This is a genomic window from Mycobacterium sp. (genome assembly GCF_049647605.1).
GTDB lineage: Bacteria > Actinomycetota > Actinomycetes > Mycobacteriales > Mycobacteriaceae > Mycobacterium.
The window spans coordinates 1-57319 of the sequence record NZ_JBARXZ010000102.1; the positions used below are offsets into that span (position 1 = coordinate 1).

Below are 57319 nucleotides of genomic sequence, written 5' to 3' on the forward strand. Positions count from 1 at the left end.
GACAAAAAACGGGCCTCAAACGGCAGTCGGCAACGGTCTTCTCGATGTGGGTGATGCCGCGCGCGGCGAACCAGGCGCGGGCTCGGTGCATGAACGTGACTGCAGTCGTAACCTTTTCGTCGGGCAACGGTTCTGGGTACATCTCTGCCAGGTGGGGGAAGTCGGGCTGGGCTGTCGCCAGGCCTACGCACCGAATGCTCCCTTTGCTCGACCCGCGCCCCCGCGTACGGACCAAGACTGCCGACCAAATCCTCAACAGGATCGACAACTACTGCACCAGAATCAGCAACTCAGGACACTAGCTTTTTGGAACGACGACCACCGGCACATCAACACTGGCCAGGATGCGCGCCGCCGTCGACCCCAGGAAGATACGCCGGGGTGCGGCGAACCGGCTCGAGCCGACCACCAGCAGATCGCCGTCCTCCCAACGCAGTTTCCGTAGCGCGGATTCCAGCGTGGAACCATCGGCGACCATCGACAGGATGTCCGGCGCTTCGGGCACCGAACGTGCGGCCACCAGTAGGTTCTGTTCGGCCGCCTCGACCTGGGCGCGGCGCACCTCGGTTTTGGAGGCCACCTCGGAGAGATTCTCGATGGTGACCAGCGACATCATCCGGATCGGTAGGGCCGCGGCGCCGGCCAGCGTCAATGCGACGGCCAGCGGATTGTCGGTGCGGTTGCTCGTTGGGACGGCAACGGTGACTTCGGTGATCTTCTCCGGTGGTTCTTCGCCGTAACCGCGAGGCGCCAGTGCCACCGGAATCGGGGAGCAGTGCAACAGCGCACCGGCGACGGGGCCGATGGTGTGGCCGCCGAAGAAACCGTCCTTGGCGCCGCCCACCACGATCAGGTCGGAGGACCTCTTCTCGGCGAACTCGATCAGCGACTCGGCGAAGGATTCGCCGACCAGAACGTGGGAGCCGGCCTGTACTCCGGCGTCGGCGAGCTTGGCCACCGCGGTGGCCAACCAGCCCTCGCCTTTGTCGATGAGCATCTGCTGGTACTCGGCGCGGCCCGGATGTCCGTCCGGGAACTCTTCACGCACGATCAGCACCACGTCTACTTCGGCGCCGAATGTCAGAGCCAGTGTGGTGGCCAGACCGATACCGTCGTCGCCGGTGGGGGTCGCCAGGTACCCGACTGTCAGATGCATTGTTGAACCTGCTCTTTCACATCAGTAGGTGTCTGGAACCTTGACTTCGGTGCTGGCTGTCAGCGTTTCGCCCCGGAAGAACCGCTTGGTGCCGAACGCCCAGCAAGCCAGCATCAGTGGCACACCGAGCACCAACATGCCGACGCCCAGCACGAACACCCCGCCGATCGGGCCGAACGCGGTGTAGCCGTAGTCGGGTTGGATCATGTCGGTGGCGCTCTGGAAGAAGGCCCACGTCATCGCCAGTCCGCCCAACATCGGGAAGATGCCCCGGAAGAACAGGTTGCGGGTCGAGGTGAACAGCGATCTGCGGAAGTACCAGACGCAGGCGTAGGCGGTGACGCCGTAGTAGAAAGCGACCGCCAGACCCAGCGAGGCCACCGAGTCGGCGAGTGCGTTCTCGGATACGAACGTCAGCAGCAGATAGAAGAACAGTGCCGACAGCCCCATCACCGTGGTGCCGAAGGCCGGGGTCATGAAGCGCGGGTGCACACTGGCAAAGCGTTTCGGCAAGGCCTCGTAGACCGCCATCGACAGGGTGCCGCGGGCGGTGGGCAGGATGGTGGTCTGGGTGGATGACAGCGCCGACACCGAGACGGTCAGCAGTAGTAGCGAGGCAGCCACCGAACCGGCCACCGGGCCGCCGAGTACGGTCAACACGTCGTCGGTGTTGTTGGGGTTGTTCAGGCCGATGCCGACATAGCTGAATCCGGCGAACGACTGCACGGCGTACGCGACGAGCACATACGTGCACACCAGGATCAGCGTGGTGATGACGGCCGCGATGCCCGGGGTCTTGCCGGGGTCCTTGGTTTCCTCGCCGACGGCCAGGCAGGCATCCCAGCCCCAGTAGATGAAGATGCAGAGGATGATCGCCGCGGCGATCGATGACGCGTCGAGTCCGCCGGGCCACAGCCACGACAGCGACGGGCTGACGGCCTGGGCGCCGGCAGTGCCGGTGAACACCCGAACCAGCGCGACGATACTGACGATGATGAGCACGCCGAACTGGATGGCGATGAGCACGTTCTGGATACGCTCGGAGAGCACCACACCGCGGGCGCTGACCAAGGTCATCGCGACGATGAAGAACGAGCCCAGGGCCACTTTTGCCCAGAGATTGTCGGCGAGTGCTTCCTGGCCGAGGAACTTGAACAGGTAGATCGCGGCGATCTCGGCGACGTTTGCCAGCACGATGATGGCCGACACCGCCAGCCCCCAGCCGCCGATCCAGCCGATCCACGGACCGAAAGCCTTGGTGCCCCACGTGAACGTGGTGCCGCAGTCGGGGGTGTCCTGCGCAAGCTCCTTGTACGCGAATGCCACCAGAAGCATCGGGATGAACGCCAGGACAAACATCGACGGTGCTTTGTCGCCGACGGCCAGCACCACGTAGCCGAGCGTGGCGGCGAGGCTGTAGGCCGGTGCGACGGCAGCTAGGCCGATCACGATGTTGCCGACCAGCCCGAGGGCACCGGCTTGCAGCCCCTTGTCTCCCACTTTTGGAGGGGCCGGCGGTTCAGCTATAGCCATGGACGGAAAATATACGGTTCCAGTCGTTGCTGCGAGGTGATACGACGGAAGTGTTTTCCTGTGAGTAACACGCCAACGGAATCGGTTGCCCGATGCATTTTTTCCGGCGGGAGTGGCGCTCCGGGGCGGCTGGTCGGCACCTCGATGAATCGAATTCATTGTCGAGAAGTTTCGTGTTGCCATCACTAGGATGGCCGAATGGGTCTGTCCGGGTCTGACATCGCCCGCAGCGCTCTACCGGCGTCGACCAATCGGTTTGTGGGTCGCTCTCGCGAACTCAAGCAACTGACAAAACTGCTGACCAGGGCGCGGCTGGTCACCCTCACCGGAGTAGGCGGCGCAGGCAAGACGCGGCTGGCCATCGCGGCCGCACATGCGGTCGGCGGCGCGTTCCCGGATGGTGTCGCCTTCGTCTCGCTGGCCGATCTGCAGGACGGCGGGCTGCTGGGGCAGTTGATCGCGGGTTCTCTGGGGCTGCATGGCGCCGTCGGCCGCTGGGATATCGAGGCGCTGGTTGCGCGTCTGTCGGATTCCCATCGGTTGCTCGTTCTGGACAACTGTGAGCATCTGGTCGGTGAATGTGCGGCTCTGCTGACGGCGTTGTTGAGTGCCTGCCCGCGGCTCAGCGTGCTGACCACCAGCAGGGAGTCGATAGCAGTCGACGGTGAGCACATCTTCCCGGTACTGCCTCTCGAGGTTCCGGCTGCGGATGCTCCTCTGGCGGCGCTGGGGCAGTTCGACGCTGTGGACTTGTTCGTCGAGCGAGCGACGTCGGTGGTGCCGACCTTCGAGCTGACCGAATCCAATCATCGTGCGGTAGGTGCACTGTGTCGCACGCTCGACGGGATACCGCTGGCGTTGGAACTGGCTGCCGTGCGGCTGCGTGGACTGTCCCTCGCACAGATCGTCCAATTGCTCTCGGAGCGGCCGGACCTGCTCGACGGTGGCCGTCGGGGCGGGCACATGCGTCAGCGAACGTTGAGCGCTTCGATGGCCTGGAGCCATGACCTGTGTTCGGTCGAAGAGCAATTGCTGTGGGAGCGACTCTCGGTGTTCGGCGGCGGGGTGGAACTCAGTGCCGCCGAAGGCGTCTGCTCCGATTCTCGGCTTCCGGCGGCGGCGGTGCTGCCCCTGCTGACATCGTTGGTGGACAAATCGATCCTGATCCGTGAAGAGCGTGAGGGCCGGGTCTGGTACCGCCTGCTCGGGACCGTCCGTCAGTTCGGTCTCGGCCGATTGGGCCAGGACGAGGTCGGTAGGTGGCGCCGGCGCCACCGGGACTGGTATCTCGAACTCGTCCAGCAAACGATGTCGGACTGGCGCAGCCCGGGGCACAGTGAGCGACTGCAGATCCTCAGGGGAGACATCGCGAATCTTCGTGCCGCCCTTGAATTCTGTGCCGAGCAGCCCGGAGAATCCACCGCCGGTCTGCAGATGGCGAGTTCGCTTTACTACTACTGGCTTTCCAGTGGCCTGATCAGTGAGGGGAACCACTGGATCGACCGGCTGTTGACGGCAGTGACGGACTCGGGACCGGAGCGCATCCGTGGTCTCTATGTCGCGGCCAGCCTTGCTTCCCTGCGCAGTGACGTCACCTCGGCGGATCGCTATCTGCGTGATGCGTTGGCGTTGTGCGATCTTCACGACGACGCCGCCGGGCGCGCATACGCGATGCAGGCTCAGGGATTGATGGCGTTGGTCATGGACGACACGGACCGGGCCTCCGAGCTGCTGGCCGCGGCGATCAGGCAGTTCGACGCGTTCGACGACAACACCGGCTCGGCGTACACCACGGCCCTCTACGGCATCGTCTCGATGCTGCGAGGCGAGTCGGACCGAGTTGCCGAGGCGCACCGCCGATGTGAGCAGATGACAGTTCCTTACGGTGAAACCTGGATCTGGTCCTATTCGCTGTGGGCCGCAGGTATGGACTCGTGGAACCGCGGTGACCTCACCGGTGCCTTCGACAAACTCCGTTCGGCGCTGCAGCTGAAGCGGCCGCTGCAGGATCACCTCGGTATCGCCGAGTGCATGGAGGGAATCGCCTGGGTGACCGCCACCAGTGGTCAGCTCGACCGGGCCGCTGTTCTACTCGGCGCAGCGGATCGGATGTGGCAGGACATGGGGATGTCCGCCGACACTGTGCCGGGTTTCCAGCGGCATCGAGAAGACAGTGCCAAACGGGTCAGGCAGATGGGGAAGCGGCCGTTCGAGTCCGGCCATCGTTCGGGTCACCGGATGTTGCTGGATGAGGCGATCGCCTTCGCTCTCGAGGAATCCTCCCAGGGTTCAGGGAGTTCCGCGATGGCCAAGCCCACGAAGAGGGAACTCGAGATCGCCGAGCTGGTGGCACACGGTTGCAGTAACCAGGAGATCGCCGACGCGCTGGTGTTGTCGCGGCGCACTGTCGAGGCCCATGTCCAGCATCTGTTCGCCAAGCTGGGTTTCAGCTCGCGAAGCCAACTCGCGGCCTGGGTAGCCAGTCAGCGCGCCGCCAGGGACGGTGATCGCAGCGGGCTGTTGGTGTGATCCGCCGGACCGGTCCTGCTGTGCGGCAGTGATTCTCGGCCTATGACGGCGCCAGCATCGACTCGGCGATCTGATTGGTGATCAGGCCGGGCTGCTGTGCCTCGCGTTGCGCACGGTGCAGTATCGACAAGACAGTGTCGTAGATCGCCTCGATGCGGTCGGCGACCCACCCCGGCCCGGCGTTCGCGTGTTCGCCCGCGACCTGGATCAGGCCACCGGAGTTGGCCACGTAGTCCGGAACCCAGGTGACGCCGCGATCGTGCAGAAGCCGGCCGATGTCGGGGGTCGCCAATTGGTTGTTGGCGGCACCGCAGACGACCATCGCGCTGAGTTCGGGAACCGTCGTCGTAGTGAGGGTGGCGCCCATGGCGCACGGTGCGTAGACGTCGAGATGTTCGTCGAGGAGGTGGTCGGTGAGCGTCACTTCGGGAAAGCGTTCGACGATTCTGTCTGCCGTCGTGGAGTTCTTGTCGACAGCCAGGACACGTGCGCCATCGGCCAGCAACAGTGCGATCAACTCCGAGCCGACCTTGCCCAGTCCCTCGACACCCACTGTGCGTTCGGTCAGGGTCGGTTCGCCCCAGATCACCGTCGCGGCAGCTCGCATGGCGTGGAACACACCGCGGGCGGTGTTGGCGCCGCTGTTGCCCGAACCGCCGGTTTCCGCCGACCGCCCGACGACGTGACGAGTGACCCCGCCGATCGTGTCGAGGTCGCCTGCGTCGATACCGATATCTGCGGCGGTGATGTAACGGCCACCGAGCGTCTCGACAAAGCGGCCGTATTCACGCAGCAGCGCAGGTTTTTTTGAGTGAGCCGGATCGCCCATGATCACGGCCTTGCCCCCGCCGAACGGAACCCCGGCCAGTGCCGCCTTGTAGGTCATGCCCCGGGACAGGCGCAGCACGTCGGTCAGCGCGCTGTTCTGGTCGCGGTAGGCGTAGAAGCGGGTGCCTCCGAGGGCCGGACCCAGAACCGTCGAGTGGATACCGATGATGGCACGTAGGCCGGTTGCCGCGTGCTCACAGAACATGACCTGTTCGTGAGGCAGCCCGGGTATCGCGTCGAAGCGATCGAACACGGAGTTGTCGATCGGCGCCGGGACGATGGTGGCAGTCACAGGGGGTCTCCTTGATCTCGGGGGTACTCGGTGTGGTGGGCCGGGGACGGCTGCTGTGTTGCTGTGGCCGTCATGACAGAGCGATCAAGGCCAGTGGATCAGTGAGGATCTCGGCGACGGCCGCCAGGAACTCGGCTCCGTCCGCGCCGTCGACCAGCCGATGATCGAACGACAGACTCAATGTGGTGACCCACCGCAGCGTGAGGTCATCGCGGTGTTCCCACGGTCTTCTCCGAATCGAGCCCAGGCACATAATCGCCGCTTCGCCTGGATTGAGAGTCGGAGTGCCCGTGTCGATTCCGAACACCCCGACGTTGGCGATCGTGATGGTACCGCCGGTCAGCGCGGTCGCCGGGGTCTTGCCCTGTTTGGCATTGACGGTCAGCTCGGACAGTGCGACGGCCAGGTCCCGCAACCCGAGAGTGTGTGCGTCCTTGACATTGGGCACCGTGAGGCCTCGTGGCGTCGGCGCGGCGATCCCCAGGTGCGCATACTCCTTCGTGATGACCTGCTGGGCTTCGTCGTCCCAGGAGGAGTTCAGGCTGGGGTTGGTGCGCAGCGCCACCAACATTGCTTTGGCCACCATGGTCAGCGGGGTCACGTGGATCCCGGCGAAGTGAGTGGAGGTGCGCAGCTCGTCGAGCAGTTCCATGGTGCTGACATCGATGTCGACGGACACGCCGACGTGTGGATAATATGGCGGATATTCTTGTTGTGCACTGATATTGGTGACCAGTGGCACCGACTCGCTGTCGTCGCTCATGGGTCCTCCCGATGTCACGAATGGTCCAGCCGATCCGGCGCCGGCGCGATGATGCGAAACACAATCATCGCAGCGGCAGCTAGCACAAGAGCTGTGAGAAAAGCTGGGCAATCTGCCCATCGATGGAATCCGGCTACGGGCATAATGCCGCGATATGGTCAAACTCGATGGTATCGACGCGCGGATTCTGTTGGCGCTGTGTGACACTCCGCGTGCCTCTGCGGTACAACTCGCGGCTTCGGTGAAACTTGCCCGAAACACGGTGCAGTCCCGGATAACCCGGTGGCGTGCCGAGAATGCCCTGGCCCCGATCGACCGCTGCGTGGCCCCACGTCAGCTCGGGTATCCACTGCGTGCCTTCGTCTCCGCGGTTGTGGATCAGCACAAGCTCGAGCCGGCCATAAAGTGCCTCGGTGCCATTCCCGAAGTAGCCGAAGTTGTCGGGATATCCGGGACAGCCGACCTGCACATCGATGTCAACACCACCGACACCGACGATCTGTATCGGGTGGCCGGCCTGATTCTCGCGGTGCCGGGCGTGGAACGCACCGTGGTCTCCGTTGTTGTGCGACCGGCGATTCCGTACCGGACGCGCCCGCTGTTGGAGCGGATCGCGGGAGTGCGCTGAACTGGTTCTGACGCGCACCGCGGTGCGTCGACAACAGGTACTTACGTAGTCGGATTGCGGTCCCTACGGATGTGCTCGGCCGTGGACGGGCTGCATCCTTGCTGCATCATCCACACCACCACCGCCAGGTAGGTGATCGGCAGACGCGGGGGGCACGGTGACGCACAGCTACAGCGGGCGCCTGATCCGCGCGGCGGGACCGACCCGGTGAGCGCAGTTGCCGTGCTGACCCGGCCGTTGCGCTCGACGGGTGAGTTCTTCGCGATGTCGTTGGACACGTTCGTGACCCTGTTCACCACCCGATTCGCCTGGCGCGAATATCTGCAACAGACCTGGTTCGTGGCGCAGGTGTCGCTGCTACCGGCGCTGATGCTCACGATTCCCTACTCGGTGTTGCTGGTTTTCACCTTGAACATCCTGTTGATCGAGTTCGGTGCCGCCGACCTATCCGGTACCGGTGCGGCCCTGGGCACGGTGACCCAGATCGGCCCGCTGGCCACGGTGCTCGTGATCGCCGGATCCGGTGCGACGGCCATGTGCGCCGATCTGGGGTCGCGCACCATCCGCGAGGAACTGGACGCTCTGCGGGTCATGGGAATCGACCCGATCCAGGCGCTGGTGGTGCCCCGGGTGCTTGCCGCGGCCACCGTCGCCACGGCGCTGGCCTCCACGGTGATCTTGGTCGGTCTCACTGGCGCGTACTTCTTCTGTGTCTACGTGCAGCATGTGTCACCCGGTGACTTCGTCTCCGGTTTCACGCTGCTGACCGGCGTCGCCGACGTCGCCGTCGCTCTGGCCAAGGGGACGATCTTCGGAATGGTGGCCGGCCTGATCGCCTGCTACAAGGGCATTTCGGTGGGTGGCGGACCTGCCGGTGTCGGGAACGCGGTCAACGAGACCGTGGTGTTCACCTTTGTCGCCCTGTTCGCGATCAACATCGTCGCGACGGCAGTCGGGGTCAAGGTGACCTTGTGATCGGCAACGGCATCGTGCCCAGCCGGTGGCTACACAGCTGGCGACAGATCGGACTGCAAGCGGAGTTCTACTTCGAGGCCTTGAGGTCGATGGGCGGTGCGGTCCGGTTCTACCGCACCGAAGTGTTCCGACTCATCGCGCAGATGGGCCTCGGTGTGGGTGCTCTGGCGATCATCGGAGGGACGGTGGCGATCGTCGGATTCCTGACGTTGTCAACAGGGGCCGTCATCGCGGTGCAGGGCTACAACCAATTCGCGAACATCGGTGTGGAAGCGCTCACCGGATTCGCTTCGGCCTTCCTGAACGTTCGTATCATCGCGCCGGGAACCACCGCCATCGCGCTGTCTGCCACCATCGGTGCCGGTGCCACCGCACAGCTGGGTGCGATGCGGATCAATGAGGAGATCGACGCACTCGAGGTGATCGGAATCCGCAGTATGGCCTACCTGGTGTCCACCCGCGTGATCGCCGGCGTCGTCGTCGTGATCCCGCTGTACTGCGTCGGGGTGGCAATGTCGTTCAGCGCGGCCAAGATCGGCACCACCTTGATCTACGGCCAGTCCACCGGCGTCTACAACCACTACTTCAACACATTCCTCAATCCCACCGACCTGATCTGGTCGTTTGCGCAGTCGATCGCGATGGCCGTGGCCATCATGCTGGTCCACACCTACTACGGTTTCACCGCTTCGGGTGGACCCGCCGGGGTCGGGGCGGCCGTGGGTCGCGCGGTGCGAACATCTTTGGTGGTGTCCGCATTTGTGGTCACAATCATCTCGCTGGCCGTCTACGGCCAGTCGGGCAACTTCAATCTGGCTGGTTGAGCATGGATCTCCATCGTGAGAAGCGACGGATTCCGCCCGAGGCGTGGACGCTGATCCTGCTGGTGGCCCTCGTCGGGGTCCTTGTGATGACGGCAGCGCTGTTCACCGGGAAGCTCCACACGTATGTACCGGTCACCGTCACCGCAGAGCGTTCGGGCCTCGTCATGGAGCCGGGGGCCAAGGTCCGGATGCGCGGGGTGCAGGTGGGTCGAGTCGCCGGCGTGGACAGCCACGACCCAGTGCGGCTGCGACTCGATCTGTTTCCAGACGCGGTGGGATACATCCCGGCCAACGTCGCGGTCGAGATTCGGGCGACCACCGCCTTCGGCTCCAAGTATGTGGAACTGATCGCCCCGAATCGGCCGAGTACCAACCATATCTCGGCCGGCACCGTGTTGGCGTCTCGCAACGAGTCGACTGAGGTCAACACGGTGTTCCAAAACCTCGTCGAGGTGCTCGACCAAGTGGACCCACCGAAACTGAATGCGACGCTCACCGCCCTCTCCGAGGGGGTCCGTGGCCAGGGCGAACTGATGGGCGAGGCGACTTCGGCGGCGAATATGGTTCTCCTCGAGCTCAATCCGAGAGCCGACATCGCTGGTGAGGACTGGCGCGCGGTGCGCGAGTTCGCCGATGTCTACGCCGCTGCCGGTGCGGACATCGTGGCGGTCCTCGACGCATCGAGCACCATCGCCGACACCATAGTCGGCAACGCCGATGACTTGGATGCACTGCTGCTCAACGTGATCGGCTTCGCCGACTCCGGAATCACGCTCATCGCACCGAACCAGGAGAACCTCGTCGGTGCCATCAACGATCTGCGACCGACGACCGCACTGCTGCGCAAGTACGACCCGACCTTCACCTGCACCCTGGTAGGGGCCAAATGGTTCCTCGACAACGGCGGTCAGGAGCAGGTCGGCGGAAACGGTCGCAGCATCGTGTTGGACAGTGCGTTCAACTTCGGCGACAACACCTATCGGTACCCCGACAACCTACCGTTGGTGGCCGCCAAAGGGGGTCCTGGTGGCGCGCCGGGATGCGGGTCACTGCCCGATGTCACCAAGCAGTTTCCGGTACGGCAGCTGGTCACCAACACCGGCTGGGGAACCGGTGTGGACTGGCGGTCCAATCCCGGTGTCGGGCATCCCTGGTGGGTCAACTTCTTTCCGGTGACCCGCGCCGAGCCCGAGCCGCCGAGTATCCGTGGCGCGGAACCGCCGGCAGTCGGGCCCGATCTAGCGCCCACCGTCGCAGTGCCGGTGCCGGCAGCTGGGGAGCCGAGTCCGTGACAGCAAATCGGGGTGTGAGGGAGGTGCAGACGTGAAGACGGAGCTGGCCGGGGTCATCTGGAGGCTGGGCGCCTTTCTGTCCATGTGTGGACTCGGCACCTTTGTCCTCGTCATGGTCTTCGCCCAGTTGAGATTCGGCGACGAGGTGGCCTACCGAGCCGAATTTGTCAACGTCAGCGGATTGGAGCGCGGCAATTTTGTCCGCATTGCCGGTGTCGAGGTGGGAAAGGTGAAGGGGATCTCGGTGAATCCCGAAAGCCGCGCCGTGGTGGAGTTCGCGATCGATGACTCGGTGATCCTGACCGAGGGCTCACGGGCAGTGGTCCGATACGACAACCTGATCGGCGGTCGGTACCTGGAACTGCAGGAAGGACCGGGTGACCTGTTGCCGCTCGTCCCCGGCCAGACCATCTCGGTGGACCGCACCGAACCGGCGTTGGACCTCGACGCGTTGATCGGTGGCTTCCGGCCGCTCTTTCGCGCGCTGGATCCCGAGACCATGAACACGTTGACCGCGCAACTGATTCAGGCCTTCCAGGGGCAGGGCCCCACCATCGCTTCATTTCTGACCCAGACGGCGTCGCTGACCCATGCGTTGGCAGATCGCGACCGGCTGATCGGGGAAGTGGTCACGAACCTCAATGTCGTATTGGGCTCGCTCGCCGAGCACAGTGATCAGTTCGACACCGCCGTGGATTCGCTGGCTCAACTGGTCGACGGGCTTTCGCAGCGCAGAGTCGACATCAGCGACAGCATCGCCTCGACCGATGCAGCCGCAGCCAGTATCGCGGGGTTACTGCAGCAGACCCGTCCGGACATCACGAACGTGGTCAGCCAGACCGATCGGGTGGCGGCCACCGTCCTGGCGGACAAGGACTACGTCGACGAGCTCCTGGTCACCCTGCCCGACACCTACCGGGCGCTCAATCGGATGGCTCTCTATGGCGATTACTTCTCCTTCTACCTCTGCGACGCCATTCTCAAGGTCAACGGCAAAGGCGGCCAACCGGTCTACGTGAAGGTCGCGGGCCAGGACACCGGGAGGTGTGCACCCCGATGAAACCCTTCTCCGCTCGAAACCCACTGGTACTGGGGGGCGTCGGTATCGCAGCGGTGGTCGCTGTCGCCGCCGCCGCGCTGCAGTACGACAAGCTGCCGCTGGTGAACTCCGGGGTCGGGTACTCAGCTCTCTTCGCCGACGCCAGCGGCTTGCGGGCCGGGGCCGCGGTCCAGGTGGCCGGCTACCAGGTGGGCCAGGTGTCCCGGGTCGAACTCGACGGCGGCCGCGTACTCGTGGACTTCGACGTCGACAAGCACATCCGGTTGGGGGATCGCACGGAGGCGACGATCAAGACCAAGAGTTTACTCGGCGCCAAGATCCTGGAGGTGACACCGCGCGGCGCCGGACAACTCTCCGGGCCCATCGAGATGGACCGGACCACACCGGCGTACCAACTCCCGGATGCGCTGGGCGACCTCGCCGACGTGGTCGGTGGCCTGGACACCGACCAGTTCAACCAATCCCTGGCGACGTTGACCGAAGCGTTCGCCGACACACCAGCGGCCCTGCAGGTCGCCGTCGACGGGGTGGCCCGATTCTCGCGGGTACTGGGCGAACGGGACACCCAGTTGCGTGAATTGCTGGAGAACGGGCAGAAGGCCACCGCCGTACTCGCACGACGCACCGACCAGGTGGTGAGCCTGATCGCCCAGACCAATGCGCTACTGGTCCAGTTGCAGACCCAGAGCGCCGCTCTGGACCGGATCACCGAGAACATCAGTTCGGCCACCCGACAGATCTCGGGGTTCATCGACGACAACAGCGCGCAACTGGGACCGACCCTGGAGAAGGTCAACGGAGTGTTGGCCATCGTCGACGCGCGCAAACAACAGGTCCAGCAGGTGATCACGATGCTGCACCGGTACGCCATGTCGCTCGGCGAGTCGGTGGCCTCGGGTCCGTTCTTCAAGGCCTACCTGGCCAATCTGCTGCCAGGACAGTTTGTCCAACCGTTTGTCGAGGCAGCGTTCTCTGATCTTGGCCTCGACCCGAATGTGTTGGCACCGACAGAGATCAGTGATCCGCAGGTCGGTCAACCGGCGACACCGCCACTTCCCATGCCCTATCCCCGAACCGGGCAAGGCGGTCAGCCGAATCTGAGCTTGCCGGAGGCCATCATGGGTAACCCGGCAGATCCCAGGTACCCGTACCGGGCACCGGCCCAGGCCCCGCCACCCGGTGGTCCGCCACCGGGACCGCCGATGGCGGGCCCAGCCGGCTCGGAGGTGGGCCCATGACTCGATCACGTCGGCTGCGCACCGGAGTCGCCGCGGCCCTCGCCCTGGTGCTGGTCGCCGGCGTCGTGGTGGTGACCGGCGCGCTGCCCGCGGCCAAGCGCACCACCGTCATCGCCTACTTCGACAACAGCAACGGCATCTTTCCCGGCGACGATGTGATGGTGCTGGGGGTGCGCATCGGCGAGATCGCGGCGATCGAGCCGCAGCCGGAGAGTGCCAAGGTCACGTTCTGGTTCGAGAGCCGATACCAGGTGCCCGCCGACGCCAACGCGATGATCCTGTCCCCCCAACTGATAACCTCCCGGGCCATCCAACTCACGCCCGTCTACACCGGGGGTGCGCAACTTGCCGATGGCGCGGTCATTCCGCAGCGGCGCACCGCGGTGCCGGTCGAGTGGGACGACTTCCGGGTGCAGTTGGAGAAGCTGAGCCAGAGCCTGCAGCCGGGCCCCGACGGAGTGAGCCCTCTGGGAGCCTTTGTCATCACCGCCGCCGACAATCTTCGCGGCCGCGGAACGCAGATCCGGGAAGCGGTGCTCGAGTTGTCGCGAGCATTGTCGGCCCTGGCCGATCACAGCACGGACATCTTCGGCACCGTCAAGAATCTGGGAACGCTGGTCTCTGCGCTGCAGTCCAGCACCGTGTTGATGGCCGAACTCAATCGTAATCTGGCCTGGGCCACCGGCGTACTCGCCGATGATCCGCAGCAGATCGGAGCGGCGGTCGAGGGCATGAATACCGCAACCCGTGAGCTCACCGCTTTTGTTGCCCAGCACCGGGAGTTGCTGGGCGGTGCCACAGACCGGCTGGGTTCGATCGCGCAGGCACTCAACGACAGCAGGGCGGATATCGAACAGGCGCTGCACTTGGCGCCCAACACCTTCCAGAATCTGCTCAACATCTACGAGCCCGCGCACGCGTCGCTGACCGGAGCGTTGGCACTCAACAATTTTGCCAACCCGATCCAGTTCTTGTGTGGCGCCATTCAGGCAGCGTCCCGATTGGGTGCCGAGCAGGCGTCCAAACTCTGCGTGCAGTATCTGGCGCCCATCGTGAAGAACCGCCAGTTCAACTACCTTCCGGTAGGGTTGAATCCAATCGTCAACGCGGCCGCACGTCCCAATGAGGTGACCTACAGCGAAGATTGGCTGCGTCCCGGTCACACGGCGATACCTGCGCCGTACCCGCCGATGGCGGCCGAGGCGGTGCCGACGGACGCGGCGGGCGGACTGCCGGCGATGATGCTCCCACCGACGGACGGGCCGTCGTGATCGGCCGGCGCCGACGCCTGTGCGCGACGGCGTGTTCGGTGCTGTTGATCACCACGGGATGTGGTTGGCAGGGGCTGAATTCGCTGCCGTTGCCCGGGACCGCAGGCCGGGGCGCAAACTCCTTCGAGGTCCAGGCGCAGCTGCCCAATGTCAGCAATATCGAGGAGAACTCGCGGGTCCGCGTCGGTGACGTGACGGTGGGGAGTGTCACCGACATCACCCGGCAGGGGTGGCATGCCTTGGTCACGATGAGCCTCGACGGTGGAGTGCGGCTGCCCGAGAACGCCATCGTGACGGTCGGTCAGACCAGCCTGCTCGGGTCGCTGCACATCGAGATCGCGGCGCCCACCGACGAACCCGCACGAGGCCAGCTCCGGAACGGATCGCTGATCCCGCTCGGGCGCAGCGGCGCCTACCCCACCACCGAACAGACGTTGGCGGCCGCATCGATGCTGCTCAACGGTGGGGGACTGGGGCAGGTCCAGGACATCACCGCGGCCTTCGGCACCGCATTCCTGGGTCGGGAGCGCGAGCTGCGAAGCTTCATCGAGCAGCTCGATCTCTTCATCGGACATCTCGACCGTCAGAAGGACGACATCATTGCCGCCATCGACAGCCTGAACCGTTTGACTGGCACATTCGCCGCGCGTAAATCCGTTCTGGACCGGGCGTTACAGACCATTCCCGAGGCAATCGCGATTCTCGATGACGATCGTGAGCAACTGATCGAGGCGCTCGACCGATTCGGTGACTTCAGCGCCTTGGCGGCCGACTCGATCACCCGAACGCAAGACTCCCTGGCGGCCGAGCTCGGCGATCTCGGGCTGGTGCTGGAGTCACTCGGGGATGCCGGTCCCGCACTCACCAGGTCGCTATCGCTGTTCAGTACGTTCCCCTGGCCGAAGGAGGGGGTGCTGAACTGGCTGCGGGGTGACTATGCCAACCTCACCGCGATCTTCGACCTGACGTTGAGCCGGCTGGACACGTCACTGTTGACCGGGACTCGATTCGAAGGCGCGCTGACTCGGCTGGAGATGCAGTGGGGGCGAACGATAGGTCAGCTCCCCAGCCCCGCAACGGCAGGCAACCCGCTGATCGTTCCCTACCAGGCCGACCAGGGACCCTGATATGCGACTGAACCGTCTCACCCGAATCCAGTTGGCGGTCTTCACCGTGCTGGCTCTCGTGTCGGTCACCGTCATGGCCGTCGGCTACATGAATCTGCCGGCGCAGCTTTTCGGCATCGGCCGCTACATCGTGGTCGTGGAACTGCCGGAGTCGGGCGGGCTTTACGAGCGCGGCAACGTCACCTATCGGGGCACCGGGGTAGGGCGGGTGGAGCAGGTCCGGCTCACCCACACCGGCGCCGAAGCGGTCCTGTCGCTGGATTCCGCGTTCGAGATCCCCGCCGACGTGGAGGCCGAAGTGCACAGTCAGTCGGCCATCGGAGAGCTCTTTGTCGCCCTGGTGCCGCGATCCGGAAGCGGGCCGTTGTTGCGGGACGGCGATGTGATTCCGGCTGACCGAACCCGGGTGCCACCGGGTATCAGTAGCCTGCTCGATGCCACGAACCGCGGTCTGGCGGCAGTTCCGCGCGGCGATCTCGAGACCGTGATCGATGAGAGTTACACGGCGATAGGAGGGTTGGGGCCGGAACTGTCCAGGATCGTCAAGGGCGGGAGTCGCCTGGCCATCGAGGCGCAGCGTGAATTGGGCCCGATGGTCACATTGATCGAACAGGCAGCGCCGGTGCTGGATTCTCAGGTGGAGACCGCGGGGGAGATCCAATCGTGGGCAGCCGGTTTGGCGGCCATCACCGGCGAGCTGCAGGCGCACGACGCCGCTGTCGAAGGTCTGCTGACTACGGTGCCGACGGCAGCCGACGAGGTGCGGGCGCTCTTCGAACGGGTCCGGCCGACGGTGCCGTTGCTGCTGGCGAATCTGGTCAGCCTGGAGGAGATCGCCATCGTCTACCAGCCTGCGCTCGAACAACTCCTGGTGCTGGTGCCGCAGGGTACGGCGATGATGCAGGCGCTCTCCGTCGGAAATCTGAACACCAATCAGGATTACAAGGGGATGTATCTGGACTTCAACCTGAACCTGAATCTCCCGCCGCCGTGCAACACGGGATTCCTGCCGGCTCGGCAGCAGCGGGCGCAGGCCTTCGAGGATAGCCCCGAACGTACCTCTGGGTCTCTGTATTGCCGAGTGCCGCAAGACCATCCGATGCTGGCAGTTCGAGGTGCGCGGAACATACCGTGTATGCGGGTGCCGGGGAAGCGGGCGCCGACGGTCGAGATGTGCGAAAGCGAGCAGCAATACGTGCCGCTCAATGACGGTGACAACTGGAAAGGTGATCCGAACGCGACACTGTCGGGACAGGATGTGCCGCAGATGCAGCCGCCGGCGCCGGTTGCCACCGCACCCTACGATCCGGCGACCGGAGGCTATCTGGGCGGCGACGGCAGGGTCTACACCCAGTCGAACCTGGCACCCGTTGGGGCAGAACAGACCTGGCAGTCGATGCTGGTCCCGCCGGGAGTGGGCTGACCCAACCCGCGAGCCGAATCGACGGCGATCGCCCCGGCCCGGGCGGTCGCCGTTTTGCTGTTGCACCGGTGCTGCGCGCATCCGTCGACAATGCGTAATTAGGTAGCGGATCTGCGGACCCTACGGATGCGTGTGCACACCCCGGCGGGCGACCATCGATGCATCCCCAACAGGGGACCGCAAATTCGTAACCGGCTGTGGAGGTGAAAGTGGCAAGCGCAGTCGAAAGCACCGATGCGGAAGCCATCGTCAGGGATCTGGTCCTCGGCGGTGTGGCGGATCCGTTCCCGCTGTACGACCAGCTTCGCGAAAGCGGCACCGGGGTGCAGTGGTCGGACACCCTGGGTGGCTGGATCGTGAGCCGGTACGACGACGTCCGCGCCATGGTCAGCCGCCACGACATCTTCTCCAACGACACGTTCTTCGACGGCGCCCCCGGTGTCCATGATCCGGAGGACCCCGAACATCGTCGCTTCATCGAGGTCAGCTCACGGCAGTTCATCTTCCAGGATCCGCCCACGCACACCCGGATCCGGTCGATTTTCCGGCACGCCTTCACCAGGCAGTCCGTCGCCGCGTGGCGGCCACTCATGGAAGCCGCTGCCGACGAGGTGCTCGGCCGATACCGGCCCGGCGAGGAAATCGACATCATGCCGCATCTGGCCGCAGATATCCCGGTGGCGGTGATCGCGTCGATTCTCGGTGTGCCGAAGGACAAGTGGGCTCAGCTCAGGGAGTGGTCGGAGGCCTACGGCCGGACTCTTGACCCCGGTGTGCAGGGCGCCTTGCGGGACTCGTCGATCCGCACCTCACTGGAAATGATGGATTACCTGAGAGATCTCATCGCCCAGCGACGGGCGGATCCGCGTGAGGACCTGATCACGTTGATCGCCACCACCGAGACCGACAGCGGTGAGCTGCTCACCGACACCGAAGCGGTCTCTCAGGTGGCGCTGCTGCTGGCCGCCGGAAACGACACCACCACTTCGCTGATCGGCAGCGCAATGACGCTGATGATCGACAATCCAGACGTCAAGGTCGCACTCCGGGAGGATTCCTCCCGCATCCCGGCCGCGATCGAGGAGATGCTGCGGTTCGACCCGCCCTTTCATCTGGATTTCCGTAAGGCCGTCCGAGATACCGAATACGGTGGCGAACAGATCCGCGCCGGTCAGATGTGCTTCCAGGTGATCGCCGGAGCCAATCGGGACCCTCGCCAGTTCGCCGACCCGTCGGTCTTCGACATCTTCCGTGACTCCTCCAAACATCTGTCGTTCAGTCACGGAATCCATTTCTGCATAGGGGCACCGCTGGCACGGATGGAGGGCGAGGTGGTGCTGGGCAAGATCCTGGAACGCTTCCCGGACTTCACCGGCGCGGCGGAGCCCGCGACCCGACGGACCAACAACATCCTGGCCCGCGGGTGGCATTGCCGCCCGGTGAGGTTGTGAGGAGAGCCCGACGATGAACCTGATCGTCCGCTCAGAACATTGCATGGCCAACGGCAGCTGCCGGCGCGCGGCCCCGGAGGTGTTCGGCAGCACCGCTGAAGGATGGGTGACGCTCCTCGAGCAGAGCCCACGAGCCGAGTTGAGTGAAGCGGTCGAGCGGGCAGCTTACTCCTGCCCGGTCGGAGCCATCGAGATCGTTGAAGACGCCGATGCGTGACCGCCGATGAGATCAGAAGGAGGACCGGAGTGAGTTTCGTGGGTGAAGGTGCGCGGTTCGGGGTGTTGTTGGGCAGCACCACGCCACCGGAGGAGGTTGCACCTCTGGCAAAGTGGGTGGAGCAGCAGGGCTTCGGCGAACTCTGGATACCCGAGGACTACTTCTTCCTTGGCGGGATCGCGGCGTCGGCGATCGCTCTGGGCGCCACGGAACGGATGCGGGTGGGTGTTGCCGTGGTGTCCTCGATGGTGCGGCATCCGGCGCTGTTGGCGATGGAGGTTGCGACGCTGGCGCGGGCTTACCCCGGTAGGTTCGCCCCCGGCGTGGGTCACGGTGTACCTGCATGGACCGCTCAGATGGGTCTGACGGTGCGCTCGCCGATGAGCGCGCTACGCGAAACGCTGAGCGGGTTGCGGGAGTTGCTCGCCGGCCGCACGGTCACCGAAGACGGTGTTGTACACAAGTACTCCGAGGTGACGCTCACCCACCCCCCGGCCGAGCAGGTGCCGATCTACACCGGCGTGCTCGGTGACAAGGGCATTGCGCTGACCGGTCAACACGCCGACGGGTTGGTGGTCAGTGTGCTTGCGACACCGCAGTATGTCGCGGCCACCCGGGCCAAACTCGATGAGGCGGCAACTGCGGCCGGCCGGACAGAACTGCCCGAACTGGTGGTGCTGTGTGCGGTTAATGTCGCCCGCGACCCCGCCGCGGCAGCCGAAGCCCGAGAGGCGATCAAACCCGTTCTGGCGTTCTATCTTGCTGCCAGCGGCCCGAATCCACTCCTCGGATCGATCGGCGGCAATGAACTGCTGGCCGACATGCTGTCCAGGGGAGGACCAGAGGTGGTTCTCGCCGAGATGCCCGATGAGTGGGTGGACGCGCTGTCGATCACCGGCACCCCCGAACAGTCCGCCGCCGCGGTGCAGCGATTCTTCGATGCCGGTGCCGACAAGGTCGTCGTCGTACCGGTGGTGGCGGACAACGCTCGTGAATCGTTGGGCACCATCGCATCCTTGTTTTCCCATCCAGAACCCGTAGGGAGTGATCGTGACTGATTCCGATGCCCAGGCGATCCTGGCAATACACAACGGCTGGCTGGCAGCCAATGTCGACTTGGTGCCGGAGGCGATGCTCGGCTTCTTTCCCGTAGGTGAGGGCTATCTGCAGTTCAACCTCAACGGTTTCACCTACCACGGGGTGATGGACAAAGCACGGTTGTGGCGAAATCTGAACACTCTGGGCGCCAACATCTCCCGCATCGGAGACACCGCCGAACCGGTGGTGCAGGTGTTCGGTGACGTCGCATTGCTCACCTCGGAGGGGGAGTGTGAGGTGTTGTTGCCGACCGCAAGTGGCACGCTGGAAAGCTCTGGTGTGACTCGTTTTCGCAACACCGAGTTCTACCGCCGCGACGACGGTACCGGTGCGCCGCACTGGCGTATCTGGCACATGCACGTCAGCGAGTCGGCTCCCGAGGGCGCACCGAAGTACGTCACCGAATGAACCCCACTGATGATTCGCTGAGGGTGGCCGGCCCGACCGGTGATCTGTCGGTCACCCTGGCAGGCAGCCCCGGGGCGCGTGGTGCCGTCGTGCTCCTGCATCCGATGAACACCGCGGCGGTGGTGTGGCAAGCCGTCCTACCGCTGTTGAACGGGCCCGCCGTCGCCATCGATCTGCGCGGCCACGGCGGCTCCGGGCGGGTCGGCCCATTCGGCGTCGAAGACTACGTTGCCGATGTTCTGGCTGTTCTGGACGAACTGCGGCTGGAGACAGTGCATTTGGCGGGTGGTTCGCTCGGCGGGTCGATCTCGGTGGCGTTGGCGGCACTGCACCCGGAGCGGGTGGAGGGTGTCACCACCTTCGGTTCGACACTGGGCACCGGAGTTCCGGAGGCGGCGATCGGTGCGATGGTCGACGAACTGACGAGCGTGGGGGCGAGCCGCTATTTCACCGAACTGGTTCCTGCTGTGGTCGGCCCGTCCCACCGGGACGCCCCCGGTCTTGCAGAGACGGTCGTCGCTGCGGCGGGACGACCCGAATCGGTGATCGAGGAGATCCTCCGGGCGGCATTCGGAGCCGATATCCGGCATCTGGCGGGTGCGGTGCGGGCACCGGTGCTTGCGGTGGGAGGCACCGCGGATCCGACCTGCCCGCCGGCGATGACCAGGGAGATCGCCGAAGCCACCGGGGGCAGCACGGTGCTGCTCGACGGGGTGGGACATCTGCCGATGGTCGAGGTGCCGGAGCAGGTGGCCGAGCTGATCGACAACCACATGAAAACAGTGACACAGGAGGGGCCATGACGTATTCGATCGTCGCCCGCGACCCCCACACCGGTGCGCTGGGCTTCGGTTCCCAGTCACATTTCTTCGGGGTGGGGCGTCTGGTCGGCTGGGGTGAGGCCGGCGTCGGGGTGGCTGCCACCCAGGCTTTTGTCAACGTCGACTATGGGCCGGGTGCCGTCACGGCGATGCGTGCCGGGACAAGCGCCCGTGAGGCCCTCGACTCGGTGATCGGAGTCGATCCCCTGCGGGCCTACCGCCAGCTCGCAGTGGTGGACGCGGCCGGGACGGCGGCGTCGTTCACCGGTGAATGCTGCGCGCCCGCCGCGGGCCACGCGGTGGGCGACGGTGTCGCGGTCCAGGGCAACATGCTTGCCGGTGAGCAGGTCTATCACGATATGCTCGACGCCTTCCTCGGGGCTTCCGGACAGCTGGCCGAGCGGATGGTGGCGGCGATGGTGGCCGCCGAAGACAGTGGGGGCGATATCCGCGGCTCGCAGTCTGCGGTGCTGAGGGTCTACGGCGGACAACGCTCGGAAACTCCCTGGAATCACGTCGAGATCGATATTCGGGTCGACGATCACCCCGACCCGGTTTCGGAATTGGTCCGGTTGTTGCCCAGGCAGCGCGCCTTCGACGTGATCGGTGAGGTGATCTTCGCCCGAGATCTGATGATCGGGCCGTACCGCAACGTATCGGAGGAGTTGCTTCGCGAGAAGCTGGACGGATTGGCCGAGGCGGCGCGGATCCTTGGTTCGGACAACCGGGAGGCGCAGTTCTGGCGAGCGGTGCTGCTGGCTCGCAGTGGGGACCGCGACAGCGCCCGATTGGCATTCGCCGAGGTGTTCGCTCACCGGCCGGCGTTGCGGCAGTTCCTGGCTGGGATAGCTCCCCTCGGATTCCTTGACGACACAGCGGATTTCATGTGACACCCCCGAATGCCGCGTCGGCAGTGGACGTGTGGCGGTGCGCGGAGCTGACCGCGGCGATGGTGCGGTGCGACACCCGCAACCCACCCGGTGACGAATCAGCGATCATCCCGTTGCTCACCGATGTGTTGACCGGCCTCGGTGCCCGCACCGAGGTGTTCGAACCTGCTCCCGGGCGCACGTCACTGCTGGCAACGGTGTCGGGACCCGGTGGCCCGGCATCGGGACGTCGGCCGACGCTGTTGATCAACGGACATCTCGACGTCGTTCCGGTGGTCGAACAAGAATGGTCGCTACCTCCGTTCGGCGGCGTGGTTCGCGACGACAGGGTCTACGGTCGCGGGGCCTGCGATATGAAAGGCGGCATCGCCGCAGCGATCGAGGGATTGCGCGCGTGTTTCGACGCCGGTGAGCTGCCGCGCTGCGATGTCGTGATGCATCTGGTGGCCGACGAGGAGACCGGTGGCCGGTGGGGAACCGAGGCGCTGGTGCGGGCGGGGCGCATCGTCGCCGACGCCGCCGTGGTGCCGGAGCCGAGCGAACTGCGCGTCTGCGTGGCCGAGCGAGGTGTGCTGCTGGCCGAGATCACCGTGGCCGGCCGTGCCGCGCATGGCAGTGACCCCGCTGCGGGCCGGTCGGCGATCGCCGACGCCGCGCGGTTGGCGACGGCGCTGCACGGCGGTGATTTCGGAGATGTTGCTCACCCGCTGCTCGGGGTTCCCACGTGCAATGTCGGGGTGATCTCCGGGGGAACAGCCCCCAACATCGTCGCCAGTTCGTGTGTGCTGCGCATCGACCGCCGGGTTCTTCCCGGGCAGACTGAGCAGGACGCGGTGGCGAGCCTCGAGGCATTGATGGCCCGGATGGTTCCCGATGTCGAGCCGACGGTACGGGTGCTCGCGTTTGCGGCCGGCTCGGAGTTGGCGCTCGAGCATCCCTTTGTGGACCTGATGCGGGAGTCGTCGGACCCGGAAAAGCCGGTGCGCGGCCTCAACCTCGGCACCGACGCCCGATTCCTGCGCAATGAACTCGGCATCCCCACGGTTGTGTACGGACCGGGATCGATGACCGTCGCCCACAGCAGCAACGAGTATGTGCCATTGGCCGAACTCGGCGAGGCCGCCCGAACCTTTGCCTCCCTGTTCACCAGCTTCGGCATCGAAAACATCTGAGCCCAAGCTCTTTCCGAGAGCGTGTCGGAATCGCTCGCCCGCACGTCGGTTCCACAGCTAGGCTCGGTCGGGTGACGTCTGCAACGCGTCGTGCCGACGAGTTCCAGGAGCTTCGCCCGCACCTGCTGGCAGTGGCCTACCGACTCACCGGAACCTTTGCCGATGCCGAGGACGCGGTGCAAGACGCGTGGTTGCGGTGGCATGGATCAAGTGAACAGGTCAGTGATCTGCGTGCCTGGCTGACGACGGTGGTGAGCCGACTCAGCCTGGACCGGTTGCGATCGGCGGCGCACCGCCGCGAGACCTATCAGGGCAATTGGCTGCCCGAGCCCGTCGTGACCCGGGCCGGCGAGGTGGCGGACCCGCTGGCCGCGGTGGTTGCCGACGAGGACGCCCGGTTCGCGGCGATGGTGGTGCTGGAGCGGCTCTCCTCGGATCAGCGGGTGGCCTTTGTGCTGCACGACGGTTTCGGGGTTCCCTTCGCGGAGGTGGCACAGGTGCTCGGTGTCTCCTCGGCCGCGGCGCGCCAACTCGCTTCGCGCGCACGCCGTCTCGTCGCCGATGTCCCGGCTCCGCCTCGCGATCCCGAACACGACGCGCTGGTCGGCCGGCTGCTGGCGGCGATGGCCGACGGCGATCTGGCCGGTGTTGTTGCGCTGCTGCATCCTGATGTCACCTTCACCGGTGACTCGGATCGTCGCGCCCCGACCGCCGCGCAGGTGATCCATGGGCCCGACAAGGTGGCGCGTTTTGTGTTCGGGCTGGCCCGGCGTTACGGGCCGGGGTTCGTCACGGCGAGCCGGCTGGCCCTGGTCAACGGCGATCTCGGTATCTGTACCCCGGGCAGTCCCGCAGCTGACGGTTACCCGGAGATGCAGCCGCACATCGTTGCGCTGACCATGCGCGACGGCGCGGTGGTGGCGTTCTGGGATGTTGCCAACCCGGAGAAATTCAGCGCCTCGCCGCTGCGTTCCTGAACGACTCTCAGCCCGGTGGAGTCAGCTGGGGGATGACGTGGTCGGCGAAGTCGCTCAATGACCGCAAGGTGGCCGCCGGATCGCCGATGGCCTCGTGATAGACCGCAAGCCGGCGGGTGCCGGTGGCGAGGACAAAATCGCCGAGCTCGTCGACGACCTGGCCTACTGAGCCGATGATCGCGCCCGCGGCGGCCAGCTGCGCCTGACCATCGGGGTCGATCGGTCTCCCGTCGGGTCCCAGGTGGCGTTGCGATGCTCGCGGGACGTGTGCATGATCGCCGCTGCGAAAGGACCGGCGCAGCGCTGTGGCCAACCGTTCGCGGGCGTCGGGGGATTCGTCGACGACGGCGATCACGGTGTGCAGATGATCGGGTTGGGCTCCGCCGGACAGCTCGCGGTAACGCTGCTCCAGTGCCACTCGGGCCGATACCGGGGTGGCAAAATAGTGTTGCAGCGCCAGGCCGTTGGCGGTGGCGCACTTCAGACCGGCCTCGCTGGAGGTGGCCATCAGTACCGGCGGGTGCGGGCGGGTGCGCGGTGGCGGCTGGATCGCGGTGTCGGTGTCGCGCACCGACCACAGATCGAGTAACCGGTCGACGGTGGCATGGGGCTCGTCGTCCCAGCGGGCGAAGTCGACGTCGAGCTGTTCGTAGTCGCGGCGGTAGCCGCCGCGCCCGAGCCCCAACTCGAATCGGCCGTTGCCCAGCTGGTCGAGCAGGGCGGCCCGTTCGGCAAGATCAACGGGATGGCACAGCGGCGAGAGCACCACCGCGGTGCCCACCCGGATAGTGCGGGTGCGGCCGAGGAGGAACGCCGCGGCGGTCAGGGCGCTCGGATTGATGCCGAATCGGATGAAATGGTGTTCGGTGACCCACAACTCGTCGTATCCGAGTTCCTCGGCCAGCTCGGCCTGGGCCAGGGCGAGGTCGAAGACCTCGGAAGGGGTGGGGCCCAGCTGCGCCCCCATATTGAGAAGTACGCCGAATCGCATAGCAGGTTAGGTTACCCTAACTTGCTATGCCGGAGGGGTCTCCCATGGCACCCGGCAGGCCTCGCCGGCGCCGAAGCCCTGTTCGGTGATGCCGAGCGCGGTGTTCACCCGGGCTCTCATGTTCTCCACCCCGATCTGGTACGTCAGCTCGATGACACCTTTGTCGCCGAAGCGGCGGCGCAGGTCGGCGACCTGCTCGTCGGTGACCGTGTGGGGATCGGTGGTGATGGCCGTGGCATAACCGATGGCCGCGCGTTCATCGTCGGAGAAGCTCGGTGACGTTGTGTAGTTGTCGATGTCCTGGAGGCGCGCCAGGTCCAGGCCGTCCAGGCGCATCAGCATGGTGCCGAAGTCCACGCACCACGAGCAGCCGATCTGGCGGGCGGTCCAGTAGACGGCCAATTCGCGGACGGCGGCGGGCAGGGTTGTCGACGCCCGTTCGAGAGCTCCTTCGTGGATGCCGCCGGCGATCAGCAGCCCGCGGTGGTGGGCGTACACCGCAAACGGTTCGGGCACCTCGCCGAAGCGGCGCTTGGCGTAGCGGTACAGCAGTCGGGTCAGCAGCGGCGCTTTCTCCGGCGCCAGCGGGGGTATCCGGGTGGTGGTCATACCGGTCAGACGAGACAGCCCACCAATGTGTGACCGGGTGACCCCCCCACCCGCGAGCGAGCGTGTCTGTACGGCTGTGCGCGGCGTGTCGCGTACAAAAACGTGCACTCGCTAGGGGGTCCACGTCCGGTCACCGTCGACGCGCGTCGAAGCTATGGAGCTGGGGTGATGCCGACGAGCGTTCGGCGCAGAACCTGAAATACAACGCCACCGCTTCGGCGTACTTGCGACTGGTTGACTCCATGGTGCCAGTCAGCGCGGCGGGGCAGACGGTCACGCCGCACATGTTGCGCCATACGAGCATTGCCGAACCCGCGGGCACCGTCGGGACCGAAGAACGGGTCCTTGTCACCCCAGACCGTCAAGGCGGGAACCTCACTGACACGCAGATATTCATGCAGGGCCGGTTAGATCTTGGGATTGCTCGCATGGTCGACATACCCACGCTCAGTGGGTCAGTCACTATCATCGCGGCGGATGATCGGACGCGAACTGTCACTCCGGAGGGGCGATAGAACTCGTGGGTGTCTGGATGCATTGCCGCCAGCATGATGATGTTATCTCCGAGCAGAGAAGCGTGAACCACCTCCCGCGGGCGCGCGTGTTTGTACGTCGCCACGCCGGGCCAGCCGTACAAATTCGCGCGCTCACGCCGCAAGACGACGTAGTTGGTGGTCGATACGACGCACCGTGTCCCAGGGTGTTCTCCGCACGTCGGCGGCGACGATCGAGATCACCGTCCACCCCACCTCATGCAGGGCGGCTCGTTTTTGTCGGTCCCTGGCAAAATCGTCTGGACCTGAGTGCCAGTCGTAACCGTCGTACTCGACGGCCACCCGTCGGTCCGGCCACGCAAAATCCACTCGCCACACTCGTCCGTTGCGGTCGATGACTTTGTGTTGCAGCTCAGGGGCCGGTAAGCCTCCGTCGTGCATCGCCAGGCGAGCCTCGCTTTCCATCGGGGACTCCGCCTGCGCTCGTGCGAGCGGAATCAGTTGGCGCACTTGCACTATCCCGCGGCGCCCCTTCTGGTCCGCGGCCGCGATCAGCAACCGGCGTGTTGTGCAGCGGCCGCTGCGCAGCGCGGCATCCAGTGTGGCCAGAGCGCGGGGTCGACGGAGGCTGCGCGCGACTTCAACGGCTGTCCAATCAGGTGTGGTCGATGGCCGTCCGTCGACCGTCGTCAACGGGACACCCTCGCGGCGATGCACGTAGAGCCCGTCGCTCTGGCGCAGCAGGTGACCTGCTGGGTTGAGTACATGCAGGTCGCGCACATCTTCGGTGTCAAAGCCGAACGCTGCCGCGGCGGTGCCCAGGCACATCGCGACCGGTTCGCCGGCGCGCAGATCGAGGCCGGCGAGGCGGACCGCGGTGTCGGGCTCGTTCGGGCTGTACACCCCCGGCCACACCTGGCACAGGTCGCCGCGGTCGAGCGCGCTCTGCATCGCCCGGCGGCTGATCACGCGCAGGATCTGGCCGGACGTTGCTACCTCACCCTGGGCGTCGAAAAAGTCGCTGAGCATGCTCGGATGTTGCGACGGCCCGAGGTGACTCGGTAGTCACCCTGTGGACAACGCAGAACGAGTGCACGTGTTTGTACGGGAATCCCGGCGTGTTGCCGTACAGACGCGCTCGCTCGCGGGAGGAGAGGGGAGGTGCCGAAAAGATATGGCATCGAAGGTTGTTCACCAGTTCATGGGTACGCTCGAACAAGGCTCCCGGCGGAAGGACATCGTGTGATGGCTGACGGCAACACCTACGTGGCCAATTGCTCGCTGCTCTACGCCGATACTCCGCCACTGCGGCGGGCGGCCGCGGCCGTCGCCGACGGGTATCGCGAGCTCGAGTTCTGGTGGCCATTCGACTCGTCGGTGCCCGGTGAGGCCGAGAGCGCGCGCTTCGTGGACTCGGTGCACGAGTCGGGTGCGCAGGTCATCGCGATGAACTTCACTCTCGGCGATCCCGAATGTGGTGGCCGGGGCATACTTTCACACCCTGACCGGCGGAACGAGTTCGCCGAGCACCTCGAAGTGCTGGCGGGTCTGGTGGCGCGCCTCGGGATCCGTTGGTGCCATGCGCCTTACGGGCTGGCACTGGCGGTATCGACGCCACAGCAACAGCGAGACACCGCGGTGGCCAACTTGATGCTCGCGGCTGACCGTCTGCGTCCGCTGGGCGCTGCCCCCATGGTGGAACCCACAAGCGGCGTCATCGACTATCCCGTGGTGACCGCCGCCGACGCCGTTGCGCTGATCACCGACGTCGAGGCCGCAGCGGGGCGCCCGGGTGCGGTGGGACTGCTGGCCGACCTCTATCACCTGGCCGCCAACGGTGAAGACATCGCCGGGGTGCTGCGTGCCCACTGGGGCCGCATCGTGCACGTGCAGGTCGCCGATTTCCCGGGTCGCCACGAGCCGGGGACCGGCGAACTCGACATCGACGGCTATCTGCGAATGCTCCACGAACTGGGATACCGCGGCCGGGTCGCGCTGGAGTACATCCCGTCGTTGTAGCTCAGGCCCGACCACCCAACGCAACGAGGGCGCGTGTTTGTACAGAAAACACGGAGTGTTTCCGTACAAACACGCGCCCTCGCGCTGAAGAGAACTGTCAGCGGGCGAACATCAACGCGCGCTTCACTTCTTGGATCGCCTTGGTGACCTCGATGCCACGCGGGCAGGACTCGGTGCAGTTGAACGTGGTGCGGCAGCGCCACACCCCGTCGACCTCGTTGAGGATGTCGAGCCGCTCGGCGGCCGCCTCGTCACGCGAATCGAAGATGAACCGGTGGGCGTTGACGATCGCCGCGGGGCCGAAGTACGACCCTTCACTCCAGAACACCGGGCAGCTGGTGGTGCAGCAGGCGCACAGAATGCACTTGGTGGTGTCGTCGTAGCGGGCGCGGTCGGTCTGACTCTGGATCCGCTCGAGAGTCGGAGGGTTGCCGGAGGTGATCAGGAACGGCTTCACCGCGCGGTACGCGTCGAAGAACGGCTCCATGTTCACCACGAGGTCCTTCTCCACCGGCAAACCGCGGATCGGCTCGATGGTGATGGTGAGCTGCTTGCCGGCCTTCTTGGGCAGCATGTCGCGCATCAGCACCTTGCACGCCAACCGGTTCACCCCGTTGATCCGCATCGCGTCGGACCCGCAGACGCCGTGGGCGCAGGACCTCCGGAAGGTGAAGGTGCCGTCGAGGTAGTTCTTCACATAGCTGAGCAGGTTGAGCAGCCGGTCCGTGGGCAGGCACGGTACGCGGAAGCTCTGGAAGCCTGCGGCGTCGGGGTTCTCGGGGTTGAAGCGGGCGATCTTCAGCGTCACCATCACCGCTTCATCCGGGATGGGTGGCAAGGGCGGATCGCCGGCTTCGGGCTTGTCCAGGACAGGAGTGCTCATGATCAGTACTTCCGTTCCATCGGCTCATACCGGGTCTGGACCACGGGTTTGTAGTCCAACCGGATATCACTCAACAGGTCGGCGCCTTCTTTGTAGGCCATGGTGTGCCGCATGTAATTGGTGTCGTCACGGTTCGGGTAATCCTCGCGAGCATGGCCGCCGCGAGACTCCTTGCGGTTCAACGCGCCCACGACGGTGACCTCGGCCAGCTCCAGCAGGAAGCCGAGCTCGATGGCCTCCAGGAGATCGCTGTTGTAGCGCTTGCCCTTGTCGTGCACGGTGATTCGCGAGTACCGCTCCTTGAGCGCGTGGATGTCGGTCAGCGCCTGCTTGAGGGTCTCCTCGGTGCGGAACACCGCGGCGTTGTTGTCCATCGACTGCTGCAGTTCGGTTCGGATATCGGCGACCCGCTCGTGGCCGTGCTCGCTGAGGATGTCACCGACCCAATCGACGACCATCGAGGCCGGGGTGGGCGGCAGCTCCACGAATTCGTGGTTGGCGGCGTACTCGGCGGCGGCGATGCCGGCCCGGCGGCCGAACACGTTGATGTCCAGCAGCGAGTTGGTGCCGAGCCGGTTGGCCCCGTGCACCGAGACACATGCGCATTCCCCGGCGGCAAACAGCCCGGGGACGATGTTGTCGTTGTCGCGCAGCACCTGTCCGGTGATGGTGGTGGGGATGCCACCCATCACGTAGTGGCAGGTGGGGTAGACCGGCACCAATTCGGTGACCGGGTCGACGCCCAGGTAGGTGCGGGCGAACTCGGTGATGTCGGGCAGCTTGGCTTCCAGCACATCGGCGCCGAGGTGGCGGACGTCGATGTAGACGTAGTCCTTGTTCGGACCCGCGCCGCGGCCTTCGAGTACCTCGAGCACCATGGACCGGGCGACGATATCGCGCGGAGCCAGGTCGACGATCGTCGGTGCGTAGCGCTCCATGAACCGTTCGCCGTCGGCGTTGAGGAGGCGTCCACCCTCACCGCGCACGGCTTCGGAGATCAGGATGCCGAGGCCGGCGAGGCCGGTCGGGTGGAACTGGTGGAACTCCATGTCCTCCAAGGGAAGTCCCTTGCGGAAGACGATGCCCAGGCCGTCGCCGGTCAGAGTGTGGGCATTGGAGGTGGTTTTGTACATCCGGCCCGAGCCGCCGGTGGCGAAGACGATCGCCTTGGCGTGGAAGATGTGGATGTCGCCGGTGGCCAGCTCGTAGGCGATGACCCCGGTGGCCACCGGGCCGCTGGGAGTCTCGGTGATGGCGATGTCCAGGGCGTAGAACTCGTTGAAGAACTCGACATCGTGCTTGACGCAGTTTTGGTACAGCGTCTGCAGGATCATGTGGCCGGTGCGGTCGGCGGCGTAACAGGCACGGCGAACGGGTGCCTTGCCGTGGTCACGGGTGTGGCCACCGAAACGGCGCTGGTCGATGCGGCCTTCCGGGGTGCGGTTGAACGGCATCCCCATCTTCTCGAGGTCGAGCACCGCGTCGATGGCCTCTTTGGCCATGATCTCGACGGCGTCCTGGTCAGCCAGGTAGTCGCCGCCCTTGACGGTGTCGAAGGTGTGCCACTCCCAGTTGTCCTCTTCCACGTTGGCCAGGGCGGCGCACATGCCGCCCTGGGCCGCTCCGGTGTGTGACCGGGTGGGGTACAACTTGGTCAGGACTGCGGTGCGTGCTCGCGGACCGGCTTCTACTGCGGCCCGCATGCCGGCGCCCCCGGCGCCGATGATCACGACGTCGTAACGGTGTTCTTGGATCATGGCTCTTAACCCCCGATGTTCGGGTCGAACGTCAGCAAGACGTAGGTGCCCAGGACGAGCGTGAAGATGATCGACAGCGCCAGCAGCAGGTTCAGCCAGAAACGTGTCGAGTCTTTACGGGTGTAGTCGGCGATGATGGTGCGCATGCCGTTACCTCCGTGGAGCTGAGCCAGCCACAGCAGTAGCAGGTCCCAGGTCTGCCAGAACGGCGATGCCCAACGTTGCGCGACGTAGTTGAAGTCGATGCGGTACACGCCGTTCTGCCACATCAGCATGATGAAAAGGTGGCCGAGCGCCAGGAACACCAGGGCGATGCCGGAGAACCGCATGAACAGCCATGCGTACTTCTCGAAGTTCGGCATGCCGCCGGGACGCCGCGGCGCCCGCGGGTTGTCCAGTCCGGCGGGGCGGTCGTAGCTCTTCTCCAGAACGGGCGCGATGGGCCGTTCGCGAGGCTGATCGGGTGCGCTCACAGGAACCTCTCCGCCATGTGCATCGCCAGCACCACCAGTGCGGGCACCATCACCAGCAACCAGACGATCCCGACGGCGGCCAGCATCTTGCGCTGGTGCCGAGGACCTTCGGCCCAGAAGTCGATGAGGATCACGCGGATGCCGTTGAGGGCATGGAACAGCACCGCTGCTACCAGGCCGACCTCCATGAGGCCGACGATCGGTGTCTTGTAGGTCTCGATGACGGCGTTGTAGGACTCGGGGCTCACCCGTACCAGTGCCGTGTCGAGCACGTGTACAAAAAGGAAGAAGAAGATCGTCGCACCCGTGATGCGGTGCAGGACCCAGGACCACATGCCTGGATCACCTCGGTACAGGGTGCGCCGGCGTGGCTTGTCCTGTTTGGCCGGCTGTGCCGGTGCCGCTGTGCTCATCAGCGCCTCCAACGCCATCGGTGGGCGCCGGGGCAACACAACTCATCCCCAGCGTGGCAGTAATCGATGCCCAATTGTTGCTCCGGGCGACCGTCGGGTGGACTCTAATCCCATTTGTAGTAACCAACTAATTGCCGAGACCACTCCTGGCGTGGTCAACGACTCGAAGTTAGGGTGACCTTGCTGAATCCACCGGCCGGAGCGATGGTGTGGTGAATGCATTCAGAAACGACGAGCGGAAGAAGTCATGGCTGCTGAAATTGACTGGAATTTGTTGCAGGCCAAGGCAATTGAGGCATCAAGGCTGGCGTATGCGCCCTACTCGGGTTTTCCGGTCGGTGCGGCCGCACTAGTCGACGATGGTCGAATTGTCAGCGGATGCAATGTGGAGAATGTCTCATATGGCCTGGGTCTCTGTGCGGAGTGTTCTGTGGCGTGCAACCTGTATTCGACCGGCGGCGGACGGCTGGTCGCGCTGGCGTGTGTGGCCGCCGATGGCGAACTCCTGATGCCGTGTGGACGGTGCCGTCAGGTGCTCTTCGAGCACGGCGGGGCTGAGCTGTTGATCGCGCACCCCTCGGGCCCTACCAGGTTGGCGGAACTGCTGCCCGACGCCTTCGGTCCCGACGACCTGGCCCGAGGCGGTCAAATATCGTGACCCAGTTCACATTCGATGCGCCAACGGTCATCAGGACCAAGCGTGACGGCGGCCGTCTCTCCGATGCCGCCATCGACTGGGTGATCGACGCCTACACCCACGGCCGGATCGGTGACGGGCAGATGGCGGCACTGCTGATGGCCATCTTCCTGCGGGGTATGGAGCGCGACGAGATCGCGCGGTGGACGGCGGCGATGATCGACTCGGGGGAGCGGCTCGACTTCACCGATCTCCGCCGCGACGGCAGCCCCCTTCGGCTGGTGGACAAACACTCCACCGGCGGGGTGGGGGACAAGATCACCATCCCGCTGGTCCCGATCGTCGCGGCCTGCGGCGCCGCCGTCCCGCAAGCAGCCGGACGCGGACTCGGACACACCGGTGGCACCCTCGACAAACTCGAGTCCATCCCCGGGTTCACCGCTGAGATCGACAAAGCCCAAGTGCGCCAACAGCTGTGCGATGTCGGTGCGGCCATCTTCGCGGCCGGTGACCTGGCTCCGGCCGACCGGTTGATCTACGCGCTGCGTGATGTCACCGCCACCACCGAGTCGCTACCGCTGATCGCCAGTTCGATCATGAGCAAAAAGATCGCCGAGGGTGCCAAGGCGCTGGTGCTCGACGTCAAGGTGGGTTCCGGCGCGTTCCTGAAGAAGGAGGAGGAGTCCTGGGAGCTGGCGCGCACCATGGTGGCCCTCGGCGCCGCCCACGGAATCCCCACCCGCGCCGTGCTCACCGATATGGCGAGTCCGTTGGGCCGGGCAGTTGGCAATGCCGTCGAGGTGGCCGAATCGCTGGAGGTGCTGGCCGGCGGCGGGCCGGCCGATGTGGTGGAGCTGACGCTGGCGTTGGCCCGCGAGATGCTCGACCTCGCCGGCGTTGATGCCCGCGACCCCGCGGACACCCTGCGCGACGGCACCGCGATGGACAGCTTCCGCGCCCTGGTCGCCGCCCAGGGTGGTGACGTGGCGGCGTCGCTGCCGGTCGCCGGCCATTCCGAGACCGTAGTCGCCGGCAGGAGCGGCATCATGGGGAACATCGACGCACTGGCTGTCGGCATGGCCGTCTGGAGACTCGGCGCGGGCCGCGCCGCGCCGGGGGAGCGGGTCCAGGCCGGCGCCGGAGTGCAACTGCATCGCAAGCCGGGTGAGGCCGTTGCCGCCGGCGACGTGCTGTTCACCCTGTTCACCGACACCCCGGACCGGTTCGGTCCGGCGCTGGCCGAACTCGACGGGGCCTGGCAGGTGGCCGCCGAGCCGCCGACCGTCCGTCCACTCCTCATCGATCGGGTCGGCGACTAGCGTCAGCCGTCGGTCACGACAGCGTTGCGGCCCGCTCGCTTGGCGCTGTACAGGGCATGGTCGGCGCGGCTCAGCACGTCATCCAGCGAATCGTGTCGCCGGGCGACGGCCACGCCCACGCTGACGGTGACGGCCGGCAGGTCCGGATGATCACGATGTTGTTCGGCGATCGCGGCACGAAGCCGGTCAGCAAAGGCGCGAGCGTCATCGAGGCTGCTTCCGGGTAGGGCGACAGCAAATTCCTCACCGCCGATCCGCGCCGCGATGTCGTCCTCGCCGATCAACAAACCACAGGTCTCGGCGACCGCAGTGAGTGTCTTGTCTCCGGAGGCGTGACCGTAGCTGTCGTTGATCCGTTTGAAATGGTCGACGTCGAGCACCGCCACCGCCAAGTGGCTGCCGTGTCGGTTGGCGGTGGCGAGTGCGGTGCCGAGACGTTCGACAAAATGTCGGCGATTGGCCAGCGGCACCAGTGAGTCCAGCCGGGCCAGCGCGTCGAGTCGCTCGACCAGCTGCCGGCGTTCTTCGAACATCGCGTAGAGGGTCAGCGAGAACACCGATGCGGTCGCGATGAAGAAACTGACGTAAGCCAGCCGGTCCGGTACCTCGAGGTGAGCCAGGAAACCCTGCCCGGACGACCCGGCCCAGGTGATGGCGGGGGCGATCAGGACGTTGGCCGTCGTCACCCCGCGCAACCCGCGGCGCAGGCCGATCCACACCAGCAGCGGATAGGTGATGCCCAGCATCAGCAGCGGGTAGATCGGCAGCACCGTGGCGGCCAGGCCCAGCAGTCCGATGGCGGCAGCGCTCAGGACCAGATCGGGGGTGGTGGAGCTTCGCCGCGAAGTGCTCCGGATGCACCAAGCCAGCAGCAGGGGGGCGATGAGCACCTGCCCCACCGAGTTCCCGATCCACCAGTGCAACCATGCCGACGGAATCTCACCCGCATGCTCAAGCGGGCGCTGGATGCCCTGAACCCAGAACGGCTCCAAGATGTTCGGAATTCGATCCAGCGGAGTGGCGCCCAGGGCCCACAGCACGCTGACTCCTCCGGTGGCGCTGATGGGCTGCAGTACCAGGAACACCAGCGCGACGAACAGGAGAACATCGCGGGGGTGCCCGAACTTCGGGGAGAGCCGCCAGCGCGCGAACAACAACGCGCCCAGTGCGCATTCCACGCTGTTCACCGCTCCGATGGCCAGTCCGCCGAGCACCGACGGACCCGACCAGATCGACAGCAGGGTCTGTCCGAGCAGCACTCCCCAGGCGACGCGCGGACCGAACATGATCGCGAACGCCAGCGCCACACCTTCAGGGGCGAACACCACGCTGGTGACGTTGCTGTACTCGACGGACACCGCAAATGTCAGACGGCCCAGGGTGAAGTAGAGACAAGCCAGAATCAGGGCGGCGACGGCGACGCGACCCGGGCTCTTCCGGGCGCGCTCGACCGTCGCGATCCACATCGGACGATGATAATGGCGCATGTGTCAATATTTCTCCCCGAACGCATCAGACGGTGAGGACCGGTGTGCGATCCGCCGGGTTGGTCACGATGGGAGGCCAGGTGAACGGCAGAGGAAATTTGCTCGTCGTGCGCGTGTCGGTGAATTGGCCGCGCCGGGCAGCATCTGCCATGACGTGCACAGACAGCGGGTGCCGGCCGCCTCGATGCATCCGGTGCCGCAGATGACGTGGCCGCAGCTGTGATCATTGCGCAGGATGGTGACATGACTCCGCCCACTTTGGCGTTAACTCTCGACAACATCCGGCTGGCCCCCAAAGCCCTGTTGCACGACCACCTCGACGGGGGGCTGCGACCGTCGACCGTCTTGGAGATGGCCGCCGAGATCGGCTACGACGAACTACCGGCCACCGACGTCGACGGGCTGGCGGCGTTCTTCCGCACGGCCGCCCACAGCGGATCGTTGGTGCGCTATCTCGAGCCGTTTGCGCACACCGTGGCCGTCATGCAGACTCCCGAATCGCTGCACCGGGTGGCCTTCGAGTGCGTCGAGGACCTGGCCGCCGATTCGGTTGTCTACGCCGAGGTCCGCTTCGCCCCGGAACTGCACATCGACGCCGGCCTGTCACTGGATGCCGTGGTGGATGCGGTGTTGGCCGGTTTTGCCGACGGTGAGAAGGCGGTGGCGGCCTCCGGCAGGGCCATCACGGTGCGCTGCCTGGTGACCGCGATGCGCCATGCCGCGCGATCCAGAGAGATCGCCGAGCTGGCGATCCGGTTCCGTGACAATGGTGTCGTCGGCTTCGACATCGCCGGTGCCGAGGCCGGTTACCCTCCCACCCGGCACCTGGACGCCTTCGAGTACATGCGGAACAACAACGGCCGCTTCACCATTCACGCCGGCGAGGCGTTCGGGCTGCCGTCGATCCATGAGGCCATCGCATTCTGCGGGGCCGACCGGCTGGGCCACGGGGTCCGCATCGTCGACGACGTGGAGACACTCGCCGACGGCACGGCCCGGCTGGGCCGGGTGGCGGGCATCGTCCGCGACAAACGCATCCCGCTGGAGCTGTGCCCGAGCTCGAATGTCCAGACCGGGGCGGTGGCGAGCATCGCCGAGCATCCGTTCGACAAGCTGGCGCGGCTGCGGTTCCGCGTCACCGTCAACACCGACAACCGGTTGATGAGTGACACCACGATGAGCCAGGAGATGTTGCGGCTGGTGGAAGCGTTCGGCTACGGGTGGAGTGATCTCGAGCGGTTCACCATCAATGCCATGAAATCGGCGTTCATCCCGTTCGATCAACGGTTGGCGATCATCGACGAGATCATCAAGCCGCGTTTTGCCGTTCTCGTCGGGTGATCACTGCTGCTGGTCGACGGATGCGCGGGCTGCTTCGAGGGTGTCCAGATTGTGGGCGACGGTGATCTCGATGGCCCGCTCGGTGTCGCCGGCCCGGTAGGTCTGCAGGATCAGGAGATGGTCGGCGTCGCCGCGGGCCCGCCGCTCGGCGTCCCCGCTGATGGAAACGCCGACGTACAGCGATGACAGGTCGGCCAGTGTCGTCAGGATCGAGTAGAGCTTCGGCCGGCGGCTGGCGACGTAGAAGATCTTGTGGAATTCGCGATTGAGCTCGACCCATTCGGCCGGATCGGTTGCGGCCTCCATGCGGTGGGCGAGTATCTCGGCGGCGTCGAGTTCCTCGGTGGTGATGTGGCGGATGCCTTCGCGCACCGCCACGGGGATGAGCACGGAACGTAGTTCGTAGACGTCTTCGAGCTCGGCACGGGTGGTCTGGTGCACGGTCGCGCCGTGGAACGCGCTGTAGTCGACCAGACCTTCGGACATCAGGTTGCGCAGCGCTTCCCGTACCGGCGTCACACTCACCGACAGTCGCTGCGCCAGCTCTGCCTGCATCAGGTGGGTGCCGCCGGGGAGCTCGCCGGAGATGATCGCGGTCCGGAGGCGGTCGGTGACCGTCACATGGGCGGTACGGATCGGTGTCGACGTCAGTGCAGACAGCGGTGCGTGTCTCGGTGCGCTCGGCACGTGGGGCCTCCTTCCGTTGTGGAAAAGCCGAAAGTGAATGGGTCGCAGGGAAATTTACCCGACGGAAACACATCCTGCAGCAGATGTCATGTCTCATATATGAAATAGACCGGACGGCTCGGTCTGATTCACCCACTTCTTCTTCCCCTGGAGGCTCCGCATGGCATCAACATTCCGTCCCCACCTCCGTCGGCTTCCGATGGCCCTCCTCACCACCGGCATCGCCGCCGGGCTGGTGCTGTCCGGATGTTCGGCATCGTCCACGTCGTCGGAGAGCTCCACAACAGCGGAAGCCCTCCCGGTGGTGCGGCTGCAGGGAATGGAGGGAGGTCTGAGCTCGATGGCCCTCAAGATCATCAAGGAGCAGGGCTTCGACACCGCCAACGGTTTCACCGCCGAGAACTTCGAGATCTCCGGTGACGCGTCCACCCAGTTCTTCCTCCAGGGTGAGTCCGACGTCTCCTTCGACGGTGATCCGGTCACCGCCGCGCTGCTGCGCAGCCAGGGCAACGATGTGACCACCTATTTCCCGATGGCGGTTCAGGACGTTGCGCTGGTGGTCAGGGGAGATTCGCCGTACCAGAACGAGCAGGACCTGATCGGCATGAAAGTGGGCCACGACGGCCTGGATTCGGGCGGGATGACCGCGGCACTGGTGATGCTCAACGAGTTCTCGAACCTCGACATCGAGCAGCAGTACAACCTGCAGCTCGCCCAGGAGGCGGCACTGCTGCGCCTGCTGGACCGCGGTGAGGTCGAAGCCGTGTTCACCGCCGAGCCCAACACCATCGTCGCGGCCAAGGAATACGGCATGCGCACCGTCTGGGGTCCGGGTTGGCAGCAGTGGGAAGAAGCGGCGGGCGGACGAGCCTGGAACATCACCGCGATGACCCGGGACAGCTGGATCCAAGAGAACCCCGAACTGGCCCAGGGCGTACAGAACGCCTGGAACGATGCCTACGACTGGATCGTCGCCGATCCGTCCCGGGTCACCACCGGTGAGCTCGGCGACTTGATCGGCATTGAATCCGACGATGTCGCAACCGGTTTCCAAGAGCTCATCGAGACCAGCGAGTACTTCACCAAACGCTGGACCGCCGACGACGTCGCCGCAGCCGAGGCGTTCATCCAGTACGCCGCCGAGTCCGGGCTGGGCATCGACGAAGCTCCTGCCGGAGCGGTGACCCGGCTGCCGGAATCGTCGGCGGAGTAGGGCGTGCAGGTAGCCCAACGGCCCCTGCGGCCGGCGCCCCGGGCCACGTTGCTCCTGGGCGCCGGTGCGGTGCTCATCCTGATGTGGCAATTGTTGTGGGACGCCACGGATTTCCTGCCGTCGCCGGCATCGACTCTGGCTGAGGCGGTGGAGCTGCTGGCAGACCCGGCCACCTACGAAGACCTCGGTGCCACCGTGCGCAGACTCATCGTGGGCCTGCTGATGGGTTACGCGGCGGCCGTGGTGGTGGCATTACTGATGCAGATAAACCCGTGGTGGAACCGATTCTTCGGCCCCGCGGTCTACGTCACGATCACCGCGCCGAGCATGGTGGTGTCGTTGCTGTGCTTGATGGTGTTCGGCCTGTCGGAGTTCGGTGTCTGCATGTCGGTGGCAATCGTGGTGTTCCCCTTTGTTGTTGTCAGCCTGGACGAGGGCGTCAAGGCGCTGGACCCCAAACTGACCGAGATGAGCCGCATCTACGGGTTCAGCGGACTCAACCGCATCCGGCATCTGGCGCTGCCGGAGATGGCGCCCTACCTGTTCAGTGCCTTCCGCAACGTCCACGCCCTCGGGTGGAAAGTGGTGGTGATCGCCGAGTTGTTCTCCCAGCAGATCGGGATCGGTGCCGAATACAAGCGCGCCTACGGCTTTTTCGAACTCGAGCGGCTGGTGGTGTGGACATTGTTCTTTGTCGTGATGATCACGGCCGTCGAATATTTGATCCTGCGTCCGTTCGAACGGCGGGTCTTCCGCTGGCGGGCCCCGGTCAAGAAAAACAGGAAGAAAGCACTCGCATGATCACCGAGACCCGATCGGACTTCCTCACCATCGAGGGACTGTCCTATGCCTATCCCGGTAGCGCCGGCTACGCCTTGAAAGACGTCAGCTTGCAGGTTGCCAGCGGCGAATTCGCCTGCATCGTAGGGCCGAGCGGCTGCGGCAAGTCGACTCTGCTGAACATCTTGTCCGGCCTCGCCGATCCGACGGCGGGCACGGTGGCGATGGACGGTGCCCCGATCGTCGTGGACGGGGTGGTGCAGGCCACCCCGCGGCCCCGACTGGGCTACTTGTTCCAAGATGCCCGGCTGTTGCCGTGGCGCACGGTCCGCAAGAACATCGAACTCGCCCTGGATGCCGCTGATGTCCCGCGCGAGTCATGGCGATCCCGCACCGACCGGTACCTGGATCTGTGTGAGATCTCCCGGTTCGCCGACAGCTGGCCGGCCAACCTGTCCGGCGGCCAACGCCAGCGCGTGGCGATCGCCCGGGCGCTGGCCATCGAACCCGCGTCCGTGCTGATGGACGAACCGTTCTCGACGCTGGACGAGGTCACCGGGCGCTCGCTGCGCGGCAAGCTGATCGACTTGTGGCAGGCCACCGGTCAGACCTTCATCTTCATCACCCACTCGATCCGGGAGGCGGTGTTCCTGGCTGATCATGTCTACGTCATGGCCCCGGGCCCGGGGCGGGTCCTCGAGCGGATCACCATCGACATACCGCGCCCGCGTCGCTATGAATCCCCGGAGATCGCCGAAGTCGAGACCCGCGTGATCGACTCGGTGTTGCAGTACTGGGGCTACGAGGAATCTGCCGGCGGTGGACGGTGACCGACACTGTGCGCGGCGCCGTCGGTGAAGTCGACCGGGCGCCCGCACCGACGCGTAAAACCCGGCGACGGCTTCCCCCCGAAGTGGTGGCGATCGGTGCCGGCCTGCTGGTCTGGTGGATGGCCGCGGGGACCCTGCTGCCCTACCTGCCTGGACCGGGCCGGGTCGCCGCCGACTTCCAGGCGGCGGTGAGTTCGCTGGAGTTCTACGAGGCGATGCTGATCACCCTGCGGCGCATCGTCATCGCGTGGACCACGGGTTTTGCGATCGCGCTCACCATCGGTGTCCTGATGGCGCGCAATCGGTATGTGGAGGCGCTGGCGCATCCGGTGGTGTTCATCGGGCTGGCCCTGCCCGGCCCGGTCACCATCTTGTTCTCCACCCTGTGGCTGGGACTCGGTGAGCTGGCGACACTGGTGGCGCTGACACTGGCCGTCACCCCGTTCATGGTGACCTTCATCTACGACGGCTCGAAAGCGCTGGACCCCCGGCTCTTCCAGATGTCGGCGGTCTACCAGTTCCGCCCCGTCGCCAGGTTCCGGCATGTCATCCTGCCGCAACTGGCGCCGGCACTGATGTCGGCGGCACGGTTCGGCTTCGCGATGGGCTGGAAGCTGGTGGTGCTCGTCGAAGCGCTGTCGGCGGGCAGCGGCATCGGTGAGCGGATCGAGTACTTCTTCTCGTTCAACCGCCCCGGCGCGGTCATCGCGTGGACTCTCGGCTTCACCATCGTCATGGTGTTGGTGGAGCTCTTCGTGTTCCGTACCATCTCCCGGCGGGTGTTCCGCTGGCGCCCGAAAGTAGCTGCTCCGCAATGACATATATGCATCTAGGACTTCCGTCCCATTCCGGGGCAACCGTTGCCATGCGGGACTGGGCGGAGTTGGCGGCCACCGTCGAGTCTGCCGGGTTCGACACGCTGTGGCACTCCAACGAACGGTTCTTCCGGGACATGTTCGTGCGGATGACGGTATCGGCGACCGCTACCGAGCGAATCATGTTGGGCGGGGCGGTGGTCGATGGTTTCACCGTCCACCCGGCGCTGACGGCTCAGTCCCTGGCCACGGTTGATGAACTCTCCGGTGGCCGGGTGACGGTGGCGGTCGGGGCGGGGGGCTCGGGGCTGCCGATGATGGGTATGTCCCGGCGCGCGGTACCGGAGGTGGTGCGCACCACCTACCTGTCCATCGCCGAATTGCTGGCCGGACAGACCGTCACCCGGACGACGCCGATGTACACCTTGGACGGCGCGCACCTGCGGGTCCGGCCGGCCGGCGACGTTCCGATGTGGGTTGCCAGTCGTGGGCCCCGCACCTTGGAGATGGCCGGCGGAATCGCCGACGGTGTCATCATCGCCAGTCAGGCATCGTCGCCGGGGTTGCTGCGGTCACTGGAGCGGGTCACCCGTGGCGCGGTTGCCGCAGGTCGTGCTCCCGGCGACGTCGCGACGATGGCCCGTGTCGACACCTGCGTGCACGCCGACCCCGGGCTCGCCCGCGATGGATGCCGGCTGATGGTCGCCAAGATTCTCTGGATGAGCTATCCGGACCGGGGTTTTGTCACCGACGCCGGTCTGACGGTCCCGGACGAGCTGGAACAGATCATCGCAACCCGCGACTACGACGCCCTGGAAGAGGTGGCGAGTCTGGTACCGGATGAGCTGATCGACATGTTCTGCTGGGCAGGCACACCGGAGCAGATCGTCGACCGGGTGGCGACGGTGGTGGCGGAGACGGGTGTCACCGACGTGGGTTTCTGGCTGCTGTGTGCACCCGGGCAATCGTTGGCCGCGGCGCTCGAACTGCTGGCCGGGATACTTCCACAGCTGCGGGCTCGGCTCGCCGTCGAGGCCACCGCATGAACGAGTTGCTCTACGACCCCCGGCGCCTTGCGGCGACGATGGCCGACGCGGGCGTCGACGTCCTGGTGGTCACCAGATCACCGGGCGTGCGCTACCTCACCAGGTTCACCAAGCCCGGTCGCAGCGTCGCGATCGTGTGTCGCAACGACCCGGCACACCCGCATCTGGCGGTTCCCGCCGTCGAACTCGACTACCTGGTCGAGGATCTGGTCCCGGGGATCGACGTGCATTCCTGGGGGGAGTTCGTCCGGGAATGCCCTGCCGATCGAGAACTGCTCGATCGTGAGGCGCTGGTCGCCGACGCCCACGACGGACGCCGCCCCGACCTCGATCGTGCCGGAATGGTCGCGATGATCGTGACGTCGCTCGGGATGAGCAGTGCGCGCATCGGTTTCGATGTCACCCCGGTGACCGAACCGGCGTTGACGGCCGCTCTCGGGGCGGAGGTTGTCGACGCATCCGATGTGGTGCCCAGGCTGCGAACCCACAAGACCGCACTCGAAATCGAACGGCTGGGCGAGGCGGCCCGCATCGCCGAATCGGCGATCACCGCGACGACGGCGATCGCCGCCGCCGGTGTCACCCAGGCGGAACTGGCCACCGAGTTCCGGGTCGCCGTGGCCCGCGGTGGTGGATTCCTGCGGGTGGACTCGGTGTCCATCGGGCGCGACTCGGTGTTCGGCAACGCCAATGTCGCGCAGACCGTGCTGTCCCCGGGTGATCTGCTGCGGTTCGACATCGGCGCGGTGTACCGCGGATACCAGTCCGACCTGTCCCGGTGTTTCAGCCTCGGCGAGCCCGACGCCAAGACCCGGAGGTATGCCGAGGCCGTCATCGCCGGCCAGAGCGCTGCGCTGGCGATGCTGGAACCAGGGGTCCGCACCGCGGAGCTGTTCGCCGCGGCGGTGGCCGAGACCCGGCGGGCGGGCATACCTCACTACAACAGGACGCATGTCGGTCACGGGATCGGGCTGGTGGGCTCCTATGACGCTCCGCTGCTGAGCCCCTTCGATCCGCACGTGATCGAAGCGGGCATGGTGCTGTGTGTCGAAACTCCCTACTACGAATTCGGTTTCGGCGGTGTCCAGATCGAGGACATGGTGGTGGTGACGGATTCGGGATGGACGCCGTTGAGCCGGCTGCCCCGAAGTCTGGAGATCCTGTAGATGTTTTTACGGGGATTGGTATGTATTCGCTGCGGCCGTCCCGGTGATCCGGCTCCGCGTGCCCGAGGATGTGTGCGGTGCCGGGCCGAGGGGGTGTCGGCAAATCTGCGTACCGACTACGACCTGGAGTCGGCGGGGCCGGCGTTTCTCGCCGATCTGGCCGATGATCTACCGGGCCTGCTGCGGTATCGCGCGCTGCTGCCTGTCGAGCTCTCAGCTGTGGGCGCGGCCGTCAGCGGGCCTGCACCGTTGTTGCCGGCGCCGCGACTGGCCTCGGCCATCGGTATGCGCAGGCTGTGGATCAAGGACGAATCCCGAGGACTGAGTTGGTCGTTCAAGGATCGCGCGGCTGCAGTCGCCGCCGCGCATGCCCGGGCCTCGGGGGCGGAGGTGCTGGTCACCGCATCCACCGGCAACGCTGCCGCAGCCACCGCCGCGCATGCCCGCCGTGCCGGGTTGACCCCGGTGGTGGTGTTCGCCCGGGGTGTCGATCCGCTGATGGCCGCCTTCGTGGCGGCCTACGGTGCACACGTTGCGGTGGCCGAGACCAAGGCCGACCGTTGGCGTTTGGTGGGCGAGGCCGTGGACCGGTACGGGTGGTACCCGATGTCGAACTATGCCGACCCGCCGGTGGGGAACAACCCATATGCGATCGACGGCTACAAGGCCATCGCGTTCGAGATCTTCGAGCAGCTGGGCCGTCGGGTTCCCGAGGCCGTGTACTTCCCGGTGTGTTACGGCGATGCGCTGGCTGCCAGCCGGCGTGCGTTCGGGGAGCTCTGCGACATCGGTCTCGCCGAACGGGTACCTGCGCACAGCGGAGGTGAGATCTATGGCACCGTATCCGCCGCGCTTGCCCATGGCCGCGATGACGTCCCGGTCAGCACGCTGGACCACCCCACGGCGGCCTCGTCGATCTCGTCCCGGCAGAGCACCTTTCAGGCGCTGCAGGCGGTGCGCAGCAGCGCTGGTGCCATGCATACCGTCAGCGAAGATGAGCTCGAGGCAGCACTGCAACTCGCGGTGCGCACCGAAGGGGTGCTGCTGGAGGCGGCCTCCGCAGCAGGTCTGGCGGCACTGATCGCGCACCGCCGCGACGGGCTCCTCGGTGCTGACACCGAGGTGGTGCTGATCGCGTCGTCCTCGGGGGTGAAGTCCCTGGGGCGGCGCCTCACCGAACCCGTCACCGCAGATGTTGTCACCGATGTCGCCCGGTTGGCCGCGATGCTCGAATCAGAAAGGGATACCCAGCAATGAAATTCGGCGTCGGTTTGCCCACCGGTATGGAGGGGCTGGTCAATCCCATCCCCTTCTTCACCCCGGACCAGTTCTGTGAAGCGGCGCGTCGCGCCGAGGCCCTCGGCTACGACTCGGTGTGGGGCAACGACCACTACGCGCCGCAAGACTATGTACGACAGAAGTATTCGGCCACACCAAATCTGTGGGAAGTGCTGACGGTGCTGACCGCGGTGGCCGCGGTCACCGAACGGGTGGAGATCGGCACCGCTGTCATCGTCTTGCCGATGCGGGATCTTGTCACCTTGGCACGGCAAGCGGCGACCATCGATCAGCTCAGCGGCGGCAGGCTGCTCCTGGGCGTCGGCATCGGGGCCTACCCCGAGGAATACCGGGCAGCACGGCCGGACCTGGCCGGTGCGCACCGCGGCGACATGCTCGACGAGGGGCTCTCGCTGCTCCAGCGGATGTTCACCGAGACGTCGGTCACCCATCACGGTCGGTACTACCAGGTGGAGGAGCTCGAACTCCAGCCGAAAGGTGTTGCCGGACAGGTGCGAGTACTGATCGGCGGTCACCACCGCCGCAGCATCGAACGGGCCGTGCAGTATGGGGCAGGGTGGATCCCGGGCTGGCGGCCATTGGACGAGATGGCGCAGTGGATCCGCGATCTGCGAACGCGGGCAGAGGAAGTCGGCCGTGATCCACAGTCGCTCATCGTGGCGCCGCAGTTCTCCTGTCTGATCGGCAGCGACCACGCCGGCACCGAAGAGCGCTACCGGTCCAGCGGCATGGTGGCGCATCGAATCTCGTTGGCCCGCGATGGACGCGATCCGATGAAGTCGTTGCACAACAACCTGATCGGAGGATTCGACGAGGTGGGGGAGCGCATCGAACGGCTGCACCAGATGGGTGCCGACCATCTGGCCTGCACCACCTTCTGTGTCGACACCGTCGAGGAATGGTTCGAGCAGATCGAGATGTTCGCCACCGAGGTGATCGCCCCGTACCGACGTCGCCACGGTATCGCCGACCCCCGCGTGGTGACCGGGTGATCGATCTACGGACCGACACCGTCACGTCGCCGACGCCCGGAATGCGCCGAGCCATCGCCGCCGCCGTGGTCGGTGACGAGCAGAAGGGGGAGGATCCGACCACCCGGCTGCTCGAGGAACGAGTGGCTGAGTTGTTGGGTGCCGGAGCTGCGGTGTTCGTTCCCTCCGCGACGATGGCCAATCAGATTGCGCTGCAGCTGTGGTCCCGCCCGGGTGAAGCGCTGGTGTTGTCGGCCGGCAGCCACCTGGTGCACAGTGAAGCAGGAGGTCCCGCCGCGCTGGCCGGTCTGATGTTGCAGCCGATCAGCAGCGTGGACGGCCGCTTCGACGCGCCGACGCTGGCCGCGCTGGCCTCGGCGGGAGGAGTCGAGAAGCCACGGACCGCGCTGATGTCGGTGGAGAACTCGCACAGCAACTCCGGAGGCCGGGTGTGGCCCCTGGCGCTGTTGGATGCTGTGGTGGCCGAGGCGAACTCGCTGGGAATCCGCACCCACCTGGACGGTGCCCGGCTGTTGAACGCCGCGCTTACCTGCGGGGTCGCCGCCGGCCGCCTGGCCGGTGGCTTCGACTCGACGACGTTCTGCCTGTCCAAGGGGCTGGGCTGCCCGCTGGGCGCGTTGCTGGCGGTGCCCGCCGACCGAGAGATCGAGGCACGTCGGATCAAACAGCGCCTTGGCGGTGCGATGCGCCAGTCCGGGATGCTGGCCGCGGCCGGGCAGTACGCGCTCGAACATCATGTGGGCCGGCTCGCCGAGGACCATCGTCGCGCCAGCAGGCTGGCGGAGTTGCTGTCCGACACGGTGTTTGCCGTCGATCCGTCGGCCGTGGAGACCAATGTGGTGTTGCTCGACGCCGCCGCGACCGGGCTGTCGCGCGAGGAGCTGATGGCCCGGTTACGCGCCGGCGGGGTGCTGCTGTCGGCGCTTCCGCAGCCCGGACAGCTGCGCGCGGTCACTCACCTCGACATCGACGACGCCGCGATCGACCGCGCTGCCGAGGTCATTCGCTCGGTCCTTGCGGGCGCGGCGCGCTGACCACCGCGCGGCCGTTGCCGTCGCGCAGCAGGGCACTACCAGCTCACTCCCGGCGCAGGCGTGAGTCCAGGAACCGCTCGAGGCGCTCGAACTGCTCGACGGCCTTGGTGTAAGGCGCGGCGGGCCGGTCGGCGTTGTCGGGATCATCGACGTAGCCGATGAACTTGCCGAGCTCCGAGTCGGCGGTCAACGTCTTGTCCACCGTGTCTTCCTCGGAGTAGTCGCCGACATCCTGGAGCAGTTCCACCGCCAGCGCCAGCTGATCGAGGTCGATGCCGTCCGGGCCTTCGGCGATTTCCTCGGCCAGCCCGGTCAGCACGTAGACGTTCTCGTCGGTGACGTTGACGTCCAGCGACCCGTCCGTGGCGGCGGTGCGGATGTCGTCGTAGGTGCTCAGGTCCGACAGATCGTGGTCGTGCTCGTCGGCCAGATACCGGGCAAGCGCACGCTCAGAGGGGAACACGCTGATCCGGCCGTTGCGGCCCAGGAACAGGGGACGCTCACCGAAGTAGCAGCGCAGCGTGTAGAACGTGCCGGAGCTGGTGATCATCTGCACCGGGTCGATGCCGACCTTGCCCCAGAAGTCGTCGTCATCGCCGAGCACGCCACCGCGGGACTCGGCGGCCAATACGCGGTCCACGGGATCGACACCGGTCTCGTCGCCGTCGGTCAGCTCATCCTCGAGAACGTCACCTTCGCTGTCGTCGTCGACGGCGATCGCTTCGTCTTCCGGATCCTCGGGGGCGGGTTCGGCGAGTTCTGCGGCCGCCTTCTCCGACAGCGCCGCGTCGACATCCGGGGTGGTGACGATGTCGTCGATCGCGGCGATGATGCCGTCCCAGTTGCGTCCCACGATCGTGGCGATGGCGTTCCACCGCTTGAGGCCGGACTTGCCGGTGAACTCGTCCACGCCACCGTTGACGCTGCTCAGCGTGGGGTTGCCGTTGAAGAACTTGGTGACGGCCGGGAGCTCACAGACCGACCCGATGGACGAGACGATGGCCAGCGTGCGGGCCAGCGTGGTCACCGATTCCTCGGTGGGTTTGTCGGCCAGCAGCTCCTCGACCGCGATCAGATCGAACTGACGGTCTGGCACCGGGTCGAGCTTGTGGGCGGAGGCGGCGACCAGCTGCTCCCACGCCGGGTGATCGGACAGATCGTTGTCGTCACCGCCGCGGACGAAGGCCACCAGGTCGGCAGCGCTGGCGAACCCGTACAGATCTTCGTCCTTGCCGAGAAGGGCCTCCCATTCGTCTCCGGCGTCGCGCCACCGGGGCGCCCAGACGGTGTAGAAGTCACCCTCGGTCAGTACGAGGCGGATCGGCACAAGCTCAGCAGCCATGCGGCACAGGATAACGACGTGCCGACTGTGGCCCACCACGAGCGGGTGCAAACTGCGACGAGAGCGCGGCGTGTCGGCCGGGGACGTGCATGCCCGGCGGAGGGTGCACGGGTTCGCTTAGTGTCTTTGCCTATGGATGTACGCGTAGTCGATCACCCGCTGGCCGCGGCCCGATTGACCACCCTGCGAGACGAGCGCACCGACAACGCGGGCTTTCGCTCGGCGCTGCGGGACCTGACGTTGATGCTGGTCTACGAAGCCACCAGGGACGCGCCGTGCGCCGAGATCGTGGTGCGCACCCCGCTGACCGAAACCGCCGGGTATCGGCTGGCCACCCCGCCGTTGCTGGTCCCGGTGTTGCGCGCCGGTCTGGGCATGGTGGATCAGGCGCATGCCCTGATCCCGGAAGCCAAGGTGGGTTTTGTCGGCGTCGCCCGGGACGAGCAGACACATCAGCCGACGCCGTATCTCGAGTCGCTGCCCGACGATCTGAGCGCTCAGCCGGTGATCGTGCTCGATCCGATGCTCGCCACCGGCGGCTCGATGTCACACACCCTGGGCCTGTTGCAGGCGCGTGGCGCGGTCGACATCACGATCATCTGCGTCGTCGTGGCACCGGCCGGCATTGCGGCGGTGGAGGCCGCGGCGCCCGCGGCCCGATTGTTCACCGCGTCGGTCGACGACGGTCTCGACGAGGCCGCCTACATCGTCCCGGGTCTCGGTGACGCCGGGGACCGGCAGTTCGGCCCCCGCTGACCCGCGTGCGGCGCATCCTGGCCTGGCTGGCCGGCGCGGTGGTGATCGTCGTGATCGCCGCGGGAGTCGGCGGCTACATGCTGTTCACCCGTCCGCAGGGCGAGCAATTGACCCCGGCCGACGCGATCGTGGTCCTCGGTGGCGATCGGGACGGCCGGATCGACTATGGGCTGGACCTGGCACGGCAGGGATACGCCAACACCGTGGTGCTGTCGAACTCCTACGGTGAGTTCGATCCGATGATCCGGCAGAAATGCGCCTCCGGCACCGCCACCATCACGGTGATCTGTTTCATCCCGGACCCGTGGACCACCCGGGGCGAGGCGATGTTCGTCCAGCGGATGGCCCAGGAACGGGGCTGGCACCACGTGATCGTGGTGTCCTGGAACTACCACCTGGTGCGGGCCCGCTACATCTTCGATCAGTGTTTCGACGGCACAGTGACGATGCGGGCCGTTCCTGGAAGCTATGACTACAACCTGGCGGAGTGGGCGGAGGTCTACGGCTACCAGTACGCGGCGATCGTCAAGGCGGCGGTCATCGGTTGCTGAGCAGCTCCGCCAGCTCGCCGCTGACCGCCTCGAGGAGGGCCTGGGCTCGCAGGTGTGCCGCCGCGGTGTCGGCATCCGGCGGTTGTGTCGTCTCGATGTAGCCCTTGATCTTCGGTTCGGTGCCCGACGGCCGGATCGCCACGCGCACGGATTCGCCGGTGTAGAGCAGGGCGTCGGTGCGCTGCGGTTCGGGCCGGTCCAGCAGGTCGGTGACGGTGATGTCCACACCGGCGAGCCGGTGTGGGGGCCGGGTGCGCAGTCGACCCATGATCGCCGTTTGCGACTCCTCGGAGTCGACGCGCTCGGTGACCGCGGCGCTGAGGTGCACACCGTGGCGGGCCGCCAGTGCTGCCAGGGCGTCCGGGACCGATCTGCCCTGCGACTTCAGCGAGGCCACCAGATCGCAGACCAGCACCGCGGCGCTGATGCCGTCCTTGTCGCGGACCGCGGCCGGGTCCACGCAGTGGCCGATGGCCTCCTCATAGGCATAGACCAGGGTGTGACCGGGCTGGTCGGCGTCGGCACGCGCCAGCCACTTGAAGCCGGTCAGGGTCTCGACGTGGCGGGCGCCGTGCGCTGCGGCGATGGCGGTCAGCATGCGGGACGACACCACCGTGCTGGCCACCAGCGCGCCCTCTGCCGACTGTTGCGACAGGATGAAGTCACCCAGTAGCCAACCGGTTTCGTCGCCGCTGAGCATCCGCCACCCGGACTCGGTGGGGATGCCGACCGCACACCGGTCGGCGTCGGGATCCAGTGCGATCGCCACATCGGCGTCGACGTCTGCTGCCAACTCCAGGAGCAGGTCGACGGCGCCCGGCTCTTCCGGGTTGGGGAATGCGACGGTGGGGAAGTCGGGGTCGGGCCAGAACTGCGCCGGCGGGGTGTGGACGTCGGTGATGTTCGCGCGGCGCAGCGCTTCGACGGCGACCACGCCACCGACGCCGTGCATCGGGGTCAGCGCCACCCGGATCGGGCCGTCGCCGCGCCGGACCCCGGCCGCGCGGTCCAGATAGCGCTCGACGAGGTCGGTGTCGGTGGGTTCGACGGGCCGGCGCGGGATCACCGCAGGGGCCCGTCGCATTGCCGCCTCGATGTATGCGTCGGTCGGCGAGATGATCTGGATGCCACCGTCGAAGTACACCTTGTAGCCATTGTCGGTCGCGGGATTGTGCGACGCGGTGATCTGCACGCCCGCGGCCGCGCGCAACTGACGCACCGCAAACGCCAGTACCGGGGTGGGCAACGGGTCAGGCAGTAAGACTACCGAAAATCCAGCTGCGGCAAAGGTTTCCGCGGTGGCCAGCGCAAAATCATCGGATTGGTGGCGGGCGTCGCGGCCCACGACAATGCGGGAGCCGGCCAACTGTCGATCGATCAGCACGGCGGCCACCGCCCAGCTGGCCCGGGTGACGGTGTCGATGTTCATCCCGTCGGGGCCGTCTTGCATGGGGCCGCGCAGGCCCGCGGTGCCGAAGGTGATCACGACGCTGATTGTGCCGTTTCGCTCTCGGCCAGTTTTCGCAGCACCGGCGCAACGATCATCAGCAGGTTGAACTCGAGGTCGGACAGGTTGTCGCGCATGGTGGCTTGTAGCCACTCGTCGCGTTGCGCGCGGTCACCGTCGAGTAGCTGTTGCCCGGCCGGGGTGACTTCGATGAGCTGGCGCCGGCGGTCGTCGGGGTCGGGGCGCCGCGAGATCAGGGCGCGCGATTCCAGGTCGTTGAGGCTGTCGGTCAGCGATTGGACCCGGACTTGCATCCGGGTGGCCACCTCGGCCGGGGTGGTCACCCCGGACCGGCTGGCTTCGGCGAGCAGCTGCAACTGGCTCAAGGTCAGCCCGGTGTCGGACCGGTGCCGGCGGAGTTGGCGAGCAAAGGCCATCACCGATTCGCGGAGCTCGCTGGCGGATTGGCGGCCGGGACCAGGATCTGAGGTCATTACCAAGTTATACCTTGGTAATTTACTGAAAGTAAGAGCTGGGTACTGGTTTGATTCACGATAAATGTAAGGGCATACTTGTTATTTGACGCTGGTTGCTTGGTGCTGGCGGGGAGGTTGACGGAATGCGGAGGACGGTCACGTTCGGCTGGTGGCGGTGGCTGCTGCTGACCGTTGTCACCGTCGTCGCCACCGTGGGCCTGACGCTGCTCGGGGTGCCGTCCGCCGCGTTGTTCGCCGCATTGGTGGTCGGCATCGTGCTGGCGCTGTGTTCACTGGCGCCCGCGCGAGTGCCGCGACGTGCCGGGCTGGCCGCCCAGGCCGTGCTCGGCGTCTACATCGGCACCATGGTCCACGAGGATTCGCTGGCGGCCTTGGGGCCGCATTGGCCGATCGTGGCGACCGTGGTGGTCGCAACGTTGCTGATCAGCGTCATCGCCGGGGCCCTGATGGGGCTGCAGCGCGATGTCAGCGCACTGACCGGGGCCCTGTCGCTGGTGGCCGGCGGTGCGTCCGGATTGGTGGCGATCGCACGCGAACTCGGTGGTGACGACCGGGTGGTGGCGGTGGTGCAGTACCTGCGGGTCGGATTGGTGACCGCCACGATGCCCGTCGTGGTGGCGTTGGTCTTTCACCCGGACTTCTCGCATCCGGTCCAGGGGCCGGCACAAAGTGGCACCGCCCCTTGGTATCTCAGCCTCGGGCTGATCATGGCCATCGCCGTCGTCGGCGTCACGCTGGGCAAGGTGGTACGGCTGCCCGGTGCCGGTCTGCTGGGTCCGATGGCGGTGACGGTGGCACTCGAGGTGACCGGCAATGACTTCGGATTGTCGGTGCCACAGGCGCTGGTGCAGGTCGGCTACGTGCTGATCGGTTGGCAGGCCGGCGTCGCCTTCACCCGGGAATCGCTGCGGGCCGTCGGCCGCGCGCTGCCACTGGCGATCGGGCTGATCACCGCGTTGACGGTGGCCACCGCCGGTCTCGGGGTGCTGCTGTCACACGTGTCCGGAAAGACACTGCTCGAAGGTTATCTGGCCACCAGCCCGGGCGGGGTCTACGCGGTGTTGGCGACGGCGGTCGAAACCGGGTCCGACGTCACCTTCATCGTGGCCGCGCAGGTATTGCGCATCCTGGTGATGCTGTTTGCGGCGCCGCTGATGGCACGCGGACTGGTCGCCGTGACCAAAGTGGCGGCGCGGCGCCGCGGCAAACGCGGTCAGAGCCGCGAGATCACCGCGGACAGCAAAGAGCCCATCGCCGTGGCCGACTGACGGCCTGCCTCGAGCACCTCCTCGTGGTTCAACGGTTCGCCCGTCATTCCGGCTGCCAGGTTGGTGACCAGCGATACCGCCAAGACCTGGGCCCCCGCGGCACGGGCGGCGATCGTCTCGTGCACCGTCGACATCCCCACCAGATCCGCGCCGAGGGCGCGCAGCATCCGGATCTCGGCCGGCGTTTCGTAATGCGGGCCCGGCAGGCCCGCGTAGACGCCTTCGGCCAGCGATGGATCGATCTCGCGTGCCAGATCCCGCAGCGCCGGGGAGTACGCGTCGACGAGGTCGACGAACTGGGCACCCACCAGCGGTGAGCGGGCCGTCAGATTCAGATGGTCGCTGATCAGCACCGGCTGGCCGACGGTGAAGTCACTGCGCAGCCCACCCGCGGCGTTGGTCAGCACCACCGTGTCGGCTCCGGCGGCACAGGCGGTGCGGATGGGGTGGACGACGTCGGCGAGGTCGTGACCCTCGTAGGCGTGGATCCGGCCGACAAACACCAGCACCCGATGCCGGCCCAGCGGAATCGACAGCACTTGCCCGCCGTGTCCGGCCGCCGTCGGTGTGCTGAACCCGGGCAGCTCGGCCATGGGCAGCACCGCGGCCGGTGTGCCCAACTCCGCCACCGCCGGTGCCCACCCCGACCCCAATACGACGGCGACGTCGTGACGGTCGATGCCGGTGTGTGCGGCAATGGCGGAGGCGGCCGCCGAGGCACGGTGCAGGGGATCACTCACATTCGAGGAGCCTAGTGCGGGGCGCCGCGAGCCACGCCGGACCGGAGCCGTACCTGCGACGGTGCGATACTGCTCGGATGCCCACAGTCAGTGCGTCCTCGGTTGTCGAGGACGTCGTTCGGCGCCGCCGCGACGACCTGGTGGCGTTGTCCCATTCCATCCACGCCGAACCGGAGCTGGCGTTCCAGGAGTACCGCAGCTGCGCCAAGACGCAGACGCTGGTGGCCGAGCGGGGCTTCGAGATCAGCACGTCCGCCGGGGGACTCGACACCGCGTTCCGGGCGTCGTTCGGCAGCGGACCACTGGTGGTCGGGGTGTGCGCCGAATACGACGCCCTGCCTGAGATCGGGCACGCGTGCGGGCACAACATCATCGCCGCCTCGGCCGTCGGCACCGCACTGGCGCTGGCCGAGGTCGCCGACCAACTCGGGTTGACGGTGGTGCTGATCGGTACACCGGCCGAGGAGGCCGGCGGTGGCAAGGTGCTGATGCTCAACGAGGGCGTCTTCGACGACATCGCCGCCACCGTGATGTTGCATCCCGGTCCCGTCGACATCGCCGCGGCACGCTCGCTGGCGCTCTCGGAGGTCTGGGTGAGCTACCTGGGCCGGGAATCGCACGCCGCGGTGGCGCCCTATCTGGGGGTCAATGCCGCCGACGCGGTGACCGTCGCGCAGGTGGCGATCGGGTTGATGCGCCAGCATCTGCTGCCGGGACAGATGATGCACGGCATCGTCACCGACGGTGGCAAGGTGCCCAATGTGATCCCGGCGCACGCCGAGCTGCGCTACACGATGCGGGCCACCGAGACGTCGGCGCTGCAGGCTCTCGAAGAGAAGATGTCGGCCTGTTTCCGGGCCGGGGCCGTCGCGACAGGATGTGAGTACGAGGTGCGGGAAGCTTCGCCGATGTATCAGGAGTTGACGCCGGACGCGTGGCTGGCAGAGGCATTCCGTGCCGAAATGCTGCGGCTGGCGCGCACACCCGTGCCGGCTGAACTGGAAGCCGCACTCCCACTGGGCAGTACGGATATGGGCAATGTCACCAAGGTGATGCCCGGGATCCATCCCATCGTCGGCGTCGAGGCCGGCGGAGCCAACGTGCACCAACTGGGGTTCGCAGCTGCGGCGGTCAGTGCCAGCGGTGACACCGCCGTCGTCGAGGGTGCCATCATGCTGGCCCGCACCGTCGTCGCGCTGGCCGAATCCGGCACCGAACGCGACCGGGTGCTGGCACTGCAGGAGCAACGCGCATGAGCCTGACCGATCTGACCGAGACGTGGCTGGCGTCGCACTACGACGATCTGGTCGCCTGGCGTCGTCACATCCACCGTCATCCCGAACTCGGCAGGCAAGAGTTCGGCACCACCCAGTTTGTCGCCGAACGGTTGGCCGGGGCCGGACTCAATCCGAAGATCCTGCCCGGCGGCACCGGGCTGACCTGCGATATCGGCCCGGAACATCGAACGAAGATCGCGCTGCGCGCCGATATGGACGCCCTGCCGATGGCTGAACGCACCGGCGCCGCGTACTCCTCGACGGTGCCGGGGGTGGCGCACGCCTGCGGTCACGACGCGCACACCGCGATCCTGCTCGGGACCGCGCTGGCGCTGAACTCGGTGCCGGAGCTACCCGTTTCGGTGCGGCTGATCTTCCAGGCCGCCGAGGAACTGATGCCCGGCGGCGCCCTCGACGCGATCTCCGCCGGCGTGTTGTCGTCGGTGTCGCGGATCTTCGCGCTGCACTGCGACCCCCGGCTGGCGGTCGGACGGGTCGCCACCATCGCGGGGCCGATCACCTCGGCGGCCGACTCGGTGGAGATCACCTTGCACTCGCCCGGTGGACACACCTCACGCCCGCACCTGACCAGTGATCTGGTCTACGGGATGGGCACCCTGATCACCGGTGTGCCGGGCATCCTCTCGCGCCGGGTGGATCCGCGGCACAGCACGGTGATGGTGTGGGGAGCCGCCAATGCCGGGGTGGCCGCCAACGCCATCCCGCAGATCGGGGTCTTGGCCGGGACGGTGCGCACCGCCAGCCGGGAGACCTGGCTGGAACTGGAAGGCATTGTCAGCGAGGCTGTTTCGTCGCTGCTGGCCCCGCTGGGAATCGCTCACTCCGTGCAGTACAACCGCGGGGTTCCGCCGGTGGTCAACGAAGAGATGTCAGCGCGGATCATGACCCATGCCATCGAGGCGATCGGGCCCGACACACTGGCCGACACTCATCAGTCCGGCGGCGGCGAGGACTTCTCCTGGTATCTGGAGGAGGTGCCGGGTGCGATGGCACGCCTCGGGGTGTGGAGCGGAACCGGCCCGCAGCTGGACCTGCACCAGCCGACGTTCGACCTCGACGAGCGGGCACTGGGGGTCGGTGTGCGGGTGATGGCCAACCTGGTGGAACAGAGCGCCGCGTTCTGAGCTGTCGAATCACTCTGCTGCACAGCACCGACGGCAACGGGCCGCACCGCCCAGATCAAACGGTGCCGGGTCCGATGTTGCGCGCCGGGCGGGTGCGCAGGTCGCGCACATAGTCATCGGGTGCGCCGGCGATCTCGGCGGCCTCGGCCATCACGCCCAGGTACCGGGCCGAGGGCATCCCGCCTTCCCAGGCATCCAGCACATACAGCCAGGCAAGCACCGGATCAGTTGTGGTGTCCGAGGTTTCGCGGTGCACCCGGCAGCGGATCTTCTTGTGGAATCCGAAGTCCGAGCCCTCCCAGCGGTCCAGCGTGGACTCGTCGCCCGGTGCCAAGTCGTAGAGCACCACGAACACCTTGGAAAGCGGGTCCTGGACCACGGTGGCCAGCGCACCATCCCAGCCGATGTCCTCACCGCCGAACGTCAGCCGCCAGCCGTGCAGCCAGCCGGTACCGGCCATGGGCGAATGTGGAGCCCGTTGCAACATCTGCTCGGGATGCATGTTCGACCCGTAGGCGGCGTAGAGCGGCACCAGAAGAGCTTAGTCAGTGAGCCGACAGGCTCGCCGGGGAGTCGACAGAAGACCACCGCCGGGTGCTCATGACACCCGGCCGCCGGTGATGACCTAGGTTTGGACCCGTGCCAACCCGCATCGTGATCATCGGCGGCGGCCCCGCCGGTTATGAAGCGGCCCTCGTCGCCGCGTCCCGAGGCCCAGAAGTGCACGTCACAGTCGTCGATTCCGACGGCTTGGGCGGCGCCTGCGTGCTCTTCGACTGCGTGCCGTCGAAGACCTTCATCGCCTCCACCGGGGTGCGTACCGAGCTGCGCCGGGCCGAGGGGCTGGGTTACGACATCAGCATCGATGACGCCAAGATCACACTCGAGCAGATCAACAACCGGGTGAAGACGCTGGCGGCCTCGCAGTCGGCGGACATCGGCGCCCAGTTGCTCAACCAGGGTGTGACGATCATCGGTGGCCGCGGTGAACTGGTCGACGACGTCGCTGGAATGGCCCACCACCGGGTCAAGGTCACCACCTCCGACGGCAAGTCCGGGGTGCTCAAAGCCGACATCGTGCTGATCGCCACCGGCGCCAGCCCTCGCGTGCTGCCCAACGCGGTACCCGATGGTGAGCGGATCCTGACGTGGCGGCAGCTCTACGACCTCACCGAGCTGCCCGAACACCTGATCATCGTCGGCTCCGGTGTCACCGGCGCCGAGTTCTGCAACGCCTACACCGAGCTCGGGGTGAATGTCACGGTCGTCGCCAGTCGCGACCAGATCCTGCCGCACGAGGACAGCGACGCCGCCGCGGTGCTCGAGCAGGTGTTCCACGAGCGTGGTGTCACCCTGGTGAAAAATGCGCGCGCCGATTCCGTCACCCGCACCGACACCGGGGTCCGGGTGGCCATGGCCGACGGCCGTGTTGTCGAGGGCACCCACGCCTTGATGACGGTGGGATCGGTCCCCAACACCGGCGGTCTGGGCCTCGAGAGGGTGGGCGTCGAACTCAAGAGGGGCGGATACATCCCGGTGGACCGGGTGTCGCGCACCCCGGCGGCGGGGATCTACGCCGCCGGCGACTGCACCGGACTGCTGCCGCTGGCCTCGGTGGCCGCCATGCAGGGCCGGATCGCGATGTATCACGCCCTCGGTGAAGGAGTTTCACCGATCCGGCTGCGCACCGTCGCGTCGGCGACCTTCACCAGGCCCGAGATCGCGGCGGTCGGTATTCCGCAGACGGCGATCGACGACGGCAGTGTGCCGGCGCGCACGATCATGCTGCCGTTGAGCACCAACGCTCGCGCCAAGATGTCGCTGCTGCGGCACGGTTTTGTCAAGATCTTCTGCCGGCCCGCCACCGGTGTGGTGATCGGTGGGGTGGTGGTGGCACCGATCGCCTCGGAGCTGATCCTGCCGATCGCCCTGGCGGTCCAGAACCGTATCTCCGTGACGGACCTGGCACAGACACTCTCGGTGTACCCGTCGCTGTCCGGGTCGATCGTCGAGGCGGCGCGAAGGCTGATGGCCCACG

General features: G+C 66.2%; 54 protein-coding genes and 1 pseudogene (1 of these 55 cut by a window edge). 37 read left to right on the forward strand and 18 right to left on the reverse strand.

Annotated elements, in window-relative coordinates:
- Positions 1-298: 298 nt before the first annotated feature.
- Both WBB07_RS13185 and WBB07_RS13190 read right to left on the reverse strand, forming a co-directional pair.
- On the reverse strand, positions 299-1156 hold the full coding sequence (locus tag WBB07_RS13185) for a universal stress protein (RefSeq protein ID WP_526308316.1): 858 nt from the start codon (positions 1154-1156) through the stop codon (positions 299-301).
- 21 nt (positions 1157-1177) lie between these two features.
- Positions 1178-2689 (reverse strand): amino acid permease, encoded by a 1512-nt coding sequence (locus tag WBB07_RS13190; protein ID WP_526308318.1) that lies wholly within the window; start codon positions 2687-2689, stop codon positions 1178-1180.
- Positions 2690-2887: 198 nt separating this feature from the next.
- Between WBB07_RS13190 and WBB07_RS13195 the strand changes: the two genes are divergently transcribed.
- Positions 2888-5218, forward strand: coding sequence for an ATP-binding protein (locus tag WBB07_RS13195; protein WP_526308320.1), 2331 nt, complete (start codon positions 2888-2890; stop codon positions 5216-5218).
- A 40-nt stretch (positions 5219-5258) separates the two neighbouring features.
- Here WBB07_RS13195 and WBB07_RS13200 read toward each other — a convergent pair whose 3' ends face one another.
- Together WBB07_RS13200 and WBB07_RS13205 are read right to left on the reverse strand one after the other, a co-directional pair.
- Positions 5259-6338 carry a Glu/Leu/Phe/Val family dehydrogenase gene (locus tag WBB07_RS13200; protein WP_526308322.1) on the reverse strand — a complete coding sequence of 360 codons (1080 nt, stop codon included), beginning with the start codon at positions 6336-6338 and terminating at the stop codon, positions 5259-5261.
- 70 nt (positions 6339-6408) lie between these two features.
- Positions 6409-7029: pseudogene (locus WBB07_RS13205) on the reverse strand (2-oxo acid dehydrogenase subunit E2); the annotation flags it as partial.
- A gap of 226 nt (positions 7030-7255) precedes the next feature.
- Between WBB07_RS13205 and WBB07_RS13210 the strand changes: the two are divergent.
- From WBB07_RS13210 to sigJ, 17 genes are all read left to right on the forward strand, one after another.
- Complete coding sequence (locus WBB07_RS13210) at positions 7256-7729, forward strand: Lrp/AsnC family transcriptional regulator (RefSeq protein WP_526308324.1); 474 nt, start codon at positions 7256-7258, stop codon at positions 7727-7729.
- 264 nt (positions 7730-7993) lie between these two features.
- Entirely contained in the window at positions 7994-8704 is a 711-nt protein-coding gene (locus WBB07_RS13215) for an MlaE family ABC transporter permease (protein ID WP_526308434.1), read from the forward strand.
- Complete coding sequence (locus WBB07_RS13220; protein ID WP_526308326.1) at positions 8701-9528, forward strand: MlaE family ABC transporter permease; 828 nt, start codon at positions 8701-8703, stop codon at positions 9526-9528. The genes WBB07_RS13215 and WBB07_RS13220 overlap by 4 nt, the downstream gene beginning before the upstream one ends.
- A 2-nt stretch (positions 9529-9530) precedes the next feature.
- Positions 9531-10820 (forward strand): MCE family protein, encoded by a 1290-nt coding sequence (locus WBB07_RS13225; RefSeq protein WP_526308327.1) that lies wholly within the window; start codon positions 9531-9533, stop codon positions 10818-10820.
- A 31-nt stretch (positions 10821-10851) separates the two neighbouring features.
- Positions 10852-11880: an MCE family protein gene (locus tag WBB07_RS13230; RefSeq protein ID WP_526308329.1), complete on the forward strand. Its 1029-nt coding sequence runs from the start codon at positions 10852-10854 to the stop codon at positions 11878-11880.
- Entirely contained in the window at positions 11877-13118 is a 1242-nt protein-coding gene (locus WBB07_RS13235; RefSeq protein ID WP_526308331.1) for an MCE family protein, read from the forward strand. The genes WBB07_RS13230 and WBB07_RS13235 overlap by 4 nt, the downstream gene beginning before the upstream one ends.
- Entirely contained in the window at positions 13115-14389 is a 1275-nt protein-coding gene (locus tag WBB07_RS13240) for an MCE family protein (protein WP_526308333.1), read from the forward strand. Before WBB07_RS13235 ends, WBB07_RS13240 begins: the two co-directional genes overlap by 4 nt.
- Before the next feature lie 38 nt (positions 14390-14427).
- Positions 14428-15516, forward strand: a complete 1089-nt coding sequence (locus tag WBB07_RS13245) for an MCE family protein (protein ID WP_526308335.1) — start codon at positions 14428-14430, stop codon at positions 15514-15516.
- 1 nt (position 15517) lies between these two features.
- A complete protein-coding gene (locus tag WBB07_RS13250; protein ID WP_526308337.1) occupies positions 15518-16939 on the forward strand; it encodes an MCE family protein in 1422 nt (473 codons plus the stop codon).
- Positions 16940-17148: 209 nt separating this feature from the next.
- The gene (locus WBB07_RS13255; protein ID WP_526308339.1) at positions 17149-18390 is read left to right on the forward strand and encodes a cytochrome P450; all 1242 of its coding nucleotides are present in this window, start codon (positions 17149-17151) and stop codon (positions 18388-18390) included.
- A 13-nt stretch (positions 18391-18403) separates the two neighbouring features.
- On the forward strand, positions 18404-18607 hold the full coding sequence (locus tag WBB07_RS13260; protein ID WP_526308341.1) for a ferredoxin: 204 nt from the start codon (positions 18404-18406) through the stop codon (positions 18605-18607).
- A 29-nt stretch (positions 18608-18636) separates the two neighbouring features.
- A complete protein-coding gene (locus tag WBB07_RS13265) occupies positions 18637-19665 on the forward strand; it encodes an LLM class flavin-dependent oxidoreductase (protein WP_526308343.1) in 1029 nt (342 codons plus the stop codon).
- Entirely contained in the window at positions 19658-20113 is a 456-nt protein-coding gene (locus WBB07_RS13270; protein ID WP_526308345.1) for a hypothetical protein, read from the forward strand. Before WBB07_RS13265 ends, WBB07_RS13270 begins: the two co-directional genes overlap by 8 nt.
- Positions 20110-20916, forward strand: coding sequence for an alpha/beta fold hydrolase (locus WBB07_RS13275; RefSeq protein WP_526308347.1), 807 nt, complete (start codon positions 20110-20112; stop codon positions 20914-20916). Before WBB07_RS13270 ends, WBB07_RS13275 begins: the two co-directional genes overlap by 4 nt.
- Positions 20913-21824 carry a DUF1028 domain-containing protein gene (locus WBB07_RS13280; RefSeq protein ID WP_526308349.1) on the forward strand — a complete coding sequence of 304 codons (912 nt, stop codon included), beginning with the start codon at positions 20913-20915 and terminating at the stop codon, positions 21822-21824. The genes WBB07_RS13275 and WBB07_RS13280 overlap by 4 nt, the downstream gene beginning before the upstream one ends.
- The gene (locus WBB07_RS13285; protein WP_526308351.1) at positions 21821-22996 is read left to right on the forward strand and encodes a M20 family metallopeptidase; all 1176 of its coding nucleotides are present in this window, start codon (positions 21821-21823) and stop codon (positions 22994-22996) included. Before WBB07_RS13280 ends, WBB07_RS13285 begins: the two co-directional genes overlap by 4 nt.
- A gap of 71 nt (positions 22997-23067) precedes the next feature.
- On the forward strand, positions 23068-23973 hold the full coding sequence (gene sigJ, locus WBB07_RS13290) for an RNA polymerase sigma factor SigJ (protein WP_526308353.1): 906 nt from the start codon (positions 23068-23070) through the stop codon (positions 23971-23973).
- 7 nt (positions 23974-23980) lie between these two features.
- Here the strand turns inward: sigJ and WBB07_RS13295 are convergent, their stop codons facing one another.
- The 3 genes from WBB07_RS13295 to WBB07_RS13305 form a co-directional block, all read right to left on the reverse strand.
- On the reverse strand, positions 23981-24964 hold the full coding sequence (locus tag WBB07_RS13295; protein WP_526308355.1) for an LLM class flavin-dependent oxidoreductase: 984 nt from the start codon (positions 24962-24964) through the stop codon (positions 23981-23983).
- Between the two features lie 24 nt (positions 24965-24988).
- The gene (locus WBB07_RS13300) at positions 24989-25573 is read right to left on the reverse strand and encodes a carboxymuconolactone decarboxylase family protein (protein ID WP_526308357.1); all 585 of its coding nucleotides are present in this window, start codon (positions 25571-25573) and stop codon (positions 24989-24991) included.
- Positions 25574-26220: 647 nt separating this feature from the next.
- Positions 26221-27096 (reverse strand): endonuclease domain-containing protein, encoded by an 876-nt coding sequence (locus tag WBB07_RS13305; protein ID WP_526308359.1) that lies wholly within the window; start codon positions 27094-27096, stop codon positions 26221-26223.
- A 216-nt stretch (positions 27097-27312) separates the two neighbouring features.
- Between WBB07_RS13305 and WBB07_RS13310 the strand changes: the two genes are divergently transcribed.
- Positions 27313-28086, forward strand: a complete 774-nt coding sequence (locus WBB07_RS13310; protein WP_526308361.1) for a TIM barrel protein — start codon at positions 27313-27315, stop codon at positions 28084-28086.
- Between the two features lie 97 nt (positions 28087-28183).
- Here the strand turns inward: WBB07_RS13310 and WBB07_RS13315 are convergent, their stop codons facing one another.
- From WBB07_RS13315 to sdhC, 4 genes are read right to left on the reverse strand one after another with little or no spacing between them, the layout of a single operon-like run.
- Positions 28184-28969, reverse strand: a complete 786-nt coding sequence (locus WBB07_RS13315) for a succinate dehydrogenase/fumarate reductase iron-sulfur subunit (protein ID WP_526308363.1) — start codon at positions 28967-28969, stop codon at positions 28184-28186.
- A gap of 2 nt (positions 28970-28971) precedes the next feature.
- A complete protein-coding gene (gene sdhA / locus WBB07_RS13320) occupies positions 28972-30726 on the reverse strand; it encodes a succinate dehydrogenase flavoprotein subunit (RefSeq protein WP_526308365.1) in 1755 nt (584 codons plus the stop codon).
- Positions 30727-30731: 5 nt separating this feature from the next.
- Positions 30732-31166, reverse strand: a complete 435-nt coding sequence (locus WBB07_RS13325) for a succinate dehydrogenase hydrophobic membrane anchor subunit (RefSeq protein ID WP_526308436.1) — start codon at positions 31164-31166, stop codon at positions 30732-30734.
- Positions 31167-31195: 29 nt separating this feature from the next.
- The gene (sdhC, locus tag WBB07_RS13330; RefSeq protein WP_526308438.1) at positions 31196-31534 is read right to left on the reverse strand and encodes a succinate dehydrogenase, cytochrome b556 subunit; all 339 of its coding nucleotides are present in this window, start codon (positions 31532-31534) and stop codon (positions 31196-31198) included.
- A gap of 325 nt (positions 31535-31859) precedes the next feature.
- Here sdhC and WBB07_RS13335 point away from each other — a divergent pair, with 325 nt between their 5' ends.
- Together WBB07_RS13335 and WBB07_RS13340 are read left to right on the forward strand one after the other, a co-directional pair.
- On the forward strand, positions 31860-32270 hold the full coding sequence (locus tag WBB07_RS13335) for a cytidine deaminase (protein WP_526308367.1): 411 nt from the start codon (positions 31860-31862) through the stop codon (positions 32268-32270).
- Complete coding sequence (locus WBB07_RS13340) at positions 32267-33568, forward strand: thymidine phosphorylase (RefSeq protein WP_526308369.1); 1302 nt, start codon at positions 32267-32269, stop codon at positions 33566-33568. Before WBB07_RS13335 ends, WBB07_RS13340 begins: the two co-directional genes overlap by 4 nt.
- Before the next feature lie 2 nt (positions 33569-33570).
- Here WBB07_RS13340 and WBB07_RS13345 read toward each other — a convergent pair whose 3' ends face one another.
- A complete protein-coding gene (locus WBB07_RS13345) occupies positions 33571-35034 on the reverse strand; it encodes a GGDEF domain-containing protein (RefSeq protein ID WP_526308371.1) in 1464 nt (487 codons plus the stop codon).
- A gap of 264 nt (positions 35035-35298) precedes the next feature.
- Here WBB07_RS13345 and WBB07_RS13350 point away from each other — a divergent pair, with 264 nt between their 5' ends.
- Positions 35299-36396 carry an adenosine deaminase gene (locus tag WBB07_RS13350; RefSeq protein ID WP_526308373.1) on the forward strand — a complete coding sequence of 366 codons (1098 nt, stop codon included), beginning with the start codon at positions 35299-35301 and terminating at the stop codon, positions 36394-36396.
- Here the strand turns inward: WBB07_RS13350 and WBB07_RS13355 are convergent, their stop codons facing one another.
- Positions 36397-37083: a GntR family transcriptional regulator gene (locus WBB07_RS13355; protein ID WP_526308375.1), complete on the reverse strand. Its 687-nt coding sequence runs from the start codon at positions 37081-37083 to the stop codon at positions 36397-36399.
- Between the two features lie 160 nt (positions 37084-37243).
- Between WBB07_RS13355 and WBB07_RS13360 the strand changes: the two genes are divergently transcribed.
- The 9 genes from WBB07_RS13360 (at position 37244) to WBB07_RS13400 (ending at position 46258) form a co-directional block, all read left to right on the forward strand.
- Entirely contained in the window at positions 37244-38296 is a 1053-nt protein-coding gene (locus tag WBB07_RS13360; protein WP_526308377.1) for an ABC transporter substrate-binding protein, read from the forward strand.
- A 3-nt stretch (positions 38297-38299) separates the two neighbouring features.
- Positions 38300-39097, forward strand: coding sequence for an ABC transporter permease (locus WBB07_RS13365; protein ID WP_526308379.1), 798 nt, complete (start codon positions 38300-38302; stop codon positions 39095-39097).
- The gene (locus tag WBB07_RS13370) at positions 39094-39906 is read left to right on the forward strand and encodes an ABC transporter ATP-binding protein (protein WP_526308381.1); all 813 of its coding nucleotides are present in this window, start codon (positions 39094-39096) and stop codon (positions 39904-39906) included. The genes WBB07_RS13365 and WBB07_RS13370 overlap by 4 nt, the downstream gene beginning before the upstream one ends.
- The gene (locus WBB07_RS13375) at positions 39903-40724 is read left to right on the forward strand and encodes an ABC transporter permease (RefSeq protein WP_526308383.1); all 822 of its coding nucleotides are present in this window, start codon (positions 39903-39905) and stop codon (positions 40722-40724) included. Before WBB07_RS13370 ends, WBB07_RS13375 begins: the two co-directional genes overlap by 4 nt.
- A gap of 5 nt (positions 40725-40729) precedes the next feature.
- On the forward strand, positions 40730-41767 hold the full coding sequence (locus tag WBB07_RS13380) for an LLM class flavin-dependent oxidoreductase (protein ID WP_526308385.1): 1038 nt from the start codon (positions 40730-40732) through the stop codon (positions 41765-41767).
- On the forward strand, positions 41764-42933 hold the full coding sequence (locus WBB07_RS13385) for a M24 family metallopeptidase (RefSeq protein WP_526308387.1): 1170 nt from the start codon (positions 41764-41766) through the stop codon (positions 42931-42933). The genes WBB07_RS13380 and WBB07_RS13385 overlap by 4 nt, the downstream gene beginning before the upstream one ends.
- 93 nt (positions 42934-43026) lie before the next feature.
- Positions 43027-44190, forward strand: coding sequence for a pyridoxal-phosphate dependent enzyme (locus WBB07_RS13390; protein ID WP_526308389.1), 1164 nt, complete (start codon positions 43027-43029; stop codon positions 44188-44190).
- Positions 44187-45224: an LLM class flavin-dependent oxidoreductase gene (locus tag WBB07_RS13395; RefSeq protein WP_526308391.1), complete on the forward strand. Its 1038-nt coding sequence runs from the start codon at positions 44187-44189 to the stop codon at positions 45222-45224. Before WBB07_RS13390 ends, WBB07_RS13395 begins: the two co-directional genes overlap by 4 nt.
- Positions 45221-46258: a threonine aldolase family protein gene (locus tag WBB07_RS13400; protein WP_526308393.1), complete on the forward strand. Its 1038-nt coding sequence runs from the start codon at positions 45221-45223 to the stop codon at positions 46256-46258. Before WBB07_RS13395 ends, WBB07_RS13400 begins: the two co-directional genes overlap by 4 nt.
- A 43-nt stretch (positions 46259-46301) precedes the next feature.
- Here WBB07_RS13400 and satS read toward each other — a convergent pair whose 3' ends face one another.
- Complete coding sequence (gene satS / locus WBB07_RS13405; protein ID WP_526308395.1) at positions 46302-47600, reverse strand: protein export chaperone SatS; 1299 nt, start codon at positions 47598-47600, stop codon at positions 46302-46304.
- A gap of 132 nt (positions 47601-47732) precedes the next feature.
- Between satS and upp the strand changes: the two genes are divergently transcribed.
- Positions 47733-48356 (forward strand): uracil phosphoribosyltransferase, encoded by a 624-nt coding sequence (upp, locus tag WBB07_RS13410; protein WP_526308397.1) that lies wholly within the window; start codon positions 47733-47735, stop codon positions 48354-48356.
- Between the two features lie 5 nt (positions 48357-48361).
- Entirely contained in the window at positions 48362-48907 is a 546-nt protein-coding gene (locus tag WBB07_RS13415; protein ID WP_526308399.1) for a YdcF family protein, read from the forward strand.
- Here the strand turns inward: WBB07_RS13415 and WBB07_RS13420 are convergent.
- Together WBB07_RS13420 and WBB07_RS13425 are read right to left on the reverse strand one after the other, a co-directional pair.
- Positions 48894-50507: a phospho-sugar mutase gene (locus WBB07_RS13420; protein WP_526308401.1), complete on the reverse strand. Its 1614-nt coding sequence runs from the start codon at positions 50505-50507 to the stop codon at positions 48894-48896. The genes WBB07_RS13415 and WBB07_RS13420 overlap by 14 nt on opposite strands.
- Positions 50390-50848, reverse strand: a complete 459-nt coding sequence (locus WBB07_RS13425; protein WP_526308403.1) for a MarR family winged helix-turn-helix transcriptional regulator — start codon at positions 50846-50848, stop codon at positions 50390-50392. Before WBB07_RS13425 ends, WBB07_RS13420 begins: the two co-directional genes overlap by 118 nt.
- Before the next feature lie 125 nt (positions 50849-50973).
- Here WBB07_RS13425 and WBB07_RS13430 point away from each other — a divergent pair, with 125 nt between their 5' ends.
- Positions 50974-52119, forward strand: coding sequence for an AbrB family protein (locus tag WBB07_RS13430; protein ID WP_526308405.1), 1146 nt, complete (start codon positions 50974-50976; stop codon positions 52117-52119).
- On the opposite strand, the gene WBB07_RS13435 is transcribed toward WBB07_RS13430, so the two are convergent.
- Entirely contained in the window at positions 52065-52859 is a 795-nt protein-coding gene (locus WBB07_RS13435; protein WP_526308407.1) for a purine-nucleoside phosphorylase, read from the reverse strand. The genes WBB07_RS13430 and WBB07_RS13435 overlap by 55 nt on opposite strands.
- 77 nt (positions 52860-52936) lie before the next feature.
- Here WBB07_RS13435 and WBB07_RS13440 point away from each other — a divergent pair, with 77 nt between their 5' ends.
- Positions 52937-54115: a M20 family metallopeptidase gene (locus WBB07_RS13440; protein WP_526308409.1), complete on the forward strand. Its 1179-nt coding sequence runs from the start codon at positions 52937-52939 to the stop codon at positions 54113-54115.
- Entirely contained in the window at positions 54112-55281 is a 1170-nt protein-coding gene (locus WBB07_RS13445; RefSeq protein ID WP_526308411.1) for an amidohydrolase, read from the forward strand. The genes WBB07_RS13440 and WBB07_RS13445 overlap by 4 nt, the downstream gene beginning before the upstream one ends.
- Before the next feature lie 55 nt (positions 55282-55336).
- On the opposite strand, the gene WBB07_RS13450 is transcribed toward WBB07_RS13445, so the two are convergent.
- The gene (locus tag WBB07_RS13450) at positions 55337-55813 is read right to left on the reverse strand and encodes a gamma-glutamylcyclotransferase family protein (protein ID WP_526308413.1); all 477 of its coding nucleotides are present in this window, start codon (positions 55811-55813) and stop codon (positions 55337-55339) included.
- Positions 55814-55920: 107 nt separating this feature from the next.
- Between WBB07_RS13450 and WBB07_RS13455 the strand changes: the two genes are divergently transcribed.
- A protein-coding gene (locus tag WBB07_RS13455) for an NAD(P)H-quinone dehydrogenase (RefSeq protein ID WP_526308415.1) crosses the window boundary here: on the forward strand, positions 55921-57319 show its 5' portion. 14 nt of this gene lie beyond the right edge of the window; the window shows 1399 of its 1413 coding nt (coding positions 1-1399); it begins with the start codon at positions 55921-55923; its stop codon lies beyond the right edge, outside the window.

What these genes read in the sequence shown, in the direction of transcription:
- WBB07_RS13430 (WP_526308405.1), top strand. Translation starts at nt 50,974, where the DNA reads ATGCGGAGGACGGTCACGTTCGGCTGGTGGCGGTGGCTGCTGCTGACC.
- WBB07_RS13395 (WP_526308391.1), top strand. Translation starts at nt 44,187, where the DNA reads ATGAAATTCGGCGTCGGTTTGCCCACCGGTATGGAGGGGCTGGTCAAT.
- upp (WP_526308397.1), top strand. Translation starts at nt 47,733, where the DNA reads ATGGATGTACGCGTAGTCGATCACCCGCTGGCCGCGGCCCGATTGACC.
- WBB07_RS13370 (WP_526308381.1), top strand. Translation starts at nt 39,094, where the DNA reads ATGATCACCGAGACCCGATCGGACTTCCTCACCATCGAGGGACTGTCC.
- WBB07_RS13310 (WP_526308361.1), top strand. Translation starts at nt 27,313, where the DNA reads ATGGCTGACGGCAACACCTACGTGGCCAATTGCTCGCTGCTCTACGCC.
- WBB07_RS13225 (WP_526308327.1), top strand. Translation starts at nt 9,531, where the DNA reads ATGGATCTCCATCGTGAGAAGCGACGGATTCCGCCCGAGGCGTGGACG.
- WBB07_RS13260 (WP_526308341.1), top strand. Translation starts at nt 18,404, where the DNA reads ATGAACCTGATCGTCCGCTCAGAACATTGCATGGCCAACGGCAGCTGC.
- WBB07_RS13440 (WP_526308409.1), top strand. Translation starts at nt 52,937, where the DNA reads ATGCCCACAGTCAGTGCGTCCTCGGTTGTCGAGGACGTCGTTCGGCGC.
- WBB07_RS13305 (WP_526308359.1), bottom strand. Translation starts at nt 27,096, where the DNA reads ATGCTCAGCGACTTTTTCGACGCCCAGGGTGAGGTAGCAACGTCCGGC.
- WBB07_RS13280 (WP_526308349.1), top strand. Translation starts at nt 20,913, where the DNA reads ATGACGTATTCGATCGTCGCCCGCGACCCCCACACCGGTGCGCTGGGC.
- WBB07_RS13190 (WP_526308318.1), bottom strand. Translation starts at nt 2,689, where the DNA reads ATGGCTATAGCTGAACCGCCGGCCCCTCCAAAAGTGGGAGACAAGGGG.
- WBB07_RS13335 (WP_526308367.1), top strand. Translation starts at nt 31,860, where the DNA reads ATGGCTGCTGAAATTGACTGGAATTTGTTGCAGGCCAAGGCAATTGAG.
- WBB07_RS13425 (WP_526308403.1), bottom strand. Translation starts at nt 50,848, where the DNA reads ATGACCTCAGATCCTGGTCCCGGCCGCCAATCCGCCAGCGAGCTCCGC.
- WBB07_RS13185 (WP_526308316.1), bottom strand. Translation starts at nt 1,156, where the DNA reads ATGCATCTGACAGTCGGGTACCTGGCGACCCCCACCGGCGACGACGGT.
- WBB07_RS13210 (WP_526308324.1), top strand. Translation starts at nt 7,256, where the DNA reads ATGGTCAAACTCGATGGTATCGACGCGCGGATTCTGTTGGCGCTGTGT.
- WBB07_RS13360 (WP_526308377.1), top strand. Translation starts at nt 37,244, where the DNA reads ATGGCATCAACATTCCGTCCCCACCTCCGTCGGCTTCCGATGGCCCTC.
- WBB07_RS13300 (WP_526308357.1), bottom strand. Translation starts at nt 25,573, where the DNA reads ATGACCACCACCCGGATACCCCCGCTGGCGCCGGAGAAAGCGCCGCTG.
- sdhC (WP_526308438.1), bottom strand. Translation starts at nt 31,534, where the DNA reads ATGTGGTCCTGGGTCCTGCACCGCATCACGGGTGCGACGATCTTCTTC.
- WBB07_RS13240 (WP_526308333.1), top strand. Translation starts at nt 13,115, where the DNA reads ATGACTCGATCACGTCGGCTGCGCACCGGAGTCGCCGCGGCCCTCGCC.
- WBB07_RS13315 (WP_526308363.1), bottom strand. Translation starts at nt 28,969, where the DNA reads ATGAGCACTCCTGTCCTGGACAAGCCCGAAGCCGGCGATCCGCCCTTG.
- WBB07_RS13345 (WP_526308371.1), bottom strand. Translation starts at nt 35,034, where the DNA reads ATGTGGATCGCGACGGTCGAGCGCGCCCGGAAGAGCCCGGGTCGCGTC.
- WBB07_RS13215 (WP_526308434.1), top strand. Translation starts at nt 7,994, where the DNA reads ATGTCGTTGGACACGTTCGTGACCCTGTTCACCACCCGATTCGCCTGG.
- WBB07_RS13385 (WP_526308387.1), top strand. Translation starts at nt 41,764, where the DNA reads ATGAACGAGTTGCTCTACGACCCCCGGCGCCTTGCGGCGACGATGGCC.
- WBB07_RS13195 (WP_526308320.1), top strand. Translation starts at nt 2,888, where the DNA reads ATGGGTCTGTCCGGGTCTGACATCGCCCGCAGCGCTCTACCGGCGTCG.
- WBB07_RS13350 (WP_526308373.1), top strand. Translation starts at nt 35,299, where the DNA reads ATGACTCCGCCCACTTTGGCGTTAACTCTCGACAACATCCGGCTGGCC.
- WBB07_RS13445 (WP_526308411.1), top strand. Translation starts at nt 54,112, where the DNA reads ATGAGCCTGACCGATCTGACCGAGACGTGGCTGGCGTCGCACTACGAC.
- WBB07_RS13380 (WP_526308385.1), top strand. Translation starts at nt 40,730, where the DNA reads ATGCATCTAGGACTTCCGTCCCATTCCGGGGCAACCGTTGCCATGCGG.
- WBB07_RS13235 (WP_526308331.1), top strand. Translation starts at nt 11,877, where the DNA reads ATGAAACCCTTCTCCGCTCGAAACCCACTGGTACTGGGGGGCGTCGGT.
- sdhA (WP_526308365.1), bottom strand. Translation starts at nt 30,726, where the DNA reads ATGATCCAAGAACACCGTTACGACGTCGTGATCATCGGCGCCGGGGGC.
- satS (WP_526308395.1), bottom strand. Translation starts at nt 47,600, where the DNA reads ATGGCTGCTGAGCTTGTGCCGATCCGCCTCGTACTGACCGAGGGTGAC.
- WBB07_RS13275 (WP_526308347.1), top strand. Translation starts at nt 20,110, where the DNA reads ATGAACCCCACTGATGATTCGCTGAGGGTGGCCGGCCCGACCGGTGAT.
- WBB07_RS13295 (WP_526308355.1), bottom strand. Translation starts at nt 24,964, where the DNA reads ATGCGATTCGGCGTACTTCTCAATATGGGGGCGCAGCTGGGCCCCACC.
- WBB07_RS13250 (WP_526308337.1), top strand. Translation starts at nt 15,518, where the DNA reads ATGCGACTGAACCGTCTCACCCGAATCCAGTTGGCGGTCTTCACCGTG.